Source organism: Staphylococcus nepalensis, from assembly GCF_014635045.1.
Taxonomy (GTDB): domain Bacteria; phylum Bacillota; class Bacilli; order Staphylococcales; family Staphylococcaceae; genus Staphylococcus; species Staphylococcus nepalensis.
This window is the reverse complement of the sequence record NZ_BMCF01000004.1, coordinates 173014-229524: the sequence shown is the minus strand read 5'-3', so window position 1 is coordinate 229524 and position 56511 is coordinate 173014. Positions and strand designations below refer to the sequence as shown.

Below are 56511 nucleotides of genomic sequence, written 5' to 3'. Positions count from 1 at the left end.
TGATAAATCTACACCAATGATGGAAGCATTTAAAGAAGCAGATAATGTTTTACGTCAAGGTGTGCAAGGTATTTCAGACCTTATCGCAGTTTCAGGTGAAGTTAACCTTGACTTTGCAGACGTTAAAACAATTATGTCTAACCAAGGTTCTGCTCTAATGGGTATCGGTGTTTCTTCAGGAGAAAACCGTGCTGTAGAAGCTGCTAAAAAAGCCATTTCTTCACCATTACTAGAAACTTCTATCGTTGGTGCGCAAGGCGTGTTAATGAATATTACTGGTGGAGAATCACTATCATTATTCGAGGCACAAGAAGCAGCAGATATTGTTCAAGATGCGGCTGATGAAGATGTTAACATGATCTTCGGTACTGTAATCAACCCAGAATTACAAGATGAAATTGTAGTAACTGTAATTGCTACAGGCTTTGAAGATAAACCTTCATCTCAAGGTCGCAAAGCTTCAAATACTGGATTTGGTAGCAGCGCAACATCTGGAAATACTTCTGGAAAAGAAGACACATATGCGTCAAGTTCATCAAGCGCTTCTCAACCAGCAGATAATGCAAATGAAAGCAGAACACATACTACAAATGAAGATGATATTCCTAGCTTTATCAGAAACAGAGAAGAGAGACGTTCTAGAAGAACTAGACGTTAATAATAGATTGACTTCTTCTTCTTGTTAGTTTTTCATAATTATTAATATTTATTTAGACAACATAAAATATAAAGATGTCATCAGGTCCAAAGATCTGATGACTTTTTTGAATTAAAAGATTGTCATATTATTTAAGCGATATATATCATTGGGGGAAGTGCTATTTTAAACTTTTAAAGTCGCCCAAATGAAGTAAGTGTTGGAACAGCTGGAGGTTTATAACATGCAAGATAAATTTATCAAAGATCGTCATATACTCAAATATGACGAGGAACAATTAAATCATGTGAAATTGGGTATAACAACAAGAGAAGACGGATTAAGCGATTATCCAAGAAATGCATTCAATATGGCAAGATATATTGACGATAATCAAGATAACATTACAAAACATCAAGAATTATTAGCTTCTATAATTCAATTTCCAAGAGAGCAATGGGTTTTTCCGATTCAAACACATGAAAATCGAGTGGTTGAAGTTAATCAAGAAGACAGAGGCGCCAACATCGACTGTCTTACTCATGAGTTACATGGCGTAGATGGTTTTTATACCTTTGAAAAAGACGTTTTACTTACAATGTGCTATGCAGATTGTGTACCTATTTATTTTTACAGTGAAAAACATCAATATATAGGTTTAGCACATGCAGGTTGGAAAGGCACAGTTGGACAAATTGTTAATCAAATGGTGAAACATATACCGTTTGATTTAAATGATCTGAAAGTTGTTGTTGGGCCAGCGACCTCTAATTCTTATGAAATTAATGATGATATCAAGCATCAGTTTGAGGATTTACCGATTGATATCCATCAGTATATAGAGACAAGAGGTAAAAATCGTCATGGCATTGATTTGAAAAAAGCAAATGCTATGTTATTAGAGCATGACGGTGTTCCAAAAGATAATATTTATATTACAAATTATGCGACATCAGAAGATTTATCTTTATTCTTTTCATATAGAGTTGAAAAAGGCGATACAGGTCGTATGTTAGCTTATATTGGTCAATAACAAAGAGGTGTGTAGAAATTGGACGTACAACAAAGTTTAAAACAGATTAATGAGCAGTTAGAAATGCATTGTAAAAAAGGTAATATTTCAACATTGCCAGACGTGATAGCAGTGACAAAGTATGTTACAATAGAGCGAGCTAAGGATGCTTATAATGCAGGAATTAGACAGTTTGGTGAAAACCGTTTAGAAGGTTTTCAACAAAAAAAATCAGCTTTACCAGACGATGTTACCATGCATTTCATCGGTTCATTACAAACAAGAAAAGTAAAAGATGTCATCAACGAGATAGATTATTTCCATGCATTAGATCGTCTGAAATTAGCTAAAGAAATTAATAAAAGAGCAGAACATAAAGTGAAATGCTTTGTGCAAGTGAACGTTTCCGGAGAAACGTCTAAACAAGGTATTGCTTTAGATGAAGTTGAGACATTTATCAAGCGTTTAGAGCAATTTGAAAATATAGAAGTAATTGGTCTTATGACAATGGCACCATTTACGGATGATGCGCCGTATATTAAAAAATTATTTAAATTATTAAGAGCAAAAAGAGATGAAATTAAAGCGCTCAATTTAAATCATGCGCCGTGTACTGAGCTCTCGATGGGGATGAGTAACGACTTCCATTTAGCAGCTGAAGAAGGTGCGTCATTTGTGAGAATTGGGACTAAACTTGTAGGAAAAGAGGAGTGAGCCCCGTGGCTTTAAAAGATTTATTTAGTGGTTTTTTCGTAGTTGAAGAAGAAGATGACGATTTAAAAGCGCCACCAGAAGAAGAACAGAATCATCAACAAAATAAACAACAAGCACAGTCTCAGACAAATTATAATAACCAACAAACTGATAATACAGAAAGACAACGATTACAGTCCGTGCCCAAAAAACAACCAACAAGATTACAACAATCAACGGGTGAAAGGAAGTATCAGATGAATAACAGTGCACCTAAAAATAATACTAGGAACGTGGTGAACATGAATAATCAAGATCAAAACAATTATGACTTTGCCCAAGAAAGTTCTAAAATGTGTTTATTTGAACCACGTGTCTTTTCAGATACACAAGATATTGCAGATGAATTAAAAAATCGCAGAGCAACTTTAGTAAACTTGCAACGTATTGATAAAGTGTCTGCAAAAAGAATTATTGATTTTCTAAGTGGTACTGTTTATGCAATTGGTGGAGATATTCAACGTGTTGGCTCTGATATATTCTTATGTACGCCAGATAATGTTGAAGTTGCAGGAAGTATCACAGACCAGATTGAAAATATGGAATACCAAGGCGAATAGAGGTAAATAATAATGGATTTAAGTTTATTAGCAAATATATTTCAATTTATTTTATTCTTGGTTCAAATCTATTATTATGGAATGATTGTATATTTCTTTATGTCATGGCTACCGGGTGCACGTGAAAATAAATTCGGTCAATTTTTAACAAAAATATATGAACCGTTTTTAGAACCTTTCCGTAAGATTATCCCGCCAATTGGCATGATTGATATTTCATCCATTGTGGCGATTGTTGTTTTAGTTTTATTTAGAATGGGATTGGCAAATATTTTTAACTTTATAATCAATTCTTTAGCGTAATCTCTTCTATAAATGACTATTGAAACATAAGCGTTTTATGAAAACTAATGTATAAAATGAATGCCAAGCACCTAACGTTAAAAACGCGAGGTGCTTTATATTATATTTGGGGTGAAGTATCATCGATATTTATCAACATTTTAGAAAAGAAGAACATGAATTAATGGATCAACTTATAGATAAGTCTAAGCAAGCAAATGAACAATATGCTCCTGTTTTAACATCTTTTTTAGATCCACGCGGACAATATATTCTCAATGTGATTGTCGGCAGTTTTCAAGATTTAGAAGTTACTTTTTACGGCGGGCCTTTTGCAGAGAGGCAAAGAGCTATTATCGCACCAGAATATTTCCGACCAGAAGCTGAAGATTTTGAGATTAGTTTATTTGAAATCGATTATCCTCAAAAATTTGTTACGCTACAGCATCAACATATATTAGGTACTATTATGTCGTTAGGTATTGAAAGAGACCAACTAGGTGATATTTTGATAGATAATCGTATACAATTTACTTTGACAAAACAGTTGGAATCTTATATTATGTTAGAATTAAATAAAATCAAAGGCGCTACAGTCAAACTAAATGCTATACCTGTAAAAAATATGATACAATCAAAAGAGCATTGGCGCTCATTTGATACGACTGTGAGCGGTTTGCGATTAGATGTTGTATTAAAAGAAATTATTCGTAAATCTCGTTCTATTGGTAAACAGTTAATAGAGAAAAAGCGTGTCAAAGTCAATCATACCATTATTGATTCAGTTGATTTTCAATTAGATCAAGGCGATTTATTATCTGTTCAAGGGTATGGGCGAGCAATGATTACCGATATTGGTGGAAAAACAAAAAAAGATAAAATTCGTATTTCCTACAAAACTTTATTTAAATAAGTTATACTTATAGAACGTAAAATGAAATTATCTAATGAATAACAAATGAAAAAACATGAAACCGAATGTATAAAAATTGAAATTTTGTTTATTATATTTAATGAAATACTAAAATAGTGTATTATAGAAGGAGGACACGGGCGCATGGCTTTTACACCAAGTGAAATAAAAAACAAAACATTTACACGTGTGAAAACGGGTTTGGAACCAACTGAAGTTGAAAGTTATTTAGAACAACTTAGCAATGAAATTGAACGTTTAAAAGAAGATAAAGCACAATTAGAAAAAGTAATCGAAGATAAAGAAACGAATATTCAATCTTATAAAGATGTACATCAATCTGTGAGTGATGCTTTAATTCAAGCAAAACAAGCTGGAGAAGAAACAAAAGAAGCAGCAAACAAAGAAGCTGACGCAACAATTGCTAAAGCTAAGAGTGAAGCTGATCGCATTGTCAATGATGCAGTTGAAAAGGCACGTCGTCTTTCTTTCCAAACAGAGGATATGAAACGTCAATCAAAAATATTCAGATCCCGTTTTCGCATGTTAGTAGAAGCGCAATTAGATTTACTCAAAAATGACGATTGGGATTATTTATTAAATTATGATCTTGATTCTGAACAAGTAACTCAAGAAAATATTAACCATTTAAACGAAAATGAATTAACTGATGAAGAAAAAGCTATGAAAGCAAGAGCAGAAGCCGATAGTACAGCAGAGGCAGATGCGCAAGCAACAGCTGATGAAACATCAAATGATAAAGAGAATAAATAATGAACAGCAGACGCGTAAGAAACAGTCAATATATCAAAGCGAGTTAGGGATAGTGTGAGCCTAATATATGTTTGTTTTTTATATCACTGGTGTTTTAACCAAATATAAGCAATGAGAGAACTCTAAGTTGAGTTAATCAGGGTGGTAACGCGGTGAATATCGTCCCTGTTAATTGAACTTAGAGTTCTTTTTATTGTTAAAAATAAATTTAGCCAGAATATTGTCATAAGGAGTGTAGGAAATGGATTATAAAGATACGTTATTAATGCCAAAAACGGAGTTCCCAATGCGTGGAGGTTTACCAAATAAAGAACCAAAAATCCAAGAAGAATGGGATGCTCAAAATATTTATCAAAAAGCACTAGAACAAAATAAAGGTAACGCACATTATATTTTACATGATGGTCCACCATACGCGAATGGAAGTTTACACATGGGGCATGCGCTAAATAAAATACTAAAAGATTTTATTACGCGTTATAAAACAATGCAAGGATTCTATACACCTTACGTTCCAGGTTGGGATACACATGGTCTACCAATTGAGCAAGCACTTACTAAAAAGGGTGTTAAACGTAAAGAGTTGTCAATTGCTGAATTCAGAAGAAAATGTGAAGCGTTCGCATTAGAACAAATTGAAAATCAGAAAAAAGATTTTAAACGACTTGGCGTTAAAGGTGATTTTGTGAATCCATATATCACATTAAAACCTGAATATGAGGCTGCTCAAATCCGTTTATTTGGTGAAATGGCGGACAAAGGTCTTATTTATAAAGGTAAAAAGCCAGTTTATTGGTCACCATCCAGTGAATCTTCACTAGCAGAAGCAGAAATTGAATATCAAGATAAGCGTTCACCCTCTATCTACGTGGCATTTGATGTTAAAGATGGCAAAGGTATTGTAGATGAAGATGCAAAATTTGTAATCTGGACTACAACACCATGGACATTACCATCCAATGTAGCAATCACAGTGCATCCAGATTTAGCTTATGGTCAATATAACGTAAATGGTGAAAAATACATTATCGGCAGAGATTTAGTAGCTAGTGTTGCTGAAGCGTTAGAGTGGGATGAAGATGCCATTGTATTAGAAAGAGAATTCACAGGGAAAGAACTAGAATACGTTGAAACGCAACATCCATTTGTTGATCGAGTTTCACTAGTGATAAACGGACAACACGTTACAACAGATGCTGGTACAGGATGTGTTCATACAGCGCCTGGCCACGGGGAAGATGACTTTGTTGTTGGACAAAAATATAATCTACCAGTTATTAGTCCTGTGGATGACAAAGGCGAATTTACTGAAGAAGCCGGACAATTTGAAGGTATGTTCTATGATAAAGCGAATAAAGAAATTACGGATCTCTTAAAAGAGAACGGTTCATTATTAAAATTAGAATTTATGACACATAGTTATCCTCATGATTGGCGTACTAAAAAACCTGTAATCTTCCGTGCAACGCCACAATGGTTTGCGTCTATTGATAAAGTACGTCAAGATATCTTAGATGCAATCGAAAATACGCACTTTAAAGTTGATTGGGGCAGAACGCGTATTTACAACATGGTAAGAGATCGTGGTGAATGGGTCATTTCACGTCAACGTGTTTGGGGCGTGCCATTACCGGTATTTTACGCAGAAAATGGCGACATCATTATGACTAAAGAAACAGTTAATCATGTTGCAGATTTATTCCAAGAACATGGTTCAAACGTCTGGTTTGAACGCGATGCAAAAGATTTATTACCTGAAGGATTTACACATCCAAGTAGTCCTAATGGTGAATTTACGAAAGAGACAGATATCATGGATGTTTGGTTTGACTCAGGTTCGTCACATCGCGGTGTATTAGAAGAACGTCCTGAACTATCTTATCCTGCAGATTTATATCTCGAAGGTAGTGACCAATATCGCGGTTGGTTTAACTCTTCAATTACAACTTCTGTTGCAACAAGAGGCATTTCACCATACAAAATGTTACTTTCTCACGGATTTGTTATGGATGGGGAAGGTAAAAAAATGAGTAAGTCATTAGGTAATGTTATTGTGCCTGACCAAATTGTGAAACAAAAAGGTGCAGATATCGCACGTCTTTGGGTAAGTAGTGTTGATTATTTATCAGATGTTCGTATTTCGGATGAAATCTTAAAACAAACGTCTGACGTATATCGTAAAGTTAGAAATACATTACGATTTATGTTAGGTAACTTAAATGATTATAATCCAGTAACGGATGCAATAGCTGAAGCAGATTTATTAGAAGTAGATAAATATTTATTAAATAGATTACGCGAATTTACTGCTCATACATTAGACAACTATGATAACTATGATTATTTAGATATTTATCAAGAATTACAAAACTTTATCAATGTTGAACTAAGTAATTTCTATTTAGATTATGGTAAAGATATTTTATATATCGAAGCGCAAAATGCACATAAACGTCGTAGTATGCAAACGGTGTTATACCAAATCGTAGTAGATATGACGAAATTATTAGCGCCTATTTTAGCGCATACATCTGAAGAAGTATGGTCTCATATTCCACACGTTGAGGAAGAAAGTGTTCATTTAAGCCGTATGCCAGAACGCGTAGAAGTAGACACCGAATTTATGGAAAAATGGAATACATTTATGAAATTACGTGATGATGTGAATCGTGCTTTAGAAGTTGCGCGTAATGAGAAAGTCATTGGAAAATCATTAGAAGCAAAAGTCATTATCGGCAATAACGATCAATTTGATGCTACATCATTCTTACAACAATTTTCTGACTTACAGCAATTGTTTATTACTTCTCAAGCAGAAGTAGTAGATAAAGTTGAAAATGGCGAATCATATCCATATGGAGATATCCGTATTGAACATGCACATGGTGAAAAATGTGAACGTTGTTGGAATTATAGTGAAGCATTAGGCGCTGTAGGCGAGTTAGATAATCTATGTCCACGTTGCCAAGCAGTAGTTAAAACACTTGTTTAAGTGTTATTCAAATAACATTTATTTTATAATATGTGAAATGAGGAATAGGATAGAAAACGCAGTGTTTAAAAAGGTTTCGATATGTTCCTAGCATAGATGCCTTGAAAGAAATATAGCTTGATATAAGCTTATTTTCATACCAAACAACTATTGCTAATAACAAAGATGAGTCTGAGACATTTCTTATGTTTCAGACTCTCTTTTTCGCTTATATAAGCATTTAACTAAAAATTTATCTAAACTGAAAAATTTTATTTTAAGTGAGCAAATTAAAATTTTTAATCTAGTGATTCGTATATAATAGAAACAATAAGCAATTAGAAAGGTGTTAAATATGTTCCATAACGAAAGTGCACATTTTGTAAATGGCATCTTATTAAATGTAAGAGATAAAGAAGAAATGAAGAAATTTTATGGTGATATCATTGGACTGAATGTAGTCAATGAGTCATATTCTACCATGCAATATGAAATTGGTAATCTCAATCATTTTGTAACATTAAACCAGATTGATATGGGCAGAGAACCATTAATTTCAGAAGCTGGTTTATTTCATTTAGCCATTAAATTACCATCTAAAACAGATTTAGCTGACTTACTTGTACAATTGAGTGAATATAAAATACCAATCAATGGTGGAGAACACGACATTTCAACTTCATTATATTTGGAAGATACTGAAGGGAATGGCTTGGAGTTTTATGTAGATAATCCGATTGAAGATTGGTCTATTGAAAATGAAAAGGCAATTTTAGAAACCAAGCCATTAAATGTACCTAAATTATTAACACATGTATCAGATGATAAATGGCAAGGTATTCCTGATAAAAGCATCATAGGTTATATTAATTTAAAAACGGTTCGACTCAACAGAGTCAAACAATATTATAAAAACTATTTTGGTTTAGAACCATCATCTGAAGAAACGAATAGTGCTGTTTATTTAGCTTCAAATGGATATCATCAGCATCTTGTAGTTAATAATTGGTTATCAAGCATAAAAAGAATAGAAAATAACAGAACATATGGCTTAGCTTGCGTAGATTTTCATTTTCCAGAAACGACACATACATTATTAACTGGACCTGATGGTATTCAATTTAGATTTAATTATTATTCTGTGCTTTAAAATGAAAAATAGCACAAGAACGATTTTAAAAAGTTAGAACATTATTGAAACTGTAACTTTTTTTATAGGTTTGATTAGGATATAATGAGAGTTGTTATCAAAAGCGATCGCACGTAGAATAAATAGGAGGTACAGACATGAAACGTCAGTACTATATTGGTATTTCTTTATTTATAACAATCGTTATATTAATATTAGACCAAATCACAAAATACATCATTACTAAAACAATGCAAATTGGTGATTCATTTGAACTTATTCCTAATTTTTTGAACATCACCTCACATAGAAATAGTGGCGCAGCGTGGGGCATTTTAAGTGGTAAAATGGCATTTTTCTATATTATAACTGTAGTCATACTCATCGTGCTTATTGTTTTTTATATAAAAGAAGCGAAACATAATTTATTAATGCAAGTTGCTATAAGCTTATTGTTTGCTGGCGCTCTAGGCAACTTTATTGATCGTGTATTAAATGGTGAAGTTGTAGACTTCGTAGATACTTATATATTTAGTTATAATTTTCCAATATTTAACGTAGCTGATTCCAGTTTAACTATAGGCGTATTATTGATTATAATCGCTTTATTGAAAGATATGAAAACAGAAGAATAGGAGAGGTAATGTATGGAGATGCATGAGTTTAAAATAGAAAACGCTGTTAACGCAGGACAACGTATTGATAAAGTGTTGCCCGAATTTAACAATGAATGGTCACGGACCCAAATGCAAGATTGGATTAAAGAGGGGCTTGTTAAAGTTAATGATAAAGTAATTAAATCTAATTATAAAACAAAATTAAATGACCGCATTGTAGTCACTGAAAAAGAAGTAGTCGAAGCAGATATTAAACCAGAAAATTTAAATCTTGACATATATTATGAAGACAATGATGTAGCGGTTGTTTATAAACCTAAAGGTATGGTTGTTCACCCTTCAGCAGGGCATTATACGAATACATTAGTCAACGGTTTAATGTATCAAATGCAAAATTTATCAGGTATTAATGGGGAGATACGCCCAGGTATCGTGCATCGTATTGATAAAGATACATCTGGCTTATTAATGGTAGCTAAAAATGATGTGGCACATCGCGGATTAGTAGAGCAATTGGTAGATAAATCAGTGACGCGTAAATACATTGCATTAGTTCACGGTAATATTCCACACGATTATGGTACTGTGGACGCACCGATTGGTAGAAATAAAAACGATCGTCAATCTATGGCAGTCGTGGACGATGGCAAAGACGCAATTACGCATTTTAATGTTCTCGAACATTTTAACAATTACACTTTAATCGAATGTCAATTAGAAACTGGTCGTACACACCAAATTCGTGTGCATATGAAATATATTGGCTACCCTTTAGTCGGCGATCCAAAATACGGTCAGAAGAAAACACTAGACATTGGTGGTCAAGCATTGCATGCTGCAGTAATTGGTTTTGAGCATCCTGTGACACAGGCATATATAGAAAAAAGTGCGCCATTACCAGATGATTTTGAACAGTTATTAAATGATATACGAAAATCAGATAATTAAATTAAAAATAAGATTTCTGTCCTCTCGGATTTGAAAAATGATGAATCGACCCCTTACTAAACGAATAGTGAGGGGTTTTTACTATAGTTATGCTATTTGGTTAACGGCAAAGCAGTCCATATATGGCCCGCTTAAAGTTTTTTTAATATAATTAAATATTTAAATTAACAAAAAGAAGGTGCATCTTCGAATAGTGCTTGCAACGATAGGTGATTCGTGATAATATAGTGACAGTTTAATAAAGAACGAACGTCTTTAAATGAAAGTCCAGAGAGGCTTCGAAGGCATGTAATGAAAATAGAATATACAAACAAAAATTTTAGTAAGTTAATTGCTAAAAATTCTCGTAGTCTACGAAATAACACGATAAAAGCATAACAGTAGATTGACACCATGTTATGCAGGAGAAATCATCTAAACGCACAGATATGTCTCTTGATACTTTGTTTGTAATATTTTATTAGTTAACCTCATGTCTTCTAAAGATATGAGGTTTTTTATATTATTAAGATTAAGGTAGGTGCCTAAAAATGTCAGAACGCGTTATCATGGATGAATCAGCCATTCAAAGAACAATTACACGTATCGCTCATGAAATTTTAGAATATAATAAAGGTACTGATCATTTGATTTTACTAGGTATTAAAACAAGAGGTGCGTTTCTAGCACATCGTATACAGCAAAAAATTGAACAAATTGAGGAGATAACCGTGCCAACTGGTACGATTGACGTCACTCAATTTAGAGATGATCTTGAGCAAACGACAGAACAGGCAAACGAAAAAACATACGAAATCGGCGTCAGCCTTACAAATCAAGTCGTGATCATTGTTGATGATGTTTTATACACAGGACGTACAGTAAGAGCCTCATTAGATGCAATATTGCAGTACGCGAGACCTAAAAAGATTGGGCTTGCCACGCTTATTGATCGAGGGCATAGAGAATTGCCTATACGCGCAGATTTTGTTGGGAAAAATATCCCTACTGCTAGAGAAGAAGCTGTTTCGGTTTTTCTTAGTGAAATTGATAGCCGAAATGCAGTAGTAATTGAATAATTTAAAACCTTTTAATTCAGTACGAGAGACTGAAAAAGGGAGGGAATCGTGTGGTAATCTATGATAGTGAAATAAAATAATTAACCACATGAGATATTATAGCGATAAAGCACACGCTATAACATTCTCTTCATACCATTTGATTGGATGTTTAAGTATACGCATATGACAAACTACTTAAGTAGTTTGAAGTGTGAGGTACTTTAGTTCAAGGCAGAGGGTAGATACTTTTTAGTCTCTTTACATGAATATAATGTAAAGAGATTTTTTTATGAGAGGAAGCGTAAAAACATGGAGAACGAAACAATGTTCGAACGAACAGCCAAACCAGTACTAGATGTACGAGAACGACCTAAATTAGGACAATGGGCATTTTTAAGTACACAGCACTTATTTGCAATGTTCGGTTCAACAGTATTAGTACCGTTTTTAACAGGATTACCTATATCTTCTGCATTATTAGCATCTGGTATAGGAACCTTACTATATATTTTGATTACAAAAGCGAAAATACCAGCCTATTTAGGATCAAGCTTTGCGTTTATCACACCGATTATTACTGGTTTGAATTCGCATAGCCTTGGAGACATGTTAATGGCATTATTTATGAGCGGCGTTATGTATGTGCTTATAGGGTTAGCAATTAGATTAAGTGGGACGGGGTGGCTTATGCACTTGTTGCCACCAGTTGTAGTAGGACCAGTAATTATGGTCATTGGCTTGAGTCTTGCACCAACCGCAGTTAATATGGCTATGTTTGAAAACTCTGGAGAGATGAAAGGTTATAACTTAAGTTATTTAGTGGTAGCGATAATTACTTTGTTTGTTACTATTATTGTCCAAGGTTACTTTAAAGGTTTCTTGTCTTTGATACCGGTATTGATAGGAATCATAACGGGATATGTGGTATCGATATTTATGGGACTTGTTAATTTTAAGCCCGTAGCTGAAGCGAAATGGTTACAATTTCCAGAAGTATATTTGCCATTTAAAGATTATACACCGTCGATACATCTTGGATTGATACTTGTCTTAATACCGATTGTTTTTGTAACTGTAAGTGAACATATTGGACATCAAATGGTTATTAATAAAATAGTAGGACGAAATTTCTTTAAAGATCCTGGATTAGATAAATCGATTATTGGTGACGGTGTGTCAACGATGTTTGCAAGTATCATAGGTGGCCCCCCGAGTACTACTTACGGTGAAAATATTGGTGTTTTAGCAATCACAAAGATTTACAGTATATACGTAATTGGAGGGGCTGCAGTGATAGCAATTATCCTCGGTTTTGTTGGAAAATTTACAGCGCTCGTTTCGTCTATACCAACACCTGTTATGGGAGGCGTATCAATATTACTTTTCGGTATCATTGCAGCAAGTGGTTTGAGGATGTTAGTAGAAAGTGAAGTAGATTTTGCAAGTAACCGAAACCTTGTTATTGCATCAGTCATATTGGTTATCGGGATAGGTAATTTGGTCTTTAACTTAAATGGCGTAGGTATCAACTTAGAAATCGAAGGTATGGCCTTAGCAGCATTAGCAGGTATCATATTAAATTTAATTTTACCCAAAGCATCTGCAACGATTAAATAAACAAGTATTTCATTATTAGGAGGCTGGAAAAATGGATAATTTACTATCAATGGAACATCTAACTACAAATGAGATTTATGAACTAATAGAAATCGCGAGCGGTATTAAAAGTGGTAACTTTAAGCCACATAGATATGAAGATAAGTTCGTAGCAAATTTATTTTTCGAAAATTCAACACGAACAAAAAGTAGTTTCTTAGTAGCAGAACAAAAATTAGGATTGAAGTTAATTGATTTTGAAACGAGCACTTCTTCTGTTCAAAAAGGTGAAAGTTTATATGATACATGTAAAACGCTAGAACAGGTCGGTGCAGATGTTCTTGTAATTAGACATTCAAATACCACATACTATAATGAATTAAATTCACTGAACTTGCCGATTATCAATGCAGGTGATGGGAGTGGCCAACACCCAACACAAAGTTTATTAGATCTCATGACAATTTACGAAGAATATAAAACTTTTAAAGGTTTAAATGTATTGATATGCGGAGACATTAAAAATTCTCGTGTAGCAAGAAGTAATTATCAAAGCTTGACTGCGCTTGGTGCAAATGTAATGTTCTCAAGCCCTGAAACATGGAGAGACGAAACTTTAGAAGCACCATATGTAGATATTGATCAAAAAATTGAAGATATAGACATTGTCATGTTGTTAAGAGTGCAACATGAAAGACATGATGATGGTGAGGTAGCTGATTTTGAAAACCAAAACTACCATCAAAATTACGGATTGACTAAGCAACGCTATAATCGCTTAAAATCCTCAGCCATCGTCATGCACCCTGCACCTGTCAATCGCGGTGTAGAAATTGACGATTGCTTGGTTGAAGCAGATAAGTCACGTATATTTAAACAAATGGAAAACGGTATGTACACGCGTATGGCTGTTATTGAATACATTTTACAAGCGAAAGGGGCAAAATTAAATGAAATTGCTAACTAATACAAAAATACTACAAGAGGGTGAACTTAAATCAGCCTCTATATTAATTGAAGGTAAATACATCAAGAAAATTGCACCACAAATTGAGGTAGACAATAATATCGAAATCATTGATGTACATGGACAATTTGTATCCCCTGGCCTGGTTGATGTACACGTTCATTTAAGAGAGCCAGGCGGAGAACATAAAGAAACCATTGTTACCGGTACTAAAGCAGCAGCAAGAGGGGGTTTTACTACTATATGCCCAATGCCTAACACACGTCCTGTACCTGATTCTGTAGAGAATTTAGAACATTTAAATCAATTAATTGAAAAAAATGCACAGGTAAGAGTCTTGCCTTACAGTGCTATTACTGTAAGACAAGCTGGCGAATCACATGTTGATTTTAAAGCGTTAGCAGATCAAAATACGTTCGCATTTACAGATGATGGCGTAGGTGTACAACAAGCTAATATGATGTATGAAGCAATGCAACAAGCAGCTAAAGTGAATAAGGCGGTTGTTGCACATTGTGAAGATAACAGCTTGATATATGGCGGCGCTATGCATGAAGGAGAGCGAAGTAAAGCATTGGGTATACCTGGTATTCCTAATATATGTGAAGCAGTACAAATTGCGAGAGATGTATTATTAGCAGAAGCAGCTGGCGCGCATTACCATGTGTGTCATGTATCAACTAAAGAAAGTGTCAGAACGATTAGGGATGCTAAAAAAGCAGGTATTCATGTTACTGCTGAAGTTACACCACACCATTTATTACTAACAGAAGATGATGTGCCAGGAGACGATGCAATTTATAAAATGAATCCACCATTAAGAAGCCAAGAAGACAAAGCAGCGTTAATTGAAGGATTATTAGATGGAACAATAGATTGTATTGCGACAGACCACGCACCACATGCAGAAGCAGAAAAAGCACAACCAATGACTAAAGCACCATTTGGTATCGTAGGTAGCGAAACTGCATTTCCATTATTATATACACATTTTGTGAAAAATGGTAATTGGTCATTACAACAACTTGTTGACTATTTAACAATTAAACCATCCAAGACGTTTGGTTTACCATATGGCACTTTAGAAGAAGGTGGTTTAGCTGACCTCACTGTCATTAATTTAGATGAAGAAAGAGAAATTAAAGCAGAAGACTTCGCTTCTAAAGGCAAAAACACACCTTTTATAGGTGAGAAAGTATATGGAACTCCTATATTAACAATAGTAGAAGGGGAAGTTAAATTTAAGGAGGAAAAGTAATGTTGCAAAAACGCTATTTAGTTCTAGAAGACGGTTCATATTATGAAGGTTACGCATTAGGGTCAAATAAATTAACAAAAGGTGAGATTGTGTTTAATACAGCTATGACAGGCTATCAAGAAACAATTTCAGATCCTTCCTATACTGGACAAATTATTACATTCACGTACCCTTTAATAGGAAATTATGGTATTAATAGAGATGATTTTGAATCATTAATACCAACATTAAACGGTGTAGTCGTTAAAGAAGCATGTGATTATCCAAGTCATTTTCGTAAGCAAAAAACATTAAACGATGTATTAATAGAATATGAAATACCCGGAATTTCAGGTGTAGATACGCGTAGTATTACCCGTAAAATTAGAAACTATGGCGTTTTAAAAGCAACGTTTACTGATAATAAGGAAGATATACAAAGGCTGACAGAGGATTTGAAAGTGATAGAATTACCAAGAGACGAAGTGAAAGCAGTCTCTACTAAAACGCCATATGTATCAACTGGTTATGATTTGAGCGTTGTGCTTGTAGATTTTGGAAAGAAACAAAACATTGTTAGAGAGCTTAATTCACGAGGTTGCAATGTGATAGTTGTACCTTATAATACAACAGCCGAAGAAATCATTAGAATGTCGCCGGATGGCATTATGTTATCTAACGGACCAGGGAACCCTGGAGAAATAGAGGTGGCAATTGAAATGCTGAAAGGCATTTTAGGAAAAATGCCTTTCTTCGGCATCTGCTTAGGTCACCAAATATTTGCACTTTCTCAGGGAGCGAGCGCTTTTAAAATGAAATTTGGACATAGAGGGGCCAATCACCCAGTCAAAGATTTAAAGAGTGGCAAAGTGGCATTAACGAGCCAAAATCATGGCTATGCAATCGATAAAGATTCATTGGTAAACACAGAGTTAGAGATAACACATATTGCAATTAATGATGGCACTATTGAAGGTTTGAAACATAAATCGTTGCCGGCATTTTCAGTACAATACCATCCCGAAGCCGCGCCAGGACCGACCGATTCCAATTATTTGTTTGATGAGTTTATTGAAATGATGCATTACTTTAAAACAAAGGAGTTTTTGACAAATGCCTAAACGTAACGATATAAAGACAATTTTAGTTATTGGATCAGGGCCTATTATCATCGGTCAAGCAGCAGAATTTGACTACGCAGGTACGCAAGCTTGTTTAGCATTACGCGAGGAAGGTTATCGTGTTATCTTAGTGAACTCAAATCCAGCTACAATTATGACAGACAATGAAATTGCGGACAAAGTTTATATTGAGCCATTAACGCATGATTTTATCACACGTATTATTCGTAAAGAACAGCCAGACGCGTTACTACCTACACTAGGGGGACAAACTGGGCTCAATATGGCTATAGAATTACATGAGAGTGGTGTTTTAGAAGACAACCATGTTCAATTATTAGGTACTAAATTAGAGTCCATTCAACAAGCAGAAGATAGAGAATTATTTAGAAACTTGATGAATGATTTGGATGTGCCTGTACCAGAAAGTGATATTGTCAATACATTAGCGCAAGCATTCCAATTTAAAGAAGCAGTAGGTTACCCGTTAATTGTTAGACCTGCGTTTACTATGGGGGGCACAGGCGGAGGTATTTGTTATAACGATGAAGAATTTAAAGAAGTCGTTTCAAATGGCTTACATTATAGCCCTGCGACACAATGTTTAATTGAAAAATCAATTGCTGGTTTCAAAGAAATTGAATATGAAGTGATGCGTGACAAAAATGGTAATGCAATGGTTGTATGTAATATGGAAAATATCGATCCGGTGGGTATACATACTGGTGATTCAATCGTGGTCGCACCAAGCCAAACGCTGTCAGATGTTGAATACCAAATGTTGCGAGATGTCTCATTAAAAGTAATACGTGCTTTAGGCATTGAAGGTGGTTGTAATGTACAACTGGCATTAGATCCACACTCGATGAAGTATTACATCATAGAAGTGAACCCGCGTGTTTCCCGTTCATCAGCTTTAGCTTCTAAAGCGACAGGTTATCCCATTGCTAAGCTAGCTGCAAAAATTGCTGTTGGTTTATCATTAGATGAAATGTTAAACCCTATTACCAAAACATCATATGCAGCATTTGAACCTGCGTTAGATTATGTTGTTACTAAAATTCCACGTTTTCCATTTGATAAATTTGAAAAGGGCGAGCGTGTTTTAGGGACGCAAATGAAAGCAACTGGTGAAGTGATGGCCATTGGTAGAACGTATGAAGAATCATTATTAAAAGCGATTCGTTCGCTAGAATACGGTGTCCATCACTTAGGTTTGCCCAATGGCGCATCTTATGATTTAGAATATATCAAATCACGTATTAAAGACCAAGATGATGAACGGCTATTCTTTATAGGCGAAGCGATACGTCGTGGCACAACATTAGAAGAGATACATGAATTGACTAAGATTGATTATTTCTTTTTAAATAAATTTTTACACATTATCCAAATCGAACATGGTTTAAAAGCGCATAAAGGCGATGTTGACTACTTAGCATGTGCTAAGCGTTATGGATTTAGTGATCGCGTCATCGCACACCGTTTTGATATGACAGAACCAGAAGTTTATGAATTAAGAAAACAATATAGCATAACCCCTGTCTATAAAATGGTAGATACGTGCGCAGCAGAATTTGAGTCAGCGACACCTTATTATTATGGTACGTATGAAACAGAAAATGAATCTATAATAACTGACAAAGAGAAAATATTAGTTTTAGGTTCAGGACCAATCAGAATTGGCCAAGGTGTTGAATTTGATTATGCAACGGTACATGCTGTATGGGCGATTCAACAAGCTGGTTATGAAGCAATTATCGTCAATAATAACCCTGAAACTGTATCTACAGATTTTTCCATTTCAGATAAATTGTACTTCGAACCTTTAACAGAAGAAGACGTAATGAATATTATTGATTTAGAACAACCTAAAGGGGTAGTCGTTCAATTTGGCGGTCAAACAGCAATCAATTTAGCAGATAAACTTGCAAAACATCAAGTTAACATCCTTGGGACATCATTAGAAGATTTAAACAGAGCTGAAGACCGTAAAGAATTTGAAGCATTGTTGCATACAATTGGTGTACCACAACCGAATGGTAAGACAACAACATCGCCTGGAGAAGCACTGGAAAATGCGAGACACATTGGTTATCCAGTGGTGGTTAGACCATCTTATGTATTAGGTGGGCGCGCGATGGAAATCGTGAATAGTGATACAGAATTAGAAAACTATATGAATCAAGCAGTTAAAGCTAGTCCAGATCATCCCGTATTAGTAGATCGGTACCTCACAGGAAAAGAAATTGAAGTAGATGCTATATCAGATGGCGAGACAGTGATTATCCCTGGCATAATGGAACATATAGAGCGAGCTGGTGTACATTCAGGTGATTCGATAGCAGTTTACCCACCTCAATCGTTGACACAAGCAGAAATCACAACATTGGAAGACTTTACGATTCGATTAGCTAAAGGATTAAATATTGTTGGGTTAATTAACATTCAATTTGTTATTGCACATGATGGTGTATATGTCTTAGAAGTTAATCCACGTGCGAGTCGTACAGTACCATTTTTAAGTAAAATTACAAATATACAAATGGCGCAGTTGGCTATGAAAGCCATTATAGGTACAAACTTAGCTTCGCTTGGTTATAAAGAAGGTATCCAACCCTATGCTGAAGGTGTCTTTGTTAAAGTGCCGGTATTTAGCTTTAATAAATTGAAAAATGTTGATATCACATTAGGGCCTGAAATGAAGTCAACTGGAGAAGTAATGGGCAAAGACCAAACTATGGAAAAAGCGTTATATAAAGGGCTAACAGCAAGCGGTATGGAAGTTAAAGATTGTGGTACTGTATTGATGACTGTCAGTGATAAAGATAAAAACGAAATTATAAATGTTGCTGCTCGTTTGAAAGAAGTTGGTTACAACGTATTAGCCACAGAAGGTACAGCTAAAACATTACAAGATTATCATATTAACGCTGAAACTGTTGGTAAAATCGGTGGAGAGAATGATTTGTTAACTCAAATTCAAAATAACAATGTACAAATTGTGATTAATACCATGACAAAAGGTAAAGCGGTTGAGCGCGATGGTTTCCAAATCAGACGTGCTTCAGTAGAAAATGGTGTGCCTTGTTTAACATCACTAGACACAGCAGAAGCTTTGACCAGTGTAATAGAAAGTATGACTTTTACAATGAAAAATATGTAAATAAATCATTTATAAGCTAAGGACTCGAGCTTTGATATTATTAATATCTTAAACTCGGCTTTGGCACATGATATAAAAAAAGGAAGTGCGAGGCGTTAGATATGCAAAATAATTTACCTATCATTGCTTTAGATTTTGATTCTATAGAAACGGTTGAACAGTTTTTAGATCAATTTGATGAACCTTTATTCGTTAAAGTAGGCATGGAACTATTTTATCAAACTGGACCTTCCTTAATAGCATCAATTAAGGAACGGGGGCATCGCATTTTTCTAGATTTAAAATTACATGATATTCCCAATACAGTAAGTAAAGCAATGGAAGGTTTAAGTAAATTAGATGTTGATTTGGTCAATGTGCATGCAGCAGGTGGTTCAGAAATGATGAAACGTGCTTTAGAAGGCATTAGAAAATATAATCAACATACGAAAATTGTGGCTGTCACACAATTAACATCCACTACCGAAGCCATGTTGAACAATGAACAAAATATTCAAAGTACAATAGATGAAGCGGTACTTAATTATGCCAATTTGGCTAAGTCAGCGGGTCTAGATGGCGTTGTATGCTCGCCACTTGAAGCTGAATTGTTAACGCGTGAATTAGGAGATGATTTCTTAAAAGTCACACCAGGCATTAGGCCAGAAAATGCTACATCAGATGACCAACACAGAATCACTACACCAGAAAAAGCGAGTGCCTTAGGTTCTACCCATATTGTTGTCGGACGTCCAATTACTAAGAGTCAAACGCCGGTGACGAGTTACCAAAATATTAAAGAAAGTTGGTTTAAATCACATGACTAAAACAATTGCAAAATCATTATTAGACATAGAGGCAGTATCATTGTCTCCTAACAATCCATTTACGTGGAGTTCAGGTATTAAATCTCCTATTTATTGTGATAATCGAGTGACGTTAGGTTATCCAACTGTACGCCGACATATTAGAGATGGTTTGCGTGATTTAATTGAGTCTCATTTTGAAAATGTAGATATTGTATCTGGTACAGCAACAGCTGGTATACCGCATGCAGCTTATGTATCTGAAGTAATGGACTTACCAATGAACTATGTTAGATCAAAAAGTAAAAGTCACGGAAAACAAAATCAAATCGAAGGCGCAATAAGTCACGGTAAAAATGTGGTAGTTGTAGAAGATCTAATTTCAACCGGTGGATCTTCAATCACTGCAGTGGATGCTTTAAAAGCTGCAGGCGCAAATGTATTGGGCGTCGTGGCGATTTTTACATATGGTTTAAAAAAAGCTGAAACCTTATTTGAACAAGTCAATATACCATTTTATACTTTAAGCGATTATAATGAACTTATTGAAGTAGCTAGGGAAAATGGAGAAATTTCTGAAAATGATATTAGTACATTAGTTGATTGGAGAGATAACTTGTCATAATATATTAAATGGAGGGGATGTTATGACAGAAGACCCAAATGTAGCATATAATCATTTTGCGCATTTAAATAAGTTTCTTAAAAAATCAGAAGATTATAGACATCAATCAACTTCAGAAGATGAAAATAAAGGGTTATTAAATACTACTGAATCAGATATTTATAAAAAATCAAAATCAAACATTAAGCAAAAAGGTCATATCAAATAGTATGATTACCTTGTGATTGCGTGTAATTAAACTTGAAATGACGATATATGTTTTTATCCTATGGAAGGCTGGGCAGTAATGGCCCATGCTCAAAATAGAACTGAGGCCGGGGCATAATTATGCCTCGGCCTCAAACATCATATAGGTGTCTGTAATGAAAAGTTTTATAACAAGCATTTAAAATCACTATACCTTCTAGAAATTAATTCTCGACGAGGGGTTATGATAGCGTATCGTGCAATTGAGTGGAAAATGCAACTTGTGGGTGACATAATCTAACTCATTTTTAAATGAAATGGTTCAGTAGTGTCAAAATTAAGCAAGCGCAATAAAGAAATCAAAATTTAATTAAAACGTCTCTATTATTTTTTTAATCATATATAAACCTTGTTAACTTTTTTGGTTGATGCGTTTGAAAAGTTTTCAAAAAATAAAAAATGCAATATGCTATAGTTAATACATCAACGAATCATAATTTTTATAATAATAAAACCGATAATCAAAACTAAAGCTGCAATAAGAAGCGGAATAATATAAAAAGACATGAAATACCTCCAATGTTATTTATATTTATTTTAACTATAATTGTTTAAAAGTAAAATAATTTGTTGTTATAAGCATGATATGCAATTGCTGTGCAATGTGTCTTATTGAAAGTAAATCTAAAATACAATATCACTTGGTTGATTGAAATAAACACGAATAATAAAAAATAAATGAGTTTGTGAAGTGGGTATAGGAAAATGATATTTAATTTTGATATTTCTAACCTGCTTCCTTTATTTTATATTTTTTATGTAAGGGGAAATGATATGAGATTAGCAAAACAATTATTTAAAGATCATACTAAAAATGTGATTATCTGTTTGATTGGTGCTTTCATTAGTGCGATTGCAGTTAATTCGTTTATATTAGAATCTAATTTAGGTGACGGTGGCACGGTGGGTATAGCGTTAGCGCTTAAATATGCTTTTGGCTTTTCACCAGCAATTTCTTCTTTGATTATTAACACATTAGTTATTATTATCGGATGGCGGTTTTTAAGTACTAGAACAGCTGTTTATACCTTTATTGCGAATACGGCTATCTCTATCTTTTTAGATTTAACGGAAAATTTTAAGACAGGTATTGATAATTTTGTCATAAATGCTTCGTTTGGCGGGGTATTAGTAGGTGTAGGCATCGGTTTAGTCATTGCGGCTGGTGGTGTCATAGGTGGTACATCTGTAATTGCTAAAATGTTGAATAAATATTTTGATATCAAAACATCACAAGGTATTTTTGTCTTAGATGGATTAGTCGTTTTATCATTTTTATTTGTATTACCATTAGAGAATGTATTATTTACCATTATTATGATTTTTATAACAGAACGTGCAACTTCCTTTATCATTGAAGGATTTAACCCTAAAAAGGCAGTTACTGTCATTTCAAGTAAAAATGAAATAATCAGTGATAAAATCAATCGTTTTACTGGTAGAGGGTCAACATTGTTAAGAGGTAAAGGCGGTTACGGTAAAAATGAAACGAGTATGCTCTACGTCGTTGTGCCACAATCTCAAGTGACTAGAGTTAAAAAACTAATCAATGAAGAAGATGAAAATGCATTTTTAGTTATTCATGATGTGAGAGATGTTTTAGGTAATGGATTTATGAATTTATCTTAATTAAAAGTAAACCTATAGTTATTTAAATTTGATATGTTATTGAATTTTAAAATTGCATTAGTTCGATTTTTGAGTGAATTTGTTTTATTCTATAATTAAGATGTTTTAAGGAGGCAAGTACATGGTAGTTCCAAAAATAACGACGTTTCTAATGTTTAATGGTCAAGCAGAAGAAGCAATTAATTTATATATAGAAGCGTTTGAAGATGCCGAAATATTAGCAATGGTAAAATATGATGAAAATGATGAGGAACCGACTGGGGCAGTGCAACACGCTATTTTTCGATTAAAAGATCAAGTCTTTATGGCAATTGATAACATGAATGGTGTTGATATTGATATGAATCCAGCAATGTCATTATACGTTACAGTAGATAGCCCATTAGAAATGGAACGGTTATTTAGTAAGTTAAAAAGTGGTGGCGCAATTCTAATGCCCAGAACCGAGATGCCGCCATTTAGAGAATTTACATGGATTATAGATAAATACGGTGTGAATTTTCAACTTGCATTACCCGATAAAAAGTAACGTAAAGTAAACAGAGGTTGAGGTGTGAATTCCACGATAGCGCCCCTAAAAAATTTCAAAATTAAGCAATTTTTTAGGGGCTCATATTATATTGATATTTTGTATTGCTTTATCCCGTTGCCGCTATTCTGTCCAGATCCTGTAGATTCAAGGTACATGCTATCCCTGCAGATGTGTTGCAACCAAAATACTTGGTTTGACTAATGTACTGAATGTAAAAAAATAATGTGTTAAGGTCTTGGAAAAGTTTAAAAAAGTAAAGAAAACGTCAATTTCTATTGAAATGATAGAAATTGACGTTTGTTTTTATCCAGAGATAGGTTTGTCTCGGTTTCTTTTTGTCGTTGTTAATTTTAAGCATTAGAACTAATTACTCACTATAGAAAGATATGAATATAAATAACAGTTAAACCTTAAATATAACAGAGGCGGGTGAAGGAGCGGTTTCAAAAAATCCCAATGTTTGTTTGTGTAGTCAACTTTTTATCAACTAGGTTAAATAACGCTTTATAAAAAATAGAATTTCGCCATACGTTCATTATCATGATTTAATTTTCATTTTTTGAATATGGTCGTAATCGGGAGTCGCGTAAAGCGTTTTTTGGTTGTCGTAAGTAACAAATCCTGGCTTAGCCCCAGAAGGTTTATGAACGTGCCTGATTTGAGTATAGTCTACTGGTATTTGGCCTGAATCACCTGCTTTTGAAAAGTAACCGGATAACATTGCCGCTTCTTTAATCGAGTTTTCACTCGGGTTATCGTTCAAGATAACTACATGAGATCCAGGGATATCTTTAGTGTGAAACCAGAGATGGTTTTTACTTGCTTTTTTATTAGTTAAATAATCATTTTGCTTATTGTTTTTACCGACAAGAATAGTATCTCCATCTGTAGATATATATGTTTGTAGCTGGATTGTCGGTTTCTTTTTCTTCTTATTTTGTTTACGTTGTTTCATATAACCTTGTTCAGCAAGTTCTTCTCTTATATCCTCAATATCATCAACTGAAATATGAGTAAGTTGTTGTTCTATATTTTCAAAATAAGTGATATTCTCTTTGGTTAAATCAATTTGACGTGCCAATTCGTGTTCTCTTGTTTTTAGTTTATTGTATTTTTTATAATAATTTTGAGCGTTTGTCGCTGGGGATTTTGTTGTATCTAATGGAATTGTAACTTCTTCACCATTATAATAATTGATTGTTGTTAAAAATTTATCACCTTGTTTGATTCTATAAATATTAGCAGTGATTAATTCCCCAAAAAGTTGTTGCATTTCTTTATCTTTGGTGCCTTCTTGCTCATCGATTAATTTGCTTAATTTGTTTTGGTACTTATGCAATTGTTGTTGTACAAATTTAACCAAGTCGTTGGCACGTTGTTTGACACGTTCTCTTTCGCCTCTAGCATCATAATATCTGTCTAATAAATCATGTAAAGATTCATATATTACAACATCGTCATAAAACTGTTCTAAGTTCATAAAATAGAAATCTTCTTTTCCTGTCTCATGATTTTTATGAAAAACAGGTGTAGGTGTTTCTTTCGTTTCACCCATCACACTATCAAATGCTTCTGGTAAGGTTTTTGTTGTCATAAATTGTCTGCGATTAACCATTTCATTCGTTATTAAAGGACTGAAACCTTCAAAATGATTGAGTAATTGTTTTGCTATTTTGCCGCTGTTAAAATCTATATATTTTAAAACTTCAGCACCCGTTGTATCATAAGGGTTCATTTTATTCTGAGTCGGCGGAGCATCATATTGGAAACCAGGCATTACTGTACGGTATTGGTTTGTATTAGGTGTTAAGTGTTTAAACCCTTCAATAATCTTCCGCTGTTCGTCTACTAAAATTAAATTACTATGTTTACCCATAATTTCTAAAATAATGGTACGGTGAATCGTATCACCAATTTCATCTTTACTCTGAACATCTAGTTCTACGCGTCTATCATTACCAATTTGTCTAATTGCTTTAATAAAACCACCTTCTAAATGTTTACGAAAAACACGTGCAAACATTGGTGGTTCAAAAGGATTATCATATTTTTTATTTGTGAGATGCATTCTAGCAAAACTAGGATGGATAGAGAGTAGAAGTTGATGATTTTGACGATTTTGACGCACTACAATAATAATCGTATCGTTTTCTGGTTGATTGATTTTGTGGATTCTTCCGTCAACGAGAAATTGTAGAGATTCTATCATTTTTCGTGTAAATAAACCATCGTATGCCATTACTATCAGCCACCTTATTTTTAATCATTCAACATATTGTAACATGATGAAATGATTTGGTCATGAACAAAGATTGTATGAACGTATGCTATACAATTAAACGTTCCTTATGGTATCATAGTCTAATAATAGAAGAATAGCTTAGAGAGGTAGTAAGTCATGGATAATGAGAAAGGTTTGTTGATTGTACTTTCTGGACCTTCTGGAGTAGGTAAAGGGACAGTTAGAAAGAAAATATTTGATGACCCAACCACATCATATAAATATTCTATCTCGATGACGACACGTGGTATACGTGAAGGCGAAGTCGATGGTATAGATTACTTTTTCAAAACAAAAGCAGAGTTTGAAGAATTAATTAAACAAGACCAATTTATAGAATATGCAGAATATGTGGGTAATTACTATGGGACGCCGGTGCAATACGTAAAGGATACTATGGATCAAGGGCATGACGTGTTTTTAGAAATTGAAGTAGAGGGTGCCAAACAAGTGCGCAAAAAATTCCCTGACGCATTATTTATTTTTCTAGCTCCGCCAAGTTTAGACCATTTACGTGAACGCTTAGTAGGGCGTGGCACAGAGTCAGATGAAAAAATTCAAAGCCGTGTACTCGAAGCACGTAAAGAAGTTGAAATGATGAACTTATATGATTATGTTGTGGTTAATGACGAAGTAGAATTAGCTAAACAACGTATTCAATCCATTGTCGAAGCTGAGCATTTGAAAAGAGAACGTATTGAAGCAAAATATAGAAAAATGATATTGGAGGCAAAAAAATAATGTTATATCCACCATTAAATGATTTAACATCTAAAATTACATCAAAATATTTAATTGCAACTACAGCTGCAAAACGTGCGCGTGAATTAGACGAACATCCAAGTAGTGCATTACTAAATAGATATAGTTCTAAAAAAGCAGTAGGCAAAGCCTTAGAAGAAATTGCTGGCGGCGAAGTTTATCCTGAAAAAACAAAATAAAATATTCTAAGCAAATGATCAATAAAAAATTGAAATTTTGAAAAGTACACCGAGTAAACTATGTGTATCTTAAAGTCTCACTAAAAATCTGGCTTTAAGGTTCAGCACATCATTGAGGTGTGCTTTTTTAATTTGTATATTAATTTGTGTATAATAAACAGTAATCATATTTTTACTCAATACGAGTACCTCATTCTTTAAATAGAATGATTTATATATTTTTTAGAGAAACTATAAATCATATTGATAAAAGCTTAGTTATCCTAGCTATAATAAATTAATACCAAATATTTATTTAGATAGGTTGATGATTGAATATATTTAATTGTTCGAAATCATTTTAAGATAGTGATGGGAAGACATAAATTATTTGGAGGAGAACTACGATGAAAAATATATTACTTGCTGTAACTGGTGGTATCGCTGCATATAAAGCAATAGATTTAACAAGTAAATTAACACAAGCTGATTATGAGGTCAGAGTTATGTTAACAGATCACGCACAAGAATTTGTAACGCCTTTAGCTTTTCAAGCTATAGGAAGAAATCCTGTTTATACAAATACTTTTATAGAACAAAACCCTGAGGAAATTCAACATGTGGCTCTAGGAGATTGGGCAGACGCTATTGTCGTGGCACCTGCAACTGCCAATACAATAGCAAAATTAGCAAACGGCATCGCAGATGATATGGTGACATCTACCATACTAGCTACAGAGACGCCTAAATTTATTGCACCAGCAATGAATGTTCATATGTATGAAAATAAAAGAACACAACATAATTTAGCTACTTTAAGTGCTGATGGTTATTATTTCTTAGAACCTGGCGAAGGCTTCTTAGCTTGTGGTTATGTAGCTAAAGGGAGAATGGAAGAACCATTGCAGATCTTAGAAAGATTAAACCAATATTTTAATAATGATCTACCGAATAAAAAAAATAGTAAATTTAAGGGCGTCCATGCGATAGTAACAGCTGGTCCGACTATTGAAGAATTAGACCCAGTTCGCTATTTATCCAATCGTTCTTCAGGTAAAATGGGCTATGCTTTAGCAGAATCATTATCAAAAAGAGGCGCTAAAGTTACACTTATATCCGGTCCAACACATCTAGACGCTCCTAAAAATGTAGAGCTTATACCAATAGAAAGTGCTCAACAAATGTTTGAAGCGGTTAAATTACGATTTGATAGTACGGATATTGTATTTAAATCTGCAGCAGTATCTGATTATGCGCCAGCTGAAATGTTAGATCATAAACTAAAAAAACAAGCAGGGGACTTAACGGTAACATTTAAAAGAACGCCCGATATTTTAAAATATCTTGGAGAAAATAAGCATAAACAATTTTTAGTTGGTTTTGCAGCAGAAACTCAAAATATTGAAACATATGCTCAAAAAAAATTAAAAAGTAAAAATGTCGATGTCATCATAGCCAATAATGTCGGAGATCGAACGATTGGGTTTAGTTCAGATGATAACGCTTATACAATGTATTATAAAAACGGCAAGGCGGTAGAATTAGGGAAACATAAGAAAGTCATATTAGCGGAGCATATATTGGACAGTTTAGAAACAAGGTGGCAATAAAATGATAGCAAAAGTAATTGTGGATATACCTTCTAAAAGTGTTGATTTTACGTTTGATTATATCATTCCACAAACATTCCAATCGATGATAGATATTGGTATGCGCGTGATTGTCCCTTTTGGACCAAGAACAATTCAAGGCTATGTAATGAATATAACAGATCAACCAGATGCGAGTATGGACATATCAAAATTAAAAGAAGTTAAAGAAATTCAAGATATCAAACCAGAATTGACGAAAGAATTAATTGAACTGACAGACTGGTATCATACGTATTTTGTTACAAAACGAATTTCAATGTTAGAGGTTATGCTTCCAAGCGCTATCAAAGCTAAATATACCAAGGTATTTGCTATTAAAGACGCTACAGATATACCCAATACATTGTTGCAACGATTCAATGCTGAAGGTCATTATGCATATAAAGAAGCTCAAAAAAATGAAGATCTAACAACTATTGCGCCATTTTTAAAGCAAGGAGCAATTACTGAAAAAACACTATTATCTCAATCTTTAAATAAAAAGAAACAACGTGCTGTGCGTATTGTTGAAGGTTTCGATTACGATATGGTATTAGGTTCTTTAGAAAAGTCTAAAAAACAATATGAGCTATATGCCTATTTAATGGATGAAAATCACCATGTCGTGTTATTAAAACAATTAGAAGAAATGGGCTTTTCAAAGTCGAGTATAGATACGTTATCACGGAAAGGCTTTATTGAAAAATATGACACTACTATAGAACGCGATCCCTTTGCGACACGTGTGTTTGAGCAAGATGAGAAACAATCACTGACTAATGAACAACAACAAGCGTATGAAACAATCATAGATACAATTAACAAAAAAGAACAACGGACATTTTTATTACATGGCGTGACTGGTTCTGGAAAGACAGAAGTCTATTTACAAACAATCGAAACCGTACTAAAGCAAGGTAGGCAAGCAATGATGTTAGTACCTGAAATTGCACTCACACCACAAATGGTATTAAGATTTAAACGTAGATTCGGTGATGAAGTAGCTGTTTTACATTCAGGTTTATCCAAGGGTGAACGTTATGATGAATGGCAAAAAATTAGAGATGGTAAAGCAAGCGTGAGCGTTGGCGCGCGTTCAAGTGTATTTGCACCATTTAAAGATTTAGGCATGATTATCATTGACGAAGAGCACGAATCTTCATATAAACAAGAGGATTATCCAAGGTATCATGCTAGAGACATCGCGCAATGGCGAAGTCAATATCATCAGTGTCCATTAATTTTAGGTAGTGCGACGCCTAGTTTAGAATCATTTGCTCGTGCAGATAAAGGTGTTTATGAACTTTTATCGTTACCAAATAGAGTGAATCAACAAGCCTTACCAGAAGTTAAAATTGTAGATATGAGAGCAGAGCTCACTTCAGGCAATCGTTCTATGTTCTCAGAAGGGTTGCGTAGTGCGATTCAAGATAGATTAGATAAAAAAGAACAAGTTGTTTTATTTTTAAATAGACGTGGCTATGCTTCATTTATGCTGTGTCGTGATTGTGGTCATGTCCCTCAATGTCCTAATTGTGATATTTCGTTAACTTACCATAAATCGACTGACCAATTAAAATGTCATTATTGTGGTCATCAAGAAGTTCCACCTAATAAATGTCCAAACTGTGAAAGTGAACATATTAGACAAGTCGGTACTGGGACGCAAAGAGTGGAAGAGTTGTTACAAGAAAATTTTGAAACAGCCAAGATTATTCGTATGGATGTGGATACGACTTCTAGAAAAGGGGCGCATGAACGATTGTTAGATGACTTTGGTTCAGGTAAAGGCGATATTTTATTAGGCACACAAATGATTGCTAAAGGATTGGATTTTCCTAATATTACATTAGTCGGAGTGTTAAACGCAGATACTATGTTAAACTTGCCAGATTTCAGAGCAAGTGAACGTACGTATCAATTATTAACACAAGTTTCAGGGCGTGCGGGTCGTCATGAAAAAGAAGGTGAAGTCATCATTCAAACTTACAACCCAGAGCATTATGCAATCAAAGATGTTCAAGATAACGACTACACATCATTTTTTGAAAAAGAGATGAATTACAGAAAATTAGGTAAGTATCCGCCATACTTCTTTTTAATTAATTTTACGATTGCCCACAAAGATATGAAGAAAGTTATGGAAGCATCTAAGCACATCCATAAAATTCTGTTACAACATTTAACAGATAAAGCGTTAGTATTAGGTCCATCTCCGGCGGCACTATCGCGGATTAACAATGAATATCGTTTCCAAATACTAATTAAATATAAAAGCGAACCTGCTTTACATGAAGCATTAACATATTTAGATGACTATTATCATGATCAATATTTAAAAGATAAATTATCACTTAAGATAGATATCAACCCTCAAATGATGATGTAGAATGTTATTGTAAGTGGCTTAATTGCAGTGTTTATAAGAGTTTGCTAGGTTGTTAAAAATTAACTAAGGGCAGAAAAAGGGCAGATAGTTTAACTTGGGATATTTTCTAATTTCTCTGTTAACTGTTTGTCCATTTTTTCTGTTACATGAGTGTATATTTGAATAGTAGTTTTTTCGTCTGTATGACCAACTCTTTTCATAATTGCTTTTAACGAAACATTCATTTCAACTAATAAACTAATATGTGTGTGTCTAAAAGTATGTGATGTGACTTTTTTGCCTATTTTTAATGATTCTGCAGCATCTGCTAACTGTTTATTAATTTTATGGGTATACATGGGGTTGCCAGTTCTTGTTGTAAATAGGAATCCTCGATTTATATAACTATCATTCCATTGCGATAGTTTTTTGTTTTCTAATATAACTTTCTTTAAAATATTTATAGAACGTTGATTTATTGCAATTTGTCTTTTAGAACCTTTTGTTTTCGTGGTATCTTTATAACCATACCCATTTTCATATTTAAGCCAATGTATCGTCCCATTAATATGAACCATTCTATTTTTTAAATCTACATCGTTTTCTTGTAATGCTTGAAGTTCTCCAATTCTCATGCCTGTTAATGCTTGCAATTCTATTATGCTAGCAACAAAAAAATTCAATCTTTTATCTGAGTGTTTTTTGTTTAATATGAAATCGCGTATTTGTATGACTTGTTCCATTTCTAAATAGTTATACATTTTTTGTTCTTCTTTTTCTATATCTTCAAGCGTTTTGGCTTTTTTAGGTATATCAATATCGTCTAAAATATGTTTGTTTGTATAACTGTAATATTTTGTTGCGTAATTTAAAGCTCTTTTTAGATCATTTAATTGACGTCTTATCTGATTTTCTGAAAAGTTTTCAAAAAGTTCATTTATAAGATTTTGAGCAAATTTTGAATCCAGTTTTATTAAAAGTACAGTCTTATCAAGATGTTTTTTAATATTTCTAATTCTCACTTCTAAATTATTTAAAGTAGTGAGTTTTAGACCTGATGTTTTTTTATGGTATGTAAACCATTCATCTAATAAATCATGAATGGTTAACCTATCTAATTTATTATTGTAATTATCAGCTAGCTTGGAGTCTATTTTAGCGTCTAATTGGAACATAGCTTCTTTCTGTGAAGCTTTAGTATCTTTGTTCATTACAACACTAACTCTACGCCATTTATCTGTATATGGGTCTTTATACTTCTCATAGTAACGATATTTAGTTTTGCCTGTTTTATCTTTGAATTTTTCGTTCCACATTGGGTATTCCTCCTAAAAAAGATAAAAATATATACCCATAGAAAAAAACTATGGAAAAGTGATTAATCTATAGGTATATGTTATAATTAAATAAAAAGTGGGTGAGAAGTTGGAACTAATTCTATTACTTTGTAGTTCAGGTGTTGCAGGACTGTTCACATATATTTATTTAGATTACTTATCTATCTTTGATACAGAAAAACCGGAGATTAAAAAGATGTTCTCAACAATGTTTTCTTTAATAAGCATAGGTATTTTTATATTAGTTAATCATCTAATAGACATAATTATTAAAAGTGATTTACTAAGCATATCCATAGCCTTATTGATATCTTCAATGTTAATAATATTCGTTCTTAATAAATATGTTTATGTGTTTTTATTAAACATATTTAGAACACAAATGAATAAAACTAGAATTGACTCTCAAAAGAATGAACTTATACATGAACATGCAATTGATTCTATTCTTTCTAATAGTCAAATGAGTTATTATATTGAATGTTATCATGACAAATATATTGAGGAACCCTCTATGTACGGCTTAATATTTAAACATGAAATTGATAATAATTTAGATGTGAGTTTTATAATTTCTACAACAGGAAAATTCACAAATCAAAAATTGTCAGAAGCTGATTCATATTATGTGTATCATAAGACTAATATGACAAGTTATTATAAAATATATGGATTTAAAGACTAATTTATTTTCTGTCTTTTCTGAAATCTTTTCCAAACTTTTCTTCCAATTTTGATTCACTTAATGTCTCGTGGTTGTGAGTATGATTTCTATAACTTTTCCTTGCTGGTTCATTACTTCTTTTCTCACCATCAGGTCTTCCACTACGGTGATTTGGGTCTTTAGGATTATATTGATTTCTATTCTCATCACACATTCATATCACCCCCTTTCAACGTCTAACTTAGTTAGGCGTATTTTTGTAAAAATATATTAGAGAATACAAAATTAGTCAGTAATATTCTTTAATTATTCAAAAATTGTAAAATAAAAATACCGAATACTATTAGAAGGAGTATATTACTAATAATCCATATCATGTAAGCACGTTTATATATTGGCTTTGTAGCTTTAAAATACTTAAAAAGGTTAATTACAAACCCTATAAATGCTATTAGAAAAATAATGGTAAATATAATAATGTAAACAGCCATTTTTAACATCCTTTAAAAAGAGAATTTCATAAAAGTTTAGTTAATTAACTAAGTTTATCCTACAAATAATGTGGTATAAATAATTTGCGGATAAATTTTAATAATTTCCTAATGTGACATCTCTTCGGAGGTGTCTTTTTTATTATTCAAAACACATAACTGATATGTTAATATTGTTAGTAGCATTATTTTTATATAATGCTCCCTTAAAAAGATATGCACCCCACGGGGTGCTTTTTTATTATATATTTAAGTCTTTAATCCACATATATTTGAAAATAAAATAGTATATTGAAAAGGATAATAGACTTAATATAATAAGTTTTTTCATTATATATTCTCCTTACTTGTATATAGGGCAGAAGTGACTGCTCTTAAGTTATTTGTAATGTGACAATACTGATTATTATCACTAAGTCACGTGTTTATCTAAATAGATTTAAAAACTTGAAATAATTATATTTATTATTTTACTTTTATCGTTTTTTTCGTACACTACATTATATGTTTTATCAGTACTTGGCGAATAATACTCAAATTCAGAGTCGCTTATTGTATCTTTGATAGATGCGTCATCTTCCATATAATCTAATGTATGTTTCTTAATTAAAGATTGATCTATATTTTCATCTAAAGGTAAATCTTCAAATGATTTTTCTATTTGTAGAATTTCTTTATTATCTCCTACTATATAATTTAAGTCATCTTCCTGGTTATAATACATACCAGCAACTTCTTTTGCTTTAGTATCTGTTAACTTACCATATACAGTATTATTTTTAGGTTTTATATTTTCTTGAATATCACTATTTGTTTCCTCATTATTTTTGTTATGTGATTGCTGGTCCTTCCCACTGTTTTCTTCTCCTTGTTTTGTTACTTCTCTTTTAGTTTCCGATTCTTTTTTAATTTTTGTTTCTTTTTTTGTATCTTTTGATTCCGATTTATCTTTTTCACCTGGAACAGAACTAAAACCTAGTATCAATACAAATATGATAATTGCTGTTTTAACTTTGTTTCCTTTAATCCAATTTATTATTGTATTCCAAACTTCAACGAATTTTCCGTTATGATTATTATTGTTTGGTTCCTTCATTGTATACTCTCCTTAAATTACGTTTTGGTCCTATCAGTAATTTTAGATTCCATTACTTTACGGTGTTGTTCAAGTAATTTATGTCTTTCTTTTTTATGTTTTCTTAAATACTCATATATTTCTTCGATTTCAGCTTCTGTCATTTCAGCTTCCGGTTTTGTTGTATTTATATGAACGTACCCGAACTCTTCATTATTTATAATCATTTAAATAACCTCCATTAAAACTTTTTAACACTTGCAACTACCTTACCGATAAATTTAATTTCACTTTCATCTGAATATACTTGAGGTAGGTGTTCTGGGTTAGTTGATTCAGGAAGTAGCATAAGTTGGTCGCCATTATACCTAATACGTTTTAATGTGCCATTATAGCCATTGACCATAACTACACCTATTTGCCCATTCTCAATAACAGAATCTTTTTCTATAACTACTACTTCTCCATCTTGAAATATCTTATTCATACTATCGCCAGAAACTTTTAAACCGAACAGTTCTTTTTCTTCGTTTAAATCTTTCGTTGCAATGTATGTATAATCTATTAAATTTTCTTCAGAATAAATAGGTAGTCCAGCAGATATTTTAGAAACAACTGGTATCTGTTTCACTGGCAGAGTTTCTAGTTGTTTATTCATCTTATTTCTAGTTCCATCGTCAATTCTTTCTTTTTCAACATTATATCCGAGTAACCAAGCTTCACTAACATTCAAGATTTTAGCTAATATATATAATTTGTTTTGCCCTGGGTTAACTTTCCCATTTACATATTGACTTATATCTGTTTTTGATATTTGAACACCTAATTCTTCTTTATACATTTTAGATTTTTCTATAACGTCTACTTGTTTCATTTTATTTTCTTTTAACGCTTGTTTTAAGCGATTGCTAAAATTAGAAGTCATTGTTATCAATCTCCTTCATTAGTATAGTTATAGTATAAGTTCAATTGAACAAAAGTTCAAGGGAAAAATTCAATATTTTTGAAGTTTTATGTTGAAAGTCTTTATTTAGTGTGTTAAGTTATTTGTAGTTCAAAATTATTGAACTTAGAAAAGAGGTGAAACCATGTGTTTTGACTACTCATTATTAAATGGGAAGATTGTTGAAAAGTATGGCAATAGATACGCTTTTGCGTATGACTTAGGTATATCTGAAAGAAGTCTATCATTAAAATTAAATAACAAAGTGGGATGGAAACAATTGGAAATGGAAAAAACATGCAAACTGTTATCTATACCAATAAAAGATTTACCAGTATATTTTTTTAATCGTAAAGTTCAATATAATTGAACTAATTAAAGGAGGAAATTAAATGCAGGATTTACAAAACAAACCTAACATATCACAGATGTTCAATATTCAAGAAAAAGAAAATGGTGAAATTGCAATTAGTGGCCGTGAATTACATGAAGCACTAGAAATTAAAACAAGATATAACGATTGGTTTGAAAGGATGCAAGGTTATGGATATCAAGAAAATGTTGATTTTGTAGCTATTACTCAAAAAAGAGTAACAGCTCAAGGTAACGTTACTACTTATATAGATCATGCGTTAACAATAGACACTGCTAAAGAAATTGCAATGATTCAACGTAACGAAATTGGAAGAGCAGTTAGACAACACTTCATAAGAATTGAAGATGCTTGGAACAGTCCAGAAATGATAGTTGAGCGAGCATTACAAATTCAAACTAATAAAGTGGAAAAGTTAGAAGCGCAAGTAGAAGAAAATAAACCTAAAGTATTGTTCGCAGATTCTGTAGTTGGTAGTCAAAGTTCAATTTTAGTAGGAGAGTTAGCAAAACTACTTAAACAAAATGGAATAGACATAGGTCAAAACAGATTGTTCGAGTGGATGAGAGAGAATGGCTATCTCATCAAACAAAAAGGGGAGAACTACAATTTACCTACACAACGCAGCGCAGATTTAGAAATCATGGATATTAAGAAACGCACGATTAACAATCCAGACGGTTCGAGCCAAATTACAAGAATAACAAAAATTACTGGCAAAGGTCAGCAATACTTTATCAATAAATTTTTATCAGAGTAGGAGGAAAGGGAATGAACGAATCAATTACAAAAGCACTCTTAATAGCAACTACGGCAATAGTTACTAAAAAGGTGCTTAATAAAACAAGAAACAAAGTAGTACATCGTTTAATTATCAATGAGAAAGACCTTGAAATAAAACAATTAAAAATTAGCAAAGCGATTCGTGAATTAGAAAAAGCTGAATCGACAATAAGTGGATTAATTGAAGAAGGCCTTCCATTTGATACTACTTCAGATCTTGAACATTAAATTACTTTTTCAAGGACTCGACCCAAACTAATTTATCTAAGTTAACTGTAACTTTTTCAGGTTTCTCAACATATAGACTACCTGAAACGGAAGGTGTATCGGATAAAGCTTCTACTATTATTTGATCACCATTAATCAAATGAAGTTTTAAAAACATATCGTCATTATTTTCTAAAAATTGACAAATATAATCGACGTCCATAATTATCACCTCTATTTAGGATTATAGCAGAAAGGAGGAAATGGAATGAACTTAAAACAAGTATTTAAAATAACACTCCTAATCGTCATCTTGGCGGAAGAGATTAAGAGTGTTATCGAATATAAAAGAGCTATAGGTAAACCATTCAATTTATACAACAATTAACGAAAGCTTGTCCAAATGTTGTGATATGGATTGTACCTTTACTAAATTCAATGCTAGATGGTTTACATAAATTATAAATTTGATCAATAGAGAGATTGTTATCTTTGGCTAAAACAGAAAAACCAAAAGTTCCAATTTGTTTAAACAACTGTGAATACCTTTCTTGCTCTTTGTTATAGAACCTCTCAATAAAAGCATTTATCATAACTGGTTCATTGAAAGCTTCATATAGTTTTTCGTTAGTAAAACTATTGATTCCTATATTTATATTTATTAAACCAACTCGTTTTAGATTAACTAATGACATTTCAGTATCTCGATAACTTAGTGGAGAGTCTTTAATAACTACATCGGACAAAGTTATGCTATCACCTTTAGAATTTCTAACTGCTTTGTAAGTAACAGCTGGAATAACTACTTTTTTACTGAGATGTTCAAATAGTATTGCATCATCACCAGACATTTGTTTAATGATCTCTACAAAAGAATGGTGGATATCTTCATTTTTACGATTATCCATTGAAGAAGAAATTAAGTTAGAAAATAAATTTCTTATTACTTTCTCATCTATGTAGAATTTTGATGCTTCAATAGCTGGCCCGAGTAAAGAAATATTTGGTTCTTTTAAATTTTCATCAGGAATATCTTTAAGATTGGATTCTATATTTTTTTTGAATTCATTTAAATCAATTTCTCTTTTATGCTGAATTTTGTTTATCCAAGTGTGATAAGAACCAAAGATTAAATCCCAAGTTAAATTTAAAGTTTTTATAGGGCCTTCAGACGCACCTTCAATAACTTTATCTAAACCTTTGCCAAAAATTGGATCCATAATTATTCACCACCCACTATCGCAGTAGCGATAAATCAATTATACCAGAAAGGAGTTGGTACTATGCCTAAAATTATAACGCCACCAACGTCAGAAAATACTTTAACAGGTAATGAAGTATTCGTTAAACCTTTATATGCAAGAGCTACAAATATTCATAAACTTTTTGATTTTAGCCAAGCCACAACTTATAACATCTTAAATGACTATAAAAAGGACGATAAAGGGATTAAAGATTTATACATTAGTTATTCAGCAACTATGTGCTTAATAGACATTGAAAAGTTTATTGAATTTTTGAAAACAAGACATAAAAAACATTTGTAAGGAGGGATAGCATGAGGATGTTTTTAACAATACTAACAATGCCAGTCATCACATTAATTGTAGCTCTGACAGTACAAGAATTTTTCTTAGGCATTACATTTTCAGTATTACTAAGTTTCCTATCATATTTGTGCTGGGACTGGTTCCTTAACACAATAAAAAAGACTGAAAGCTACTAGCGATAGCAATCAGTCGAAATAAAGTATTCGAAAATATATTCAAAATTAATCATACACAAAATAGAGGTGTTTCGTCAAATGGCGAAGGATATTATAACTTACGTAATTAAAGCAAGGACAGACTTTGACGACTTATATATAAGTAATAAACCAATTGATAAAAAATCAACTATTAAATATTCAAACTATATTGGCGATGCACGTGAGTTTGATGGCACAGAAAAATCTTCAATAGACATGACAAGGCACAAAGCGATAAAGAAAGTATATCCAGCATCATATTTTGTAGATACGGAGGAAGACAATGACTGAACAAACATTATTCAATCAACTTAATTCAAAGAATGTGAACGACCATGTAGAGAAGAAAAATGGCTTAACGTACTTAGCTTGGTCATATGCACATCAAGAATTAAAACGAATTGATCCAACATACACAACAAAATATCACGAATTCCCACATCCAGATGTAAACAGAGATGATTATTTTGTACCGTTTCTTGCTACACCAGAAGGTTACTTTATACAAACGTCAGTAACTGTAAAAGGACAAACTGAAACTGAATGGCTGCCAGTATTAGACTTTAGAAACAAAGCGTTATCCAAAGGTAGCGCAACACCATTTGATATTAACAAAGCAATGAAAAGATGCTTCGTTAAAGCAGCAGCACTACACGGATTAGGTTTATATATCTATAACGGTGAAGAAGTGCCGAGTGCAAGTGACAATGACATAACAGAGTTAGAAGAAAAGATAAATCAATTTGTCAGTATCTCACAAGAAAAGGGACGAGATGCCACATTAGATAAAACAATGCGTTGGTTAGGTATTTCTAATATCAACAAAGTATCGCAAAAAGAAATTGCAAATGCACATGCAAAATTAGATGCAGGACTAAAACAATTAGACAAGGATGATGAAAATGATAAATAGAGTAGTGTTAGTTGGTCGTTTAACTAAAGATCCAGAGTTCAGAACAACACCATCTGGAGTGAATGTGGCGAATTTTACCTTAGCTGTTAACAGAACGTTTACAAATGCTCAAGGAGAACGTGAAGCAGACTTTATCAATGTAGTTGTGTTTAAAAAACAAGCAGAAAATGTAAACAATTACTTATTCAAAGGCAGCTTAGCAGGCGTTGATGGCCGTATACAGTCACGTAGTTATGAAAATAATGAAGGGAAACGAGTATTCGTTACAGAAGTAATAGCGGACAGTGTTCAATTTTTAGAACCTAAAGGGAACAACAATCAACAAAATGCTTCAAAAGGGCAACAGTCAAGTACTAATAAGCAACAGCCAAGCAATGACAACCCATTTGCAAACGGTGTAGATATCGATAATGATTCTTTACCTTTCTGATTGGACTGATTTAAGTGGCAATTATAAAAAACTACATCCAGCAAGATGACGGCACAATAACTGCTGTCATCGAGGGTGTAACTTTAGAAAACAAAGACTTCTTACTGTTAGATAACGGACTAGAAGTAGAGTGCGATGTAATCGTGAATGATCCGTACAAGATAACGGATAAGCAACGTAGAAAAGTATTCGCAATGGTAAGAGATATATTCAATCACTACGGTCAACCAATGGATTATCTACGTTACATGTTTCAAAAACAATTAGAGTTTCTACATGGTTATGAACCTATCTCATTAAGCAACTGTAGCAGAAGACAAGCCAGTGAATTAATAGAGTTAATCTTAGACTTTGTATTCACTCATGACATACCTATGAATAAGGCTACTAGCGACCTTATGAGCAACGATAACTATTTTATATATAAATCTACTATAAGCAGAATATGTGTTGTGTGTGGCGCTAAAAATGCAGATTTAGCACACTATCAAACAGTAGGTAGAGGACGTAACAGAAACAAGATAAATCACTACGGAAACAAAGTATTAGCATTATGTAGATTCCACCATAATCAACAGCACAATATAGGAATGGATAGTTTTAATAAACTACATCATTTAGAAAATGCTTGGGTGAATGTGGATGAAAAGTTAAACAGCATGTTAAGAGGTGAGAAACAATGAGCGATAGTATCAAGAGTTCCATTACTGGTTATGGCTTAGTATTCAAACGAGTAATGAAAGATACAAGTATAAGTATAGAAGCTAAAGCGTTGTATAGTTACTTGTCTGCATATGCTGGAGCAAATGAAACAGCCTTTCCTGGAGTAAGTTTAATATGTCACGAGCTTAATATAAGTGGTAAAAGGTTTCAGAAGTACAGAAAACAACTTGAAGATAATGGTTACTTATCAATAAAAAGAGAACGAACAAACAATGGCTTTAGTAAAAACATTTATACAATAGAACACAACCCCGTATCAGGTCATTTCGTACCGGTACAAAACTTACCGGGAAGAAATCTACCGGGACAAAACGTAGGTACTACAATTAACAGTTCTACAATTAACAGTATTACAAATAACAGTCAGACAATTAATACTAGCGCAACTGACGTTACGCGTGAACGTTTTGAGAATTGGTGGAAACTTTATGATAAAAAGCTAGATAAGAAAAAAGCATTTAGCTTATTTAAATCAGCACTCAAGAAGCATAGTTATGAAACTATCATGGACGGCACTAGAGAGTACCTAAAGACTATAACTAATAAACAGTATCAAAAGTACCCTAAAACATTTTTAAGTCAAGAAAGCTATATGAATGACTTTACAGAAGAAACACAACCGACAGGACAAGACCAACTAGAACGTATGAAGTACGACCTTAGTTATTGGGATTAGGAGTGATTAAATGAAAAAAATGTTAAGCCCTAAAATAACGGAAACGCTTAAGCAATATGAAGCTAATGAGATAGAAAGAGGCCTGTATTGTGAGAAGTGCGGTAACAAGTATGACTTGCACAAGTTTGGTAGTGGTTACGAATACCGAGACGGTTGTGAATGTAGCATGATTGCAGCAGGAATAGAAGCAGAGAAAAAGCGTAAGCAGAAAGCAATCAATAATATATTTAATCAATCTAATGTTAATTACTCATTACAGGATGCCACAGTAAATAACTATCAACCACAGAACCAATCACAAACAGATGCTAAACAAACAGCTATAGAGTACGTCAAAACGTTTTCTATAGATAAACCTAAGTCATTAATCATGCAAGGCTCATACGGTACTGGTAAATCGCATCTAGCCTATTCTATAGCGAAAGCGATTAAAGCTCAAGGTTATTCCGTAGCATTTATGCACATACCAATGTTAATGGATCGTATCAAAGCTACTTACAATAAAAATGCAGATGAAACGACAGACGAACTCGTTAAGTTACTAAGTAGTATAGATTTACTTGTACTAGATGATATAGGTGTAGAGAACACTGAACATACATTAAACAAACTATTCAGCATTGTAGATAACAGAGCAGGTAAGAATAACATATTCACTACTAACTTTAGTGATAAGGAATTAAATCAAAATATGAATTGGCAACGTATTAATTCAAGAATGAAACATAATTCACGCCAAGTGAGAGTTCTTGGTGATGACTACAGGGAGAGAGACGCATGGTAAAAACAATTCAATATGTAAAAGACTTTTTAGATGCTCCAAACTTAAGCGATATGTACGCACAGAAGTTCATAGATGGGGCACACGGAGACGAAATAACGTTAGATGAATTATTGTTCGCAGAGAAAGTAAAACGCACTACAATAAACGCTATTCGCGAGGTGAGTTAAATGGGATTGAGTACAGAATACAGATTGAAACAGAACAATAGCAATATAACTATCGACGTTATCCCATTAGATAATAATAGAAACCGTGTATTTGGATTGCATAAGCATTTCGACATAGATGAATACATTGTAAGTGACGAGAGATTAGAAGCAATCAAGCGCACATTCCGATTAGAACGTGCAGATCAAACAAGCATATTTGATTACATGTAGGAGTGACTAAATGAAACGTATAGAGCTTATAGTAGATGCTCCTATGGCATCACCTAGACCGAGATTTAGAAATGCAGGAAGATTTGTACAAACATACATGCCTGCTAAATATACAAACCATAAGAAAATGTTAAGACAACAGATGCCATACATGATGATAGATAAGCCAATTAGATTAACAATTGAGTTTCACTTTCCACTGCTCAAGTCGTGGAGTAAGAAGAAACATGTGGCAATGGTAGGACAGTATAAGAGAACGAAACCAGACATTGATAACTTAATTAAAACTGTATTGGATGCTGCAAACGGTCATGTGTGGCAAGACGACAATCAAATAGTAGAGATAAGAAGTTTTAAAAAGTATGCAGAAACTCCGAAAGTGATTATGGAATTAGAGTATTGGAGTGATCTAAATGAGTGAAGAAACAATCACACTTCAAATTAGAGTAGAGGTTGAACAAGAAGTCGTTGTACCAGTAGCAGGCAACTATGACTTAGAAGATATAAAAGATGTAGAAGCAGATAAAGCGTATGAGAAGTATGCAAACAATCCAGAGCTATTAGGCTTTGAAGATATTAAGTTTAGAGACGTGTCAGACGTACAAGTAAAGGAGTATTGAGAATGAAACAAATAACAGTAGCAGGATATACATTTTTTGTTCACCCAGAGCATGAAGCTAAAGCAGAAGCATTAGGTTTAGGGATTAAATATATTCGTACAAGATTGAAAAATGGTTGGACAGTTCAAGAGGCTTATTCTGTACCGAGAGGCGTTAGATTAGAAGATTATCGAGAAGCACAGAATATTAATTACTTACAAAGTAAGGCAAGAAAGACCAGAGAAAGATTGAGAGACGAAAAGCAAAGAGAAGAACGACCTTGGTTGTACGACGGAACACCGCAACCACCGTATCCACGTTGTAAATATGTGGATGATTTAATGAAATATGATGCGTTTCCTAAGGCGGTACGTTAGATGAAGATAAGAGACTTGAATATAAATGATTACGTTATTGTGTATGACTTAGGCAAGAGTGAGTATAGCGAAGGAATGACGGTTGTTGGACGTGTGGATGAAATTATATTTAACGAAGATGATAAGAATGAAGCAGGTATTGATTCACTTGGTAACTTTTACCATTTTGATGATAGTAACTACTTTGATTTGTGGAGTAACTATATAGAGAGTAAGACGGAGCGTGTGAGCACGCCTAACCCAGGTAAGATATATAGTTACAGTAATTCAACAGTTGGTCCTAATGAAGAAATTATATCTCATAAACAATCCAACGACGTACAACAACGTAAGCGTAACGAACAAAATGTTAAACCAGATTACTATCAATTTGAGGATTTTGAAATGTATGAAATCGTTGAAGCTATTTGCAAACACTATAATCCAGTAGTTGCTGCATGGATAGGACAAGCCATTCAATATATCGGTAGAGCGCCTAGAAAAAATGGCAAGGAAGATATTGCTAAAGCTAGAGATATGATAGAGCGTGCATTCGAAGTATGGGATGTGAAGTAGATGAACTCAGGACAATTATTAACTATGCATTCAGATGTCGTGATAAAGAAACTGCTACAACTTGCTGATAAAAGCTATAAGTCATTTCTTAGAGCCAGTAACACAAGTTATAACGCAGAAATTGGTACAAGTAGATACTGGAAAGCAATAGGCAGTATGGAACAGTCACAATTTGAGTTTAACGATTACATGAAACAACTTAAATTTATGGATGAGTTAACACAATGGAGTAATAAGTTGCATCAAGACAGATATAAGTTTGTTGAGAAGTATGACATTGTGATGGAGAAGTATAAATTATCATGATACTTTCTGACACAATTAAAACTAAATACAAACTTGATACTAAAGGCAGAAATACTGTCGAAATGGCAAAGCTACTAAAAGATTGTGGAGTTAAAGGATTCTTAATAGCAGTAAATCCACACAGCATTGTCATGGCAGTGTTGCCAGAAGATAAGGAACATAACAGGAAAGCGATGGAGGGGTTGAGGAATGAATGAAGAGAGAATGCAGGCGATGGAAATGGCATTAGTTTTACTTGTAGGAGAAAGACAAGGTATTGAATTGAAACCACATCAAGAAGATATGTTGGAAGAATTTTTAAGTGATAATTTTTACAAAACTGAGGATGATGAAAATGAAAATAAAAACTAAGAAACAACTAAACTTACCACAGTTGATTGAGTGGGGATTTGATAATCCAGAGTTAGTAAAAGGGAGAGCTTATAACATTGATGATGAAAATGTTAGATTTGCCCCTTATGTGTCATTCCTTGCAGACGGAACGGGTGTAAGAGTCCCATGTACTATAACACAGGACAATACTTTCACAGTCGAAGAAGAAATCGAAATTGATGAAGATACAGTGATACCTAGACTGATAACTAGAAATACACATGGTGGTTATAACGAATGGACAAATGAAAGCGTGAATGGTTTCAATTTGACGCATGTAGAAGCTATTTATATTCCAAACGACGACTTAACATTAACACTTATTTGGACTAAAGATAAAGGGTTGGTGGAGTAGATGATAGACATAGTATCAAGTGGGACTGTGATTATCATATTCATTATATTTTTTATGGTTATGACTAAAGGTGAGTAGAGGAGTGATGGCGAGTGGAAACGTTAAACATGATTGCAATTACAGAAAATGAACAACGACAAGTTGGAATACCAATTGAATTAATAGGTGAATTGAATGAACAAATGAAAAACTTTCCGGAAGGTATGCCAATGGACGTAGGAAACGGCGAAACAATCGTAGTATTGGCTTTAATGTTACCAACTAAGAAAATGAAAGGCAGTATTATTATGTTTGGAAGTGATGATATATGAGCGATGAATTAAAAGATGATTTAAGAGAATTAATGGAAAAGTACGGACCAGAAAAAGTGGACTCAATAACCGATAAAGATAGCGCAATAAAACATTTTAGAACGTCACGACGAGTTAATGAGTTGTGATGGAGAAGTTAGATATTGGAAAGACAAATACACCACCCTAACCAACCACATAAGAGATATGAAGTTTGCATCACCTTATTCATATAACTATATACACTTGGTTAACTTTATTAAGGAACTAGAAGGGGAGTAGTTATATTTCACTATAGAGAATTCAATTTTTCAAAAGCCATAGATAAGAAAGGTGCTAAATACATTAAGAATATTAAAATTGTGATTATTGCTATAACGAAGTTACTAGGTTCTTTATTCAATGCTGAGTCACCTCTTACTTATAAAAATCAATGAAAAAATTTTAACAAACAGTGTTTAAGAAATCAAAATAACAAAACGGAGGACACAAAATGACTAACACATTAGATCAATTAGTAAAACAAGTAGAACAATGGAGTAAAGATAAAGATTTGCACAAAGCAGACCCAACACGTCAAGCGCTTAAAGTATGGGAAGAAAGTGGCGAAGTTGGCGCAGCATTATCTCGTAACAAACTAGATGGTTTAAAAGACGGTATAGGCGATACAGTCGTTACTTTAATTATATTGGCACAACAACATGGTTGGTCGTTACAGGAGTGTTTACAGTACGCATATGATGAAATCAAAGACAGACGAGGAGAAACAAGGAATGGCACGTTCATCAAAGAATCAGACTTGCGAGGATAAAGACATACTTGAACGTGTACGAATAATCTTAGGCAAGGAGTGAGTGTTGTGAATATAGCAGTATTGTTATTTTCTACCATGTGCTTTCTATTATCTTATGAGTTTTTAAGAAATGGTCACAATAAGAAATATTGGTTATTTATTGCAGTTGGTTTTATAACACTTAGTATCGCTATAAGTAATACCTTGCATCTATTATGGGAGGTAATCAAATGACAAAATACCTATTACGCAAAATACACCACACAACAGATGAAGTGTTCCTGGATGCAACTAAGGCTAAGGACAATGAAACATTTGTTGTGGTGGATGCAGAGAGTGCAGAAGAAGCTAAGGAGAGAGTCAGTAAGGAGGACGACGAATGAAACACATACTCAAACCATTATTAATTATAAGCTTATACGAATTAAGTAAAGCAATCACATACGAGATCATTGTTAGGAAACAAGCAAACGATATGGCGGATGTGCCGAGAGATTATGAGGTGAGTAAGTAATGTTCTGGATAATAGCAATTACATTAGCAATCATGTTAATTGTATCTATCATAGCTAACTGCATACAAAGTGATGTGATATCTAAACTTAGATATGAGAAGGCACACTTGAAGAATTATATTCAGGCATATATTAATAAGAAGTAGGTGTATGTAACGATTAATGTACTAATAAATTCACAGCCAATTGTTCCTGCTTATATATCACTTCTATATTATCAATACGATAAAGGGTGTTATATGACTATGAAGGAATTAATAGCAATGGCTGAAATAGAAGATGTAATAAATAGATTAGTTAAACAGTAACTGGAGGTAAGTCATGTATACTGCAGAACAAATAGAGGAAATGATATATGAATATCATTGGAGAAAGAATGTACTACTTGAAGAAGGTTATGAGTTAGATAGTAACTCTACTGCTCAGTATGGTGTTGAGTCTACTATGCCTAAAGCTCAAGGTGGAACGAGCGATAAAGTATTAGATATCGTGACACGTAATGATGTAATCTATAGAATATTGTATAAGCATCTTGAAGTAGTAAGCTTTATTGATAAATACGAACATCATATAGACAATGATAAGAATCTAAATATACTTTATGAAATTAAGAAAGGAAAGAGACCTACAGAAATTAAGAAGATAATGAATATAGGTAGAACAAACTTTGAAAGTCGTATGACAGATATCGTGAATGTGTATCTTAATGAGCAAGATAAACACAATAAACACAATCAACAGGATAAGCGCAATCAACAGGATAAGCGCAATCAACAGGATAAGCACAATCAACAGGATAAGCACAATCAACACTAATTAGTAATCATCATTAGTATTTTATATAATATATTTATAGCGATAATGCTAGAATACAAATGGTACTAACAATTATAAATAAACAATACTATATTATATCGAAACACATCACATTGAGTGGTGTGTCTTTCTTTATGCGTATAGAACAAGGAAGTGAAGGCATGAAGATTGTAGTAGTGTATGGAGCACCAATGAGTGGCAAGACTACATATGTTCGTAATGCTATGACTGAGTATGATTTAGTGTTTGACTATGACGCACTCACACATGCAATGACTAGCACAAAGTATCAACAACACAATGATAATGCACATACATTAGTTATGAGTATGAGAGATAAGATGATTGATCATGCTAAGCAATCAGATAACGGTGTGTTATATATCGTTACTACATTCCTTTCATATAAGTTAATGAGTGAGATAGAGACACACTTTAATACTCAGTACAAACGAATGGATACATCTTTAGATGAATGTAAGAAAAGAATACATGATAGCGATAGACCTAATAAAGAACATGTGATGCAAGTGATACACGAATGGTATGGCAAGTATATATACAATAAGAAATTAACTGATAGTGATGAACTAAGTCGTAAGTCTAAAGCATTATACAATTCTAAAGACTGGGAGAACATCAAGGCGATGGCTTTTGAAAGAGATAATCACTTATGCCAAATTTGTTTAAGGAAGAATAGAAATACTAAAGCCAATTTAGTACACCATATTATTTACGTGAAAAGTGATTATGAAAAAGCATTAGACTTAGATAATTTGATGTGTGTTTGTTCTGCATGTCATAACAAAATCCATTCCAAAGATGAAAAAGAAGTTTTTGCGGGGGAAGAAAAACAAAAAAATGTAAGAGTAATTAAAGTTTAGAATTAAAAATTTAAAATAATTTTCTAAAAAATAATCCCCCCCTGCTTCTTAAATTTTAAAAATAAAACAAAGAGACCGGTGCAAGTTAGGGCGTTCGCAACGCAAATGATTTTTCATGAAAGGGGGGTACACTTTGCAATTAACAAAAAAACAGCTTGTAAGCTATATAGACGGATATAAAGCATCTGATGACATTTTAATAAATTTATACTTAGAAACGTATGAATTCTATTGTCGTTTGAGAGATGAGTTAAAAGAATCGAATCTTATGTATGAACACACAAATAAAGCTGGAGCAACTAACTTGGTTAAGAACCCATTAAGTATAGAATTAACTAAAACAGTTCAAACGCTTAATAACCTTTTAAAGTCATTAGGGCTTACAGCAGCTCAAAGAGAAAAAATTGTAGAAGAAGAGGAGGGATTCGGTGAGTATTAAAGTGTTAAATAAGCCGTCACCTAAGCTTCTTACTACATGGTATGCGCAACAAGTAGTTAAAAATAATATAACTACCAATAATTATGTAAAAAAAGAATGCCAAAGACATTTAGATTACCTGAAAAGCAATAATCATAGATGGGAATTCGATGAAGAAAAAGGCCATAAACCAATAAGATTCATTGAAAAGTTTTGTAAACCCTCAAAAGGATCGTATGGGCAATTAATTTTGCAACCCTGGCAACATTTTATCATTGGTTCTTTATTCGGTTGGGTTGACAAAGAAACACGCTTACGTCGTTTTAAGGAAGGTGTTGTATTTGTTGGTCGTAAAAACGGTAAAACGACACTTATATCTGGGTTAACTAATTTTGGTGTATCAGAAGACGGTGAGCCTGGAGCAGATGTTGTTTTATTAGCAAATGGTATGAAACAAGCAAGATTATTATTTGATGAGTCAACTAAGATGGTAAAAGCTTCTCCTAAATTAAATAAGCAATTTAGAGCAAGAAGAGATGCTATTTATTACGATAAAACAAATTCTAAAATTGAACCGCAAGCAGCTGACAGTGAAAAATTAGATGGTTTGAATACTCATATAGGGGTTTTTGATGAAATTCATGAATATAAAGACTATAAATTAATATCTGTTATTAAGAACTCTAGGCAATCTAGAAAGCAACCACTATTAGTTTATATCACAACTGCTGGTTATCAATTAGATGGACCATTAGTCGATATGGTAGAAGCTGGTAAAGATATATTAGATGGTATTGTTGAAGATGAAAGAACTTTCTATTATTTAGCCTCATTGGACCAAGATGATGATTTAGATAATCCTGAAAATTGGGTGAAAGCAAATCCAAATTTAGGGGTGTCTATTGATTTAGAGGATATGAAAGAAGATTGGGAAAAAGCTAAGAGAGTTCCTGCTGAGCGTGGAGATTTTATTACTAAACGTTTCAATATATTTGTTAATAATGATGAAATGAGTTTTCTTGATTATGAAACACTTAAAAAGAATAACAAGGTTATTAATTTAGAAGAATTAGAAGGTCAACCATGTACTATAGGTTATGATTTGTCTGAAACACAAGATTTCACTTCAGCTTGTGCAACGTTTGCACTTGATGATGGAAATATAGCTGTCATTTCTCATTCTTGGGTGCCAGAAGAACGTGTTAAATATGCAAACGAAAAGATACCTTTTAGAGATTGGGAAGAAGAAGGATATTTAACGATAACGCCGGGACAATATGTAGACTATCAAAAAGTGTACGATTGGATAATTGAAATGAATAAACATTACCCGGTTGAAAAAATAACTTACGACAGAGCTAATGCTTTTAAATTAAATCAAGAATTGAAAAATTATGGGTTTGAAACAGAGGAAACAAGACAAGGTGCAATTACTTTGAGCCCTGCATTAAAAGATTTAAATGAATTATTTTTAGATGGCAAAGTTATTTTTAATAATAATCCGATGATGCGTTGGTATATCAATAATGTTCAGTTAACTAAAGACCGTAATGATAATTGGTTACCAACAAAACAAAATCGCTATCGTAAAATTGATGGTTTTGCAGCGTTATTAAATACGTACACAGACATCATGAATAAAGTTGTAACAGACGCTGGCAATGGCAATATTGAATTTATTAGTATGAAAGAACTTCTGAGCTAGGAGGTGAAGACAATCGCTAAACAAAATATAATTAGTAAAGTTAAACAAAAATTGATAGATAATTGGGTAGATCAAAGTAAGGAAAAACTTTATGATTTTTCACCCTGGCGTAATAAAAACTTTTGGGGTGTTATCAGCAACACTTTAGAAACTAACGAAACAATATTTGCAGCTATCACTAAATTATCGAATTCAATGGCGAGTATACCTATAAAGCTCTATAAAAATTATGAAGTAGTTACCAATGACATTTCATTACTTATTACAGATAGTCCTAATGGCTCAATTAGTAGTTTTGACTTTATTAATCAAATTGAAACGTGTCGTAATGAAAAAGGAAATGCATATGTATTAATTGAACGTGATATATATCATCAACCTAACAAGCTTTATTTAATCAATCCGGATGTCGTTGAAATATTAATTGAGAGTACATCGAAAGACATTTATTACAGTATTCACGCAGCAACAGATAATAAATTAATTGTCCACAATACAGACATGATGCATTTCAAACACATTGTTGGTTCGAATATGGTACAAGGAATTAGCCCAGTAGATGTCTTAAAGAATACTACTGATTTTGACAATGCTATTCGAAATTTTAATTTAAAAGAGATGGAGAAACCAGAATCCTTTGTGCTTAAATATGGTACGAATGTATCAGATGACAAGAGAAAATCAGTCGTTCAAAACTTCAAAGATTTTTATGAAGAAAATGGTGGCGTTTTATTTCAAGAACCAGGCGTTGAAATTGACCCACTAGATAAAAAATATGTATCTGAGGACATTGTAGCTACAGAAAATTTAACACGCGAACGTATTGCAAATGTGTTTCAAATACCATCGGTTTTTTTGAATGCAAATAATGCAATGACATTTAACTCAAATGAAGAGCTTGACCGTTACTATTTACAACACACATTACTGCCAATTATTAAGCAGTATGAAGAAGAATTTAACCGAAAATTATTAACTAAATATAGACGGACTATGGGGTATTACTTCAAATTTAATGTTAAATCGTTCTTACGTGCAGATAGTAAAACACAAGCAGAAGTTTACTTTAAAGCTGTGCGTAGTGGCTATTATACTGTTAATGACATTCGATTATGGGAAGATTTACCCCCTGTTGAAGGTGGCGATACTCCGTTAATTAGTGGAGATTTATATCCGATTGATACACCGCCAGAACAAAGACACACATTGAAAGGAGGTGACAGTAATGAACAAGAAAAAAACTTACTTTCAGATGAAGAAAAAGGCGGAGAATAAAGGTGAAATATACATTTATGGGGATATTGTATCTAATAAATGGGATGACACAGATGTAACAGCCGTTGATTTCAAAAAAGAGTTAGATCAATTAGATAATGTTTCAGAAATAGATGTTCATATTAACTCAGCTGGTGGAAACGTGTTTGAAGGACATGCGATTTACAACATGTTAAAAATGCATAAAGCAAAAGTGAATATATATGTAGATGCCTTAGCAGCATCAATTGCAAGTGTTATCGCAATGAGCGGTGACACTATTTTTATGCACAAAAACAGTTTGATGATGATTCATAATTCATGGGTTATGACAATTGGTAATTCGAAAGATTTAAGAGAGACAGCTGAATTATTGGATAAAACAGATCAATCTAGTAACAGCGCCTATTTAGATAAAGCAACCAATTTATCAGAAAATGAGTTAAAACAAATGCTTGAAGCCGAAACATGGTTAACGGCAGATGAAGCATTAGAAAAGGGTTTAGCGGATGAAATATTAGGCGCTAGCGAAATAGCTGCTAGTATTTCGAATGATATATATCAAACATTTAAACACGTTCCTGAAAATATAGAAAAAGACGTGGACAAAATAACTAATGTTGAAAGTATTAAAGAAACGGTTGAAACGCCTAAAAACACTATGTCACCAGAGGAAAAAGAAGCAAGGGAACAAATCATTAAAGAATGTAAAAGTTTAAAAACAATATACAATTTCTAGGAGGAATAACATATGACTACATTATATGAACTTAAACAATCATTAGGTATGATTGGTGAACAACTAAAAGATAAAAATAACGAATTAAGTCAAAAGGCAAGTAATCCGAATGTTGATATGGAAAGTGTTAATCAATTAAAAGAAGAAAAAGCAGGATTACAACAACGTTACGATATCGTAGAATCTCAAGTAAAAGAGATTGAACAAAAAGAACAAAGTAAATTCAAAGATAAAACAAACGCATATCAGTCATTAAATGAAGAAAATCAAATTATTAAAGCGAAAGCTGAATTTTACCGTCATGCCTTAAATCCAAAAGAATACAGTAAACCTTCTGAACAAGCACAACGTTTATTGCATGCGTTACCAACTGATAATGATACAGGTGGAGACAAATTCTTACCTACTACATTATCAAAAGAGTTAGTTTCAGAACCTTTCGCTCGAAATCAGTTGCGAGAAAAAGCACGTCTAACAAATATTAAGGGATTAGAAATTCCTCGTATCTCATACACACTGGATGACGATGATTTTATTACAGATACAGAAACAGCTAAAGAAATGGAACTAAAAGGTGACACAGTTAAATTCGAAACATACAAATTTAAAGTATTTGCTGCAGTTTCTGATACTGTAATTCATGGTTCAGATGTTGAATTAGTTAGTTGGGTAGAGAATGCTTTACGTTCAGGATTAGCCGATAAAGAACGTAGAGACGCTTTTGCTGCTAGTCCTAAACCTGGAATTGAACATATGTCATTTTATAATGGAAGTGTAAAAGAAGTGGCTGGTTCAAATATGTATAAAGCTATCATTAATGCCTTAGCTGATTTACATGAAGATTATCGTGATAATTCAGTGATTTATATGAGATATGCAGATTATATTAAAATTATTGATATTTTATCTAACGGTACTACTAATTTCTTTGACGCTCCTGCTGAAAAAATATTTGGTAAACCAATTGTATTTACTGATGCAGCAGTTAAACCAGTAATAGGAGATTTCAATTACTTTGGTATTAACTACAATGGTACAACGTTTGATACAGATAAAGATGTAAAAAAAGGCGAATATCTATTCGTTTTAACTGCTTGGTATGATCAACAACGTACTTTAGATAGTGCTTTCCGTATTGCTAATATAGAAGAAGAAACACCCTAAGCCACCCCAAAAGGTTAAAGTAGAAACAAATGCTAAATCTGCTTCTATTTACACTGAATAGGGGTGTTTAAATGAATAAAGAAGAAATAAATTCAGTGAAAAAATGGTTGAATATAGACTTTGACATTGAAGATGACTTTATTGAAAACTTAGTGGACGCTGCGAAAACAGAATTATATTTAAGTGGCGTCCCTTTTTATGATAAAGATAGCGATGAATACCCTCTATATCGACAAGCTATTAATTATATTGTTAGTAGAGATTATGAAACTAGAGGTTACGTTGAATATGAAAGAGAAGGCAAAGGGTTTAATGATAATGCATTACAATCTTTTATTCTAAAATTGAAAGATTGGTGATTAAATTGAATTTTAAAAATTTTAAAACTTATTTATGTTTTTGTGGGCAAGTTAAAACTGGACCATACCCAAGCGATTTAGAAAACCAAGAGTTATATTGTTGTAAAGTAGAAAAATATAATAATTCGATTAAAGATAGAAAGATTTTATCAACAAATGACAAAGAACAAGGTTTTACTTTTATTATGAGAGATGCAAAGCGTCAGTTTATCCCTAAGTATAATCACACAATAAAAGTAAAAGATTATCGCTTTGAGAATCAGTTGTTTAATATTTATGATATTAGATTTGATAAACCCATGGCAGGTTACATTACGGTGGTGGTTGGCGAAAATGAGTAGACCTAAAGTGAATGGTATATACGATGTTAAATTAGAAGGTATACCAGAGGTAATGAAAAAACTAGAAATGAAATACGGCAAAAAAGCTATGGAAGAAAAATCAGATAGGGCTTTAATTGCTGCAGCTGACTTTGTAAAAGATGAATTAAAATATCAATTTGAAGAATTTAGAGACACTGGTGAGTCTATCAATGAAATGCAAAGAGGCGTACCTGAAACAATATCAGGGAAAAGGCGTGTAATGATTTATTGGGAAGGTCCTAAAAATCGTAAAAATATTATTCATCTTAACGAACATGGTTATACACGAGATGGTAAAAAATATACTCCAAAAGGTTATGCTGTGATTGCCAAAACATTAGAAGCTGGTGAGTTGAAATATCGTTCTATTATTAGAAGAGAGATGACAAAATAATGGATATTTTAAAATACGTGTCGAAAATTATAAGTAATGATCCTATTATCAATTCACTAATTAATAATAGGATTTATAACTATGAACTAACAGAAGTCGATGATACGAGTGGGCCATTTATTGTTTTAACACCAGTATATGATAAGCCAAGTTCATATGTTTCAGACAAATATTTGTCAGAGACCTATTTAATTCAAATAGATGTAGAAACGTATAATCATCAAGAAACAATTGATATTACTAAACGCATTCGTTATCTTATGTGGCAAAAAAATATGAAACAAGTTTCAACAGAGTTAGATAAATATTTCGAACAAACTAGAAGGTATGTTATGTCGCGTAGATATAAAGGTATACCTAAAAATCAATATTACAAAGGCGAACGTGTCGAATAGATACGTTCTTTTAATTTTAAGGAGGAAAAAATATGGGACAAGTAGCAGGATTTAAAAAAATTCATGTAGGTGTATTTGAACAAGGTGAAGACAAAATCAAAAAGAAAATGGTATGGGAAGATGAAAATGGTGGTACAGTTAATCTTAATATTTCTGGCTTAGCACCTGAAATGGTTGATATGTGGGCCTCAAACAAACGTGTATGGATGAAAAAACAAGGTACTAATGAAGTTCAATCAGAATTAGATTTATTTAATGTTCCTGATGATGATTTAGATACTGTGCTAGGTAGAGATAAAGATGATAATGGTAGTTCGTGGATTGGCGATGATACTAGAGCGCCATATGTTGCTATGATTGGAGAATCAGAAGATGTATTAACAGGAGATCCAGTATATTGTGCGTTAGTTAAAGGAACATTAAGTTTGGATGCTATTGAATGGAAAACAAAAGAACAAGAAGAAGAAGCACCAGAACCACAAAAGCTAAACGGTGATTGGATGTCACGTAAGATTGAAGAACGTTCAAGAATTGTTGGGTATCACGTGGGTGAGAAAGGATCAGATGAATTCTTTGACTTAGTTTTCCCAGGATATTCAGAAAACAAACCAGAAGAAGAAACACCCTAATACGCCCCAAACGGTGGAGGTAACAGCTAACAGCAAGTCAGCTACTATCTCTGCTCAATAGGGGTTTTTATATTTTAAATAAGAAGGTGAAAGTATGGCAGATACATTAAATCTGTACAAAGGTGAAGAACTCATAAAGAGTGAAGAATATGTTGAAGGTAAAGCATCGGTAACTGTAGATGGTTTGGAAGCTAACACAGATTATCCAAAAGGTACTTACCAAGTATCACGTAAAAATGAAAATGGAGAATCGGAAAAAGTAGATGTTCCGGCATTTAAGACAAAACCAATTGCAGTAACAGGTGTGAAGTTAAACAAAGAAAGTACAAGTTTAGAAGTAGGCGCGACAGAAACGTTGAATGCGACAGTTTCACCATCTACTGCTACTAACAAAAAAGTAACTTTCATATCATCAGATGATGCAGTAGCTACTGTGGACAGCAATGGCAAAATTACAGCTGTTAAAGCAGGCGCTACAGATATAACAGTTACCACGGAGGATGGTAGTAAAACTGCTAAATGTTCAGTAACTGTCACAGAACCAGTAACAGAACCTGAACCAGAAGAGTAACAACTATTGAGGGCTATAGGCCCTCTTTTTATTTGCAAATAAAAATTAAAGGAGAAATTAAACATGATTAAATTTGAAATTAAAAATCAAAAAACTGGTAAGAAAGAAAGCTATTCAAAAGAGCTAATCACTATGGGAGAAGCAGAAAATTTTTACGCGTGGATGGAAAAAAGAGAATCAGAAGCAAAGAAAGATGAACCAAATGTGAAAAAAATGCGTCAAATGGAACGTGAATTTTTTGTGAGTTTATTCTCTGAACAAGGTTTAACCGAAGAAGACATTTTAAACAATATGGGGACAAAACAATACTCAAAAGCATTAGAGGAAGTGTTTCAAGAAATCAGCGGAGAAGATGGAGAAAGTGAAGAAAATGAAGAACAGCAAGAGGGAAAGA

Annotated in this window: 75 protein-coding genes (2 of these 75 cut by a window edge); 67 read left to right on the top strand and 8 right to left on the bottom strand. The window is 33.1% G+C overall.

Annotated features, from left to right (window positions below):
- From ftsZ to IEU88_RS08135, 22 genes are all read left to right on the top strand, one after another.
- Positions 1-658 carry the 3' portion of a cell division protein FtsZ gene (ftsZ, locus tag IEU88_RS08240; RefSeq protein WP_096810337.1) on the top strand. The gene continues 518 nt to the left of window position 1, outside the view, so only the last 658 of its 1176 coding nucleotides appear in the window; its start codon lies beyond the left edge, outside the window; its stop codon occupies positions 656-658.
- Positions 659-881: 223 nt separating this feature from the next.
- Entirely contained in the window at positions 882-1670 is a 789-nt protein-coding gene (gene pgeF, locus IEU88_RS08235; RefSeq protein ID WP_103372925.1) for a peptidoglycan editing factor PgeF, read from the top strand.
- 18 nt (positions 1671-1688) lie between these two features.
- Entirely contained in the window at positions 1689-2363 is a 675-nt protein-coding gene (locus tag IEU88_RS08230) for a YggS family pyridoxal phosphate-dependent enzyme (protein WP_103372926.1), read from the top strand.
- 5 nt (positions 2364-2368) lie between these two features.
- Positions 2369-2962 (top strand): cell division protein SepF, encoded by a 594-nt coding sequence (locus IEU88_RS08225; protein ID WP_096810334.1) that lies wholly within the window; start codon positions 2369-2371, stop codon positions 2960-2962.
- 12 nt (positions 2963-2974) lie between these two features.
- On the top strand, positions 2975-3265 hold the full coding sequence (locus tag IEU88_RS08220) for a YggT family protein (RefSeq protein ID WP_096810333.1): 291 nt from the start codon (positions 2975-2977) through the stop codon (positions 3263-3265).
- Between the two features lie 118 nt (positions 3266-3383).
- Positions 3384-4157 (top strand): YlmH/Sll1252 family protein, encoded by a 774-nt coding sequence (locus IEU88_RS08215; protein WP_497462943.1) that lies wholly within the window; start codon positions 3384-3386, stop codon positions 4155-4157.
- A 144-nt stretch (positions 4158-4301) separates the two neighbouring features.
- Positions 4302-4931, top strand: a complete 630-nt coding sequence (locus tag IEU88_RS08210; RefSeq protein ID WP_096810331.1) for a DivIVA domain-containing protein — start codon at positions 4302-4304, stop codon at positions 4929-4931.
- 241 nt (positions 4932-5172) lie between these two features.
- Positions 5173-7923: an isoleucine--tRNA ligase gene (gene ileS / locus IEU88_RS08205; protein ID WP_103372928.1), complete on the top strand. Its 2751-nt coding sequence runs from the start codon at positions 5173-5175 to the stop codon at positions 7921-7923.
- Positions 7924-8257: 334 nt separating this feature from the next.
- The gene (locus IEU88_RS08200) at positions 8258-9052 is read left to right on the top strand and encodes a VOC family protein (RefSeq protein WP_096810329.1); all 795 of its coding nucleotides are present in this window, start codon (positions 8258-8260) and stop codon (positions 9050-9052) included.
- A 137-nt stretch (positions 9053-9189) separates the two neighbouring features.
- A complete protein-coding gene (gene lspA / locus IEU88_RS08195) occupies positions 9190-9666 on the top strand; it encodes a signal peptidase II (protein ID WP_096810328.1) in 477 nt (158 codons plus the stop codon).
- A gap of 12 nt (positions 9667-9678) precedes the next feature.
- On the top strand, positions 9679-10596 hold the full coding sequence (locus IEU88_RS08190) for an RluA family pseudouridine synthase (protein ID WP_103372929.1): 918 nt from the start codon (positions 9679-9681) through the stop codon (positions 10594-10596).
- Positions 10597-11126: 530 nt separating this feature from the next.
- Positions 11127-11654 (top strand): bifunctional pyr operon transcriptional regulator/uracil phosphoribosyltransferase PyrR, encoded by a 528-nt coding sequence (gene pyrR / locus IEU88_RS08185; protein ID WP_103372930.1) that lies wholly within the window; start codon positions 11127-11129, stop codon positions 11652-11654.
- A 291-nt stretch (positions 11655-11945) separates the two neighbouring features.
- A complete protein-coding gene (locus IEU88_RS08180) occupies positions 11946-13253 on the top strand; it encodes a uracil-xanthine permease family protein (protein ID WP_103372931.1) in 1308 nt (435 codons plus the stop codon).
- A 31-nt stretch (positions 13254-13284) separates the two neighbouring features.
- Positions 13285-14199: an aspartate carbamoyltransferase catalytic subunit gene (locus IEU88_RS08175; RefSeq protein WP_096810324.1), complete on the top strand. Its 915-nt coding sequence runs from the start codon at positions 13285-13287 to the stop codon at positions 14197-14199.
- A complete protein-coding gene (gene pyrC / locus IEU88_RS08170; RefSeq protein WP_096810323.1) occupies positions 14183-15457 on the top strand; it encodes a dihydroorotase in 1275 nt (424 codons plus the stop codon). The genes IEU88_RS08175 and pyrC overlap by 17 nt, the downstream gene beginning before the upstream one ends.
- A complete protein-coding gene (locus IEU88_RS08165; RefSeq protein WP_103372932.1) occupies positions 15457-16557 on the top strand; it encodes a carbamoyl phosphate synthase small subunit in 1101 nt (366 codons plus the stop codon). Before pyrC ends, IEU88_RS08165 begins: the two co-directional genes overlap by 1 nt.
- Positions 16550-19723 (top strand): carbamoyl-phosphate synthase large subunit, encoded by a 3174-nt coding sequence (gene carB, locus IEU88_RS08160; RefSeq protein ID WP_103372933.1) that lies wholly within the window; start codon positions 16550-16552, stop codon positions 19721-19723. Before IEU88_RS08165 ends, carB begins: the two co-directional genes overlap by 8 nt.
- Before the next feature lie 101 nt (positions 19724-19824).
- Positions 19825-20529: an orotidine-5'-phosphate decarboxylase gene (gene pyrF, locus IEU88_RS08155; protein ID WP_096810320.1), complete on the top strand. Its 705-nt coding sequence runs from the start codon at positions 19825-19827 to the stop codon at positions 20527-20529.
- The gene (gene pyrE, locus IEU88_RS08150; RefSeq protein ID WP_103372934.1) at positions 20522-21133 is read left to right on the top strand and encodes an orotate phosphoribosyltransferase; all 612 of its coding nucleotides are present in this window, start codon (positions 20522-20524) and stop codon (positions 21131-21133) included. Before pyrF ends, pyrE begins: the two co-directional genes overlap by 8 nt.
- A gap of 22 nt (positions 21134-21155) precedes the next feature.
- Positions 21156-21341: a hypothetical protein gene (locus IEU88_RS08145; RefSeq protein WP_096810318.1), complete on the top strand. Its 186-nt coding sequence runs from the start codon at positions 21156-21158 to the stop codon at positions 21339-21341.
- 812 nt (positions 21342-22153) lie between these two features.
- Entirely contained in the window at positions 22154-23008 is an 855-nt protein-coding gene (locus IEU88_RS08140; protein WP_096810317.1) for a YitT family protein, read from the top strand.
- Positions 23009-23129: 121 nt separating this feature from the next.
- Positions 23130-23537 carry a VOC family protein gene (locus tag IEU88_RS08135; protein WP_096810316.1) on the top strand — a complete coding sequence of 136 codons (408 nt, stop codon included), beginning with the start codon at positions 23130-23132 and terminating at the stop codon, positions 23535-23537.
- Positions 23538-24078: 541 nt separating this feature from the next.
- Here IEU88_RS08135 and IEU88_RS08130 read toward each other — a convergent pair.
- On the bottom strand, positions 24079-25779 hold the full coding sequence (locus IEU88_RS08130) for an Rqc2 family fibronectin-binding protein (protein ID WP_103373150.1): 1701 nt from the start codon (positions 25777-25779) through the stop codon (positions 24079-24081).
- A gap of 159 nt (positions 25780-25938) precedes the next feature.
- Between IEU88_RS08130 and gmk the strand changes: the two genes are divergently transcribed.
- From gmk to priA, 4 genes are all read left to right on the top strand, one after another.
- The gene (gmk, locus tag IEU88_RS08125; RefSeq protein ID WP_096810313.1) at positions 25939-26562 is read left to right on the top strand and encodes a guanylate kinase; all 624 of its coding nucleotides are present in this window, start codon (positions 25939-25941) and stop codon (positions 26560-26562) included.
- Complete coding sequence (gene rpoZ / locus IEU88_RS08120) at positions 26562-26762, top strand: DNA-directed RNA polymerase subunit omega (RefSeq protein ID WP_096810311.1); 201 nt, start codon at positions 26562-26564, stop codon at positions 26760-26762. Before gmk ends, rpoZ begins: the two co-directional genes overlap by 1 nt.
- A gap of 386 nt (positions 26763-27148) precedes the next feature.
- Complete coding sequence (gene coaBC / locus IEU88_RS08115) at positions 27149-28351, top strand: bifunctional phosphopantothenoylcysteine decarboxylase/phosphopantothenate--cysteine ligase CoaBC (protein ID WP_103373149.1); 1203 nt, start codon at positions 27149-27151, stop codon at positions 28349-28351.
- 1 nt (position 28352) lies between these two features.
- Complete coding sequence (priA, locus tag IEU88_RS08110; RefSeq protein ID WP_103373148.1) at positions 28353-30761, top strand: primosomal protein N'; 2409 nt, start codon at positions 28353-28355, stop codon at positions 30759-30761.
- Between the two features lie 89 nt (positions 30762-30850).
- On the opposite strand, the gene IEU88_RS08105 is transcribed toward priA, so the two are convergent.
- A complete protein-coding gene (locus IEU88_RS08105; RefSeq protein WP_115359572.1) occupies positions 30851-32056 on the bottom strand; it encodes a tyrosine-type recombinase/integrase in 1206 nt (401 codons plus the stop codon).
- A 403-nt stretch (positions 32057-32459) separates the two neighbouring features.
- On the opposite strand from IEU88_RS08105, the gene IEU88_RS08100 reads away from it, so the two are divergent.
- Positions 32460-32762, top strand: a complete 303-nt coding sequence (locus IEU88_RS08100; protein WP_148095948.1) for a hypothetical protein — start codon at positions 32460-32462, stop codon at positions 32760-32762.
- Between the two features lies 1 nt (position 32763).
- Here IEU88_RS08100 and IEU88_RS08095 read toward each other — a convergent pair whose 3' ends face one another.
- The 4 genes from IEU88_RS08095 to IEU88_RS08080 form a co-directional block, all read right to left on the bottom strand.
- A complete protein-coding gene (locus IEU88_RS08095) occupies positions 32764-32955 on the bottom strand; it encodes a hypothetical protein (protein ID WP_103373766.1) in 192 nt (63 codons plus the stop codon).
- 716 nt (positions 32956-33671) lie between these two features.
- Entirely contained in the window at positions 33672-34328 is a 657-nt protein-coding gene (locus IEU88_RS08090) for a hypothetical protein (RefSeq protein ID WP_115359570.1), read from the bottom strand.
- Between the two features lie 17 nt (positions 34329-34345).
- Positions 34346-34534, bottom strand: coding sequence for a hypothetical protein (locus IEU88_RS08085; RefSeq protein WP_103372536.1), 189 nt, complete (start codon positions 34532-34534; stop codon positions 34346-34348).
- Between the two features lie 14 nt (positions 34535-34548).
- Entirely contained in the window at positions 34549-35232 is a 684-nt protein-coding gene (locus tag IEU88_RS08080) for a LexA family protein (protein ID WP_103372537.1), read from the bottom strand.
- Between the two features lie 163 nt (positions 35233-35395).
- Here IEU88_RS08080 and IEU88_RS08075 point away from each other — a divergent pair, with 163 nt between their 5' ends.
- The 3 genes from IEU88_RS08075 to IEU88_RS08065 are packed head-to-tail and all read left to right on the top strand — an operon-like array spanning position 35396 to position 36634.
- Complete coding sequence (locus tag IEU88_RS08075) at positions 35396-35620, top strand: DUF739 family protein (protein WP_103372538.1); 225 nt, start codon at positions 35396-35398, stop codon at positions 35618-35620.
- 22 nt (positions 35621-35642) lie between these two features.
- Positions 35643-36383, top strand: a complete 741-nt coding sequence (locus tag IEU88_RS08070) for a phage antirepressor KilAC domain-containing protein (protein ID WP_103372539.1) — start codon at positions 35643-35645, stop codon at positions 36381-36383.
- Positions 36384-36394: 11 nt separating this feature from the next.
- On the top strand, positions 36395-36634 hold the full coding sequence (locus IEU88_RS08065; protein WP_103372540.1) for a hypothetical protein: 240 nt from the start codon (positions 36395-36397) through the stop codon (positions 36632-36634).
- Between the two features lies 1 nt (position 36635).
- On the opposite strand, the gene IEU88_RS08060 is transcribed toward IEU88_RS08065, so the two are convergent.
- Both IEU88_RS08060 and IEU88_RS08055 read right to left on the bottom strand, forming a co-directional pair.
- Positions 36636-36836: a hypothetical protein gene (locus tag IEU88_RS08060; RefSeq protein WP_103372541.1), complete on the bottom strand. Its 201-nt coding sequence runs from the start codon at positions 36834-36836 to the stop codon at positions 36636-36638.
- 145 nt (positions 36837-36981) lie between these two features.
- Positions 36982-37833, bottom strand: a complete 852-nt coding sequence (locus IEU88_RS08055; RefSeq protein WP_069844504.1) for a DUF4393 domain-containing protein — start codon at positions 37831-37833, stop codon at positions 36982-36984.
- A gap of 63 nt (positions 37834-37896) precedes the next feature.
- On the opposite strand from IEU88_RS08055, the gene IEU88_RS08050 reads away from it, so the two are divergent.
- From IEU88_RS08050 to gpG, 37 genes are all read left to right on the top strand, one after another.
- Positions 37897-38160 (top strand): helix-turn-helix domain-containing protein, encoded by a 264-nt coding sequence (locus IEU88_RS08050; RefSeq protein ID WP_096810291.1) that lies wholly within the window; start codon positions 37897-37899, stop codon positions 38158-38160.
- Between the two features lie 257 nt (positions 38161-38417).
- Positions 38418-38651 (top strand): DUF2483 family protein, encoded by a 234-nt coding sequence (locus IEU88_RS08045; protein ID WP_103372542.1) that lies wholly within the window; start codon positions 38418-38420, stop codon positions 38649-38651.
- Entirely contained in the window at positions 38644-39273 is a 630-nt protein-coding gene (locus IEU88_RS08040) for a Sak single strand annealing protein (RefSeq protein ID WP_103372543.1), read from the top strand. The genes IEU88_RS08045 and IEU88_RS08040 overlap by 8 nt, the downstream gene beginning before the upstream one ends.
- Positions 39263-39703: a single-stranded DNA-binding protein gene (gene ssb / locus IEU88_RS08035; RefSeq protein WP_103372544.1), complete on the top strand. Its 441-nt coding sequence runs from the start codon at positions 39263-39265 to the stop codon at positions 39701-39703. The genes IEU88_RS08040 and ssb overlap by 11 nt, the downstream gene beginning before the upstream one ends.
- Before the next feature lie 14 nt (positions 39704-39717).
- A complete protein-coding gene (locus IEU88_RS08030; RefSeq protein ID WP_103372545.1) occupies positions 39718-40386 on the top strand; it encodes a putative HNHc nuclease in 669 nt (222 codons plus the stop codon).
- Entirely contained in the window at positions 40383-41102 is a 720-nt protein-coding gene (locus IEU88_RS08025) for a helix-turn-helix domain-containing protein (RefSeq protein ID WP_229719047.1), read from the top strand. The genes IEU88_RS08030 and IEU88_RS08025 overlap by 4 nt, the downstream gene beginning before the upstream one ends.
- 10 nt (positions 41103-41112) lie before the next feature.
- Positions 41113-41886 (top strand): ATP-binding protein, encoded by a 774-nt coding sequence (locus IEU88_RS08020; RefSeq protein WP_103372546.1) that lies wholly within the window; start codon positions 41113-41115, stop codon positions 41884-41886.
- A complete protein-coding gene (locus tag IEU88_RS08015; protein ID WP_160148683.1) occupies positions 41880-42053 on the top strand; it encodes a hypothetical protein in 174 nt (57 codons plus the stop codon). Before IEU88_RS08020 ends, IEU88_RS08015 begins: the two co-directional genes overlap by 7 nt.
- Positions 42054-42266: a hypothetical protein gene (locus IEU88_RS08010; RefSeq protein ID WP_103372547.1), complete on the top strand. Its 213-nt coding sequence runs from the start codon at positions 42054-42056 to the stop codon at positions 42264-42266.
- A 10-nt stretch (positions 42267-42276) separates the two neighbouring features.
- Positions 42277-42687: a RusA family crossover junction endodeoxyribonuclease gene (locus IEU88_RS08005; protein ID WP_103372548.1), complete on the top strand. Its 411-nt coding sequence runs from the start codon at positions 42277-42279 to the stop codon at positions 42685-42687.
- Complete coding sequence (locus IEU88_RS08000; protein WP_103372549.1) at positions 42680-42886, top strand: hypothetical protein; 207 nt, start codon at positions 42680-42682, stop codon at positions 42884-42886. Before IEU88_RS08005 ends, IEU88_RS08000 begins: the two co-directional genes overlap by 8 nt.
- A gap of 2 nt (positions 42887-42888) precedes the next feature.
- Positions 42889-43242: an SA1788 family PVL leukocidin-associated protein gene (locus IEU88_RS07995; protein WP_103372550.1), complete on the top strand. Its 354-nt coding sequence runs from the start codon at positions 42889-42891 to the stop codon at positions 43240-43242.
- Positions 43243-43797, top strand: a complete 555-nt coding sequence (locus IEU88_RS07990) for a DUF3310 domain-containing protein (RefSeq protein ID WP_103372551.1) — start codon at positions 43243-43245, stop codon at positions 43795-43797. It begins immediately after the preceding gene.
- Entirely contained in the window at positions 43798-44103 is a 306-nt protein-coding gene (locus IEU88_RS07985; RefSeq protein WP_103372552.1) for a DUF1140 family protein, read from the top strand.
- Entirely contained in the window at positions 44100-44300 is a 201-nt protein-coding gene (locus IEU88_RS07980; protein ID WP_103372553.1) for a hypothetical protein, read from the top strand. The genes IEU88_RS07985 and IEU88_RS07980 overlap by 4 nt, the downstream gene beginning before the upstream one ends.
- Positions 44293-44454, top strand: a complete 162-nt coding sequence (locus IEU88_RS07975; RefSeq protein WP_160148682.1) for a hypothetical protein — start codon at positions 44293-44295, stop codon at positions 44452-44454. The genes IEU88_RS07980 and IEU88_RS07975 overlap by 8 nt, the downstream gene beginning before the upstream one ends.
- On the top strand, positions 44438-44830 hold the full coding sequence (locus tag IEU88_RS07970; protein WP_103372554.1) for a hypothetical protein: 393 nt from the start codon (positions 44438-44440) through the stop codon (positions 44828-44830). The genes IEU88_RS07975 and IEU88_RS07970 overlap by 17 nt, the downstream gene beginning before the upstream one ends.
- 92 nt (positions 44831-44922) lie before the next feature.
- Positions 44923-45141: a hypothetical protein gene (locus IEU88_RS07965; protein WP_103372555.1), complete on the top strand. Its 219-nt coding sequence runs from the start codon at positions 44923-44925 to the stop codon at positions 45139-45141.
- Positions 45138-45269 (top strand): hypothetical protein, encoded by a 132-nt coding sequence (locus IEU88_RS13760; protein WP_255312532.1) that lies wholly within the window; start codon positions 45138-45140, stop codon positions 45267-45269. Before IEU88_RS07965 ends, IEU88_RS13760 begins: the two co-directional genes overlap by 4 nt.
- Positions 45270-45613: 344 nt before the next feature.
- Positions 45614-45931 (top strand): MazG-like family protein, encoded by a 318-nt coding sequence (locus IEU88_RS07960; protein ID WP_103372556.1) that lies wholly within the window; start codon positions 45614-45616, stop codon positions 45929-45931.
- A 212-nt stretch (positions 45932-46143) separates the two neighbouring features.
- Positions 46144-46296 carry a DUF1381 domain-containing protein gene (locus tag IEU88_RS07955; protein ID WP_115359569.1) on the top strand — a complete coding sequence of 51 codons (153 nt, stop codon included), beginning with the start codon at positions 46144-46146 and terminating at the stop codon, positions 46294-46296.
- Positions 46293-46427 (top strand): transcriptional activator RinB, encoded by a 135-nt coding sequence (gene rinB / locus IEU88_RS07950; protein WP_103372557.1) that lies wholly within the window; start codon positions 46293-46295, stop codon positions 46425-46427. Before IEU88_RS07955 ends, rinB begins: the two co-directional genes overlap by 4 nt.
- On the top strand, positions 46427-46573 hold the full coding sequence (locus IEU88_RS13900) for a DUF1514 family protein (RefSeq protein ID WP_494546326.1): 147 nt from the start codon (positions 46427-46429) through the stop codon (positions 46571-46573). The genes rinB and IEU88_RS13900 overlap by 1 nt, the downstream gene beginning before the upstream one ends.
- A gap of 175 nt (positions 46574-46748) precedes the next feature.
- Positions 46749-47243: a hypothetical protein gene (locus IEU88_RS07945; protein WP_103372558.1), complete on the top strand. Its 495-nt coding sequence runs from the start codon at positions 46749-46751 to the stop codon at positions 47241-47243.
- A 557-nt stretch (positions 47244-47800) separates the two neighbouring features.
- Complete coding sequence (locus IEU88_RS07940) at positions 47801-48127, top strand: HNH endonuclease (RefSeq protein WP_229719051.1); 327 nt, start codon at positions 47801-47803, stop codon at positions 48125-48127.
- 133 nt (positions 48128-48260) lie between these two features.
- Positions 48261-48566 carry a P27 family phage terminase small subunit gene (locus IEU88_RS07935; RefSeq protein ID WP_103372559.1) on the top strand — a complete coding sequence of 102 codons (306 nt, stop codon included), beginning with the start codon at positions 48261-48263 and terminating at the stop codon, positions 48564-48566.
- Positions 48556-50250: a terminase large subunit gene (locus IEU88_RS07930; protein WP_103372560.1), complete on the top strand. Its 1695-nt coding sequence runs from the start codon at positions 48556-48558 to the stop codon at positions 50248-50250. Before IEU88_RS07935 ends, IEU88_RS07930 begins: the two co-directional genes overlap by 11 nt.
- A 3-nt stretch (positions 50251-50253) precedes the next feature.
- Entirely contained in the window at positions 50254-51525 is a 1272-nt protein-coding gene (locus tag IEU88_RS07925) for a phage portal protein (protein ID WP_096810238.1), read from the top strand.
- The gene (locus IEU88_RS07920; RefSeq protein ID WP_046100242.1) at positions 51476-52243 is read left to right on the top strand and encodes a head maturation protease, ClpP-related; all 768 of its coding nucleotides are present in this window, start codon (positions 51476-51478) and stop codon (positions 52241-52243) included. Before IEU88_RS07925 ends, IEU88_RS07920 begins: the two co-directional genes overlap by 50 nt.
- Positions 52244-52255: 12 nt before the next feature.
- Positions 52256-53407, top strand: coding sequence for a phage major capsid protein (locus tag IEU88_RS07915; RefSeq protein WP_103372561.1), 1152 nt, complete (start codon positions 52256-52258; stop codon positions 53405-53407).
- Positions 53408-53478: 71 nt separating this feature from the next.
- Positions 53479-53766, top strand: a complete 288-nt coding sequence (locus tag IEU88_RS07910) for a head-tail connector protein (protein WP_103372562.1) — start codon at positions 53479-53481, stop codon at positions 53764-53766.
- Between the two features lie 5 nt (positions 53767-53771).
- Complete coding sequence (locus IEU88_RS07905) at positions 53772-54107, top strand: hypothetical protein (RefSeq protein WP_115359568.1); 336 nt, start codon at positions 53772-53774, stop codon at positions 54105-54107.
- Positions 54100-54522, top strand: coding sequence for a hypothetical protein (locus tag IEU88_RS07900; protein WP_103372666.1), 423 nt, complete (start codon positions 54100-54102; stop codon positions 54520-54522). The genes IEU88_RS07905 and IEU88_RS07900 overlap by 8 nt, the downstream gene beginning before the upstream one ends.
- A complete protein-coding gene (locus IEU88_RS07895; protein ID WP_103372665.1) occupies positions 54522-54917 on the top strand; it encodes a hypothetical protein in 396 nt (131 codons plus the stop codon). Before IEU88_RS07900 ends, IEU88_RS07895 begins: the two co-directional genes overlap by 1 nt.
- A gap of 32 nt (positions 54918-54949) precedes the next feature.
- Positions 54950-55546, top strand: a complete 597-nt coding sequence (locus IEU88_RS07890) for a major tail protein (protein WP_103372664.1) — start codon at positions 54950-54952, stop codon at positions 55544-55546.
- Positions 55547-55640: 94 nt separating this feature from the next.
- Positions 55641-56117 carry an Ig-like domain-containing protein gene (locus IEU88_RS07885; RefSeq protein WP_103372663.1) on the top strand — a complete coding sequence of 159 codons (477 nt, stop codon included), beginning with the start codon at positions 55641-55643 and terminating at the stop codon, positions 56115-56117.
- Positions 56118-56180: 63 nt separating this feature from the next.
- Positions 56181-56511, top strand: the 5' portion of a protein-coding gene (gene gpG / locus IEU88_RS07880) for a phage tail assembly chaperone G (RefSeq protein ID WP_103372662.1). 20 nt of this gene lie beyond the right edge of the window; the window shows 331 of its 351 coding nt (coding positions 1-331); its start codon is at positions 56181-56183; its stop codon lies off the right edge, out of view.

What these genes read in the sequence shown, in the direction of transcription:
- ileS (WP_103372928.1), top strand. Translation starts at nt 5,173, where the DNA reads ATGGATTATAAAGATACGTTATTAATGCCAAAAACGGAGTTCCCAATG.
- IEU88_RS07915 (WP_103372561.1), top strand. Translation starts at nt 52,256, where the DNA reads ATGACTACATTATATGAACTTAAACAATCATTAGGTATGATTGGTGAA.
- IEU88_RS08020 (WP_103372546.1), top strand. Translation starts at nt 41,113, where the DNA reads ATGAAAAAAATGTTAAGCCCTAAAATAACGGAAACGCTTAAGCAATAT.
- IEU88_RS08010 (WP_103372547.1), top strand. Translation starts at nt 42,054, where the DNA reads ATGGGATTGAGTACAGAATACAGATTGAAACAGAACAATAGCAATATA.
- IEU88_RS08025 (WP_229719047.1), top strand. Translation starts at nt 40,383, where the DNA reads ATGAGCGATAGTATCAAGAGTTCCATTACTGGTTATGGCTTAGTATTC.
- IEU88_RS08050 (WP_096810291.1), top strand. Translation starts at nt 37,897, where the DNA reads ATGCCTAAAATTATAACGCCACCAACGTCAGAAAATACTTTAACAGGT.
- IEU88_RS08100 (WP_148095948.1), top strand. Translation starts at nt 32,460, where the DNA reads ATGAATAAAACTAGAATTGACTCTCAAAAGAATGAACTTATACATGAA.
- IEU88_RS08190 (WP_103372929.1), top strand. Translation starts at nt 9,679, where the DNA reads ATGGAGATGCATGAGTTTAAAATAGAAAACGCTGTTAACGCAGGACAA.
- IEU88_RS07980 (WP_103372553.1), top strand. Translation starts at nt 44,100, where the DNA reads ATGATACTTTCTGACACAATTAAAACTAAATACAAACTTGATACTAAA.
- IEU88_RS08145 (WP_096810318.1), top strand. Translation starts at nt 21,156, where the DNA reads ATGACAGAAGACCCAAATGTAGCATATAATCATTTTGCGCATTTAAAT.
- IEU88_RS07900 (WP_103372666.1), top strand. Translation starts at nt 54,100, where the DNA reads ATGAGTAGACCTAAAGTGAATGGTATATACGATGTTAAATTAGAAGGT.
- IEU88_RS08055 (WP_069844504.1), bottom strand. Translation starts at nt 37,833, where the DNA reads ATGGATCCAATTTTTGGCAAAGGTTTAGATAAAGTTATTGAAGGTGCG.
- carB (WP_103372933.1), top strand. Translation starts at nt 16,550, where the DNA reads ATGCCTAAACGTAACGATATAAAGACAATTTTAGTTATTGGATCAGGG.
- IEU88_RS08005 (WP_103372548.1), top strand. Translation starts at nt 42,277, where the DNA reads ATGAAACGTATAGAGCTTATAGTAGATGCTCCTATGGCATCACCTAGA.
- IEU88_RS07990 (WP_103372551.1), top strand. Translation starts at nt 43,243, where the DNA reads ATGAAGATAAGAGACTTGAATATAAATGATTACGTTATTGTGTATGAC.
- pyrR (WP_103372930.1), top strand. Translation starts at nt 11,127, where the DNA reads ATGTCAGAACGCGTTATCATGGATGAATCAGCCATTCAAAGAACAATT.
- IEU88_RS08090 (WP_115359570.1), bottom strand. Translation starts at nt 34,328, where the DNA reads ATGAAGGAACCAAACAATAATAATCATAACGGAAAATTCGTTGAAGTT.
- IEU88_RS07955 (WP_115359569.1), top strand. Translation starts at nt 46,144, where the DNA reads ATGACAAAATACCTATTACGCAAAATACACCACACAACAGATGAAGTG.
- IEU88_RS08015 (WP_160148683.1), top strand. Translation starts at nt 41,880, where the DNA reads ATGGTAAAAACAATTCAATATGTAAAAGACTTTTTAGATGCTCCAAAC.
- priA (WP_103373148.1), top strand. Translation starts at nt 28,353, where the DNA reads ATGATAGCAAAAGTAATTGTGGATATACCTTCTAAAAGTGTTGATTTT.
- IEU88_RS07970 (WP_103372554.1), top strand. Translation starts at nt 44,438, where the DNA reads ATGAAAATAAAAACTAAGAAACAACTAAACTTACCACAGTTGATTGAG.
- IEU88_RS07945 (WP_103372558.1), top strand. Translation starts at nt 46,749, where the DNA reads ATGTATACTGCAGAACAAATAGAGGAAATGATATATGAATATCATTGG.
- IEU88_RS07995 (WP_103372550.1), top strand. Translation starts at nt 42,889, where the DNA reads ATGAAACAAATAACAGTAGCAGGATATACATTTTTTGTTCACCCAGAG.
- IEU88_RS08105 (WP_115359572.1), bottom strand. Translation starts at nt 32,056, where the DNA reads ATGTGGAACGAAAAATTCAAAGATAAAACAGGCAAAACTAAATATCGT.
- IEU88_RS08165 (WP_103372932.1), top strand. Translation starts at nt 15,457, where the DNA reads ATGTTGCAAAAACGCTATTTAGTTCTAGAAGACGGTTCATATTATGAA.
- IEU88_RS07975 (WP_160148682.1), top strand. Translation starts at nt 44,293, where the DNA reads ATGAATGAAGAGAGAATGCAGGCGATGGAAATGGCATTAGTTTTACTT.
- IEU88_RS08130 (WP_103373150.1), bottom strand. Translation starts at nt 25,779, where the DNA reads ATGGCATACGATGGTTTATTTACACGAAAAATGATAGAATCTCTACAA.
- gmk (WP_096810313.1), top strand. Translation starts at nt 25,939, where the DNA reads ATGGATAATGAGAAAGGTTTGTTGATTGTACTTTCTGGACCTTCTGGA.
- coaBC (WP_103373149.1), top strand. Translation starts at nt 27,149, where the DNA reads ATGAAAAATATATTACTTGCTGTAACTGGTGGTATCGCTGCATATAAA.
- IEU88_RS07910 (WP_103372562.1), top strand. Translation starts at nt 53,479, where the DNA reads ATGAATAAAGAAGAAATAAATTCAGTGAAAAAATGGTTGAATATAGAC.
- IEU88_RS13760 (WP_255312532.1), top strand. Translation starts at nt 45,138, where the DNA reads ATGAGCGATGAATTAAAAGATGATTTAAGAGAATTAATGGAAAAGTAC.
- pyrC (WP_096810323.1), top strand. Translation starts at nt 14,183, where the DNA reads ATGAAATTGCTAACTAATACAAAAATACTACAAGAGGGTGAACTTAAA.
- rpoZ (WP_096810311.1), top strand. Translation starts at nt 26,562, where the DNA reads ATGTTATATCCACCATTAAATGATTTAACATCTAAAATTACATCAAAA.
- IEU88_RS08060 (WP_103372541.1), bottom strand. Translation starts at nt 36,836, where the DNA reads ATGGACGTCGATTATATTTGTCAATTTTTAGAAAATAATGACGATATG.
- IEU88_RS08045 (WP_103372542.1), top strand. Translation starts at nt 38,418, where the DNA reads ATGGCGAAGGATATTATAACTTACGTAATTAAAGCAAGGACAGACTTT.
- lspA (WP_096810328.1), top strand. Translation starts at nt 9,190, where the DNA reads ATGAAACGTCAGTACTATATTGGTATTTCTTTATTTATAACAATCGTT.
- IEU88_RS08175 (WP_096810324.1), top strand. Translation starts at nt 13,285, where the DNA reads ATGGATAATTTACTATCAATGGAACATCTAACTACAAATGAGATTTAT.
- IEU88_RS08220 (WP_096810333.1), top strand. Translation starts at nt 2,975, where the DNA reads ATGGATTTAAGTTTATTAGCAAATATATTTCAATTTATTTTATTCTTG.
- IEU88_RS07890 (WP_103372664.1), top strand. Translation starts at nt 54,950, where the DNA reads ATGGGACAAGTAGCAGGATTTAAAAAAATTCATGTAGGTGTATTTGAA.
- IEU88_RS07885 (WP_103372663.1), top strand. Translation starts at nt 55,641, where the DNA reads ATGGCAGATACATTAAATCTGTACAAAGGTGAAGAACTCATAAAGAGT.
- IEU88_RS07895 (WP_103372665.1), top strand. Translation starts at nt 54,522, where the DNA reads ATGGATATTTTAAAATACGTGTCGAAAATTATAAGTAATGATCCTATT.
- IEU88_RS08040 (WP_103372543.1), top strand. Translation starts at nt 38,644, where the DNA reads ATGACTGAACAAACATTATTCAATCAACTTAATTCAAAGAATGTGAAC.
- IEU88_RS08180 (WP_103372931.1), top strand. Translation starts at nt 11,946, where the DNA reads ATGGAGAACGAAACAATGTTCGAACGAACAGCCAAACCAGTACTAGAT.
- pyrF (WP_096810320.1), top strand. Translation starts at nt 19,825, where the DNA reads ATGCAAAATAATTTACCTATCATTGCTTTAGATTTTGATTCTATAGAA.
- IEU88_RS08080 (WP_103372537.1), bottom strand. Translation starts at nt 35,232, where the DNA reads ATGACTTCTAATTTTAGCAATCGCTTAAAACAAGCGTTAAAAGAAAAT.
- IEU88_RS07960 (WP_103372556.1), top strand. Translation starts at nt 45,614, where the DNA reads ATGACTAACACATTAGATCAATTAGTAAAACAAGTAGAACAATGGAGT.
- IEU88_RS13900 (WP_494546326.1), top strand. Translation starts at nt 46,427, where the DNA reads ATGTTCTGGATAATAGCAATTACATTAGCAATCATGTTAATTGTATCT.
- IEU88_RS08065 (WP_103372540.1), top strand. Translation starts at nt 36,395, where the DNA reads ATGAACGAATCAATTACAAAAGCACTCTTAATAGCAACTACGGCAATA.
- ssb (WP_103372544.1), top strand. Translation starts at nt 39,263, where the DNA reads ATGATAAATAGAGTAGTGTTAGTTGGTCGTTTAACTAAAGATCCAGAG.
- IEU88_RS08000 (WP_103372549.1), top strand. Translation starts at nt 42,680, where the DNA reads ATGAGTGAAGAAACAATCACACTTCAAATTAGAGTAGAGGTTGAACAA.
- IEU88_RS07920 (WP_046100242.1), top strand. Translation starts at nt 51,476, where the DNA reads ATGAACAAGAAAAAAACTTACTTTCAGATGAAGAAAAAGGCGGAGAAT.
- IEU88_RS08210 (WP_096810331.1), top strand. Translation starts at nt 4,302, where the DNA reads ATGGCTTTTACACCAAGTGAAATAAAAAACAAAACATTTACACGTGTG.
- pgeF (WP_103372925.1), top strand. Translation starts at nt 882, where the DNA reads ATGCAAGATAAATTTATCAAAGATCGTCATATACTCAAATATGACGAG.
- IEU88_RS08135 (WP_096810316.1), top strand. Translation starts at nt 23,130, where the DNA reads ATGGTAGTTCCAAAAATAACGACGTTTCTAATGTTTAATGGTCAAGCA.
- IEU88_RS08095 (WP_103373766.1), bottom strand. Translation starts at nt 32,955, where the DNA reads ATGTGTGATGAGAATAGAAATCAATATAATCCTAAAGACCCAAATCAC.
- IEU88_RS08075 (WP_103372538.1), top strand. Translation starts at nt 35,396, where the DNA reads ATGTGTTTTGACTACTCATTATTAAATGGGAAGATTGTTGAAAAGTAT.
- rinB (WP_103372557.1), top strand. Translation starts at nt 46,293, where the DNA reads ATGAAACACATACTCAAACCATTATTAATTATAAGCTTATACGAATTA.
- IEU88_RS08140 (WP_096810317.1), top strand. Translation starts at nt 22,154, where the DNA reads ATGAGATTAGCAAAACAATTATTTAAAGATCATACTAAAAATGTGATT.
- IEU88_RS08200 (WP_096810329.1), top strand. Translation starts at nt 8,258, where the DNA reads ATGTTCCATAACGAAAGTGCACATTTTGTAAATGGCATCTTATTAAAT.
- IEU88_RS08070 (WP_103372539.1), top strand. Translation starts at nt 35,643, where the DNA reads ATGCAGGATTTACAAAACAAACCTAACATATCACAGATGTTCAATATT.
- IEU88_RS08085 (WP_103372536.1), bottom strand. Translation starts at nt 34,534, where the DNA reads ATGATTATAAATAATGAAGAGTTCGGGTACGTTCATATAAATACAACA.
- pyrE (WP_103372934.1), top strand. Translation starts at nt 20,522, where the DNA reads ATGACTAAAACAATTGCAAAATCATTATTAGACATAGAGGCAGTATCA.
- IEU88_RS07985 (WP_103372552.1), top strand. Translation starts at nt 43,798, where the DNA reads ATGAACTCAGGACAATTATTAACTATGCATTCAGATGTCGTGATAAAG.